Below are 57,246 nucleotides of genomic sequence, written 5' to 3'. Positions count from 1 at the left end.
GCCAGCACGTCGCCGGTCATCGGGTGACCGCCGCGGCCAGCCGGTCGGACATCGCACGGACCGCCGCGACGAGTTCGGGCGGTTCGAGCACCTCGAAGGCGCAGTCGGGCAGCGCCAGCCAGGCCACCATGCGTCTGGGGTCGTCGGCGCCGGTCGTCAGGATGGCGGCGTCCGGTCCGTCCGGTTCCACGTTCACCGAGGCCCCCGGAAAACACTGTGCCACAACGTCACTCGGTGCGAAGTACCGGACTTTCGCGATGTACGGGTACGGCGAGGAGCTGATGGCGCGGCGGACGTAGGACGCCGGGTCCGGGGTCGGGCGCGGCCTGAACGTGGTGCCGTCGGCCACCACGTCGGTCATGCGGTCCAGGCGAAGGCTTCGCCAGTCGTCGCGGTCGCGGTCGTGGCACACCAGGTACCAGCGGCGTCCGGTCGTCACCAGGCGGTAGGGCTCGAGGCGGCGCGCGGTGACGGTTCCGCGCGCATCGGTGTAGGTGGTGGTGACGTGCTCGTGGTCGCGGCTGGCGCGCGCGAGCGTCATCAGCACCTCCGGCGCGACCGGGGTGTCGTTGCCGGCGTCGAGCGTGACGGTGGTCTGGTGGACCGCGGCCACCTGGGAACGCAGCCGGGCCGGCATCACCTGGTCGAGTTTGGTCAGGGCACGCAGCGCCGACTCACCCACCCCGGCGACGCTGCCACCGGCTGCGAGCCGCAGGCACACGGCCACCGCGACCGCCTCGTCGGGATCGAGCAGCAGTGGCGGCAGTGCCGCCCCCGCGCCCAGTTGATAGCCGCCACCGACTCCGGCGCTGGCGTGCACGGGATAACCCAGCTCTCGCAGCCGGTCGACGTCACGGCGGACGCTGCGCGTGGTCACCCCGAGCCGCTCGGCGAGGTCCTGGCCGCTCCACACCCGCCGTGACTGCAGCAGGCCCAGCAGATGCAATACGCGGGCGGTTGTTCCGGACACGCCACCAGTCTCCTCCTGTCGAGGACGGAAACTGTCCGCAATGGGTGCGACAGTTTCGGCATGACCCTCGTCGACCACCTGGCCGAGCAGTTGGACTTCCACTGGCGCGGCCAGCTGCGGCCGCGCCTGGACGGACTCACCGACGACGAGTACTTCTGGGCTCCGGTGTCCGACTGCTGGACCGTGCACCGTGACGGGACCGTCGACTTCGCCCATCCGGCTCCGCAGCCCGAGCCGGTCACGACGATCGCGTGGCGTCTGGCGCATGTCATCGTCGGCGTGCTCGCGGTGCGGGTGCATGCGCACTTCGGCGGTCCGCCGGCCGACTACGCGTCGTGGGCGTACGCGACCGACGCGGCGACCGCGCTGACCCAGCTCGACGACGCGTACCGCCGCTGGAACGACGGGGTGCGTGGGCTCGACGAGGCCGCGTTGTGGCGTCCTGTCGGTCCCGCCGAGGGTGAGTGGGCCGAGCACCCGATGATCGAGTTGATCCTGCACATCAACCGCGAGGTCATCCACCACGGCGCCGAGATCTCCCTGCTCCGCGACCTGTACACCCGCACCGAGAGGATCACCTGACATGGCCGCCCTACCCCCGCCGATCGCCGACGAGCGCGACGGACTCAAGCAGTATCTGGCCGCGCAGCAGTACGCGTTCCACGCGATCGCGTTCGGCTTGACCGACGAGCAGGCGCGCTCGACCCCGTCGGTCAGCGCGCTGTCCATCGGCGGCCTGATCAAGCACGTCACCGGTTGCCAGCGCAGTTGGATGGAACGGGTCGCCGCGGCGCCCGAGCTCTGCGAGGCCGATCAGCGTCCGATGGACGCCCAGGCCGCCGACTATTCCGACGAGTTCGTGATGGACCCGGACGAGACCCTCGCCGATCTGCTCGCGGCGTTCGATCGGCAGAACGCCGCGACGATGGCGCTGCTGGAGTCGACCGATCTGGGCGCGGCCGTGCCGATCCCGCAGCACGTGCCGTGGTTTCCGAAGGATGTTCCGGCGTGGTCGGTGCGCTGGGTGTTCTTCCACATGATCGAGGAACTGGCTCGGCACGCCGGCCAGGGCGACATCATCCGGGAGAGCATCGACGGCGCCACGCTCTACGAGCTGCTCGCGGGGTTGGAGGGGTGGCCGGCGACGGAATGGCTGACGCCCTGGTCTGTTCAGCAGGAGTCGCCGAAGGCGACCGTCGAATAAGGGTCCGGACATGGGAAAGGGGCACCCCCGAGGGGAGGGGTGCCCCTTTCCGGATTCAAGCCGCGCGTTCAGGCCACGTCGACGAAGTAGGTGCGGCCGGCGGGGACCAGGATGCGGTCGTCACGCTGGGCGTCCCACACCCACGTCTGGAATTCCGGGCCGGGGCGGACCGCCACGACGTTGGCTTCTGCCAGCGGGGTGTTGCCCTTGCGGTTGACGACCACCCGGTTGCCCTCGGCCTCGAGCTGGCTGATGGTGGCCTTGGCGTTGCCCGATCCCGACGGTGCGGCCACGGCCGGGGTGGCCAGGCCCAGCAGGGCGGTCGACAGTCCAGCAGCGACGGCGGTGGCGATGGTGAACTTCTTCATTTCGTGTTCCTGCTTCCCTGATCTTGTTCGTCTGCACCGTTGAACCAGCAGGTCAAGCGTTTAATTCCGGTGGCAGGAATTGGTTGACGGCTGGCAGAAATCCGTCGGTTCCAAGGGTTTTCAGCGCAGGACGAGCTGCAGCGCGTAGTCGACCACGGCGTCGAGATCGTCGCCGAGCTCACCGGTCAGCCACTGCTGCGCCAGCTCGGCCATCGCGCCCGTGTACATCGCCGCGCCGACCATGGCGGCCACGGGCGCGGTGTCGGGATGCAACCGCCATCCCTCGGAGAGGACGGCTTCGCGCAGGATGTCCTGTGTCGCGGCCCGGCGCTGCGTCAGCACCGGGTTGGCGCGGGCGTCGGTGAACAGCACCCGTCCCCGTCGCGGGTCGGCGGAACTGAAGTGCAGCACCGCGGCCATGCCGGCCCGGGTGCGGGCACGCAGGGAGTCGGGCGCGTCCCCCATCGCGCGCTCGACCTCGGTGGCCAGTTCCGCGCTGACCCGGTCGTAGACGGCGCCGAGCAACTCGTCGGTCCCGGTGAAACTCTCGTAGAAGTAGCGGGTGTTCAGCCCGGACTCGCGGCACACCGAGCGCACGGACAGCGCTGGCTCGCCGCCGTCCCCGAAGAGCCGGAACGCGGCGTCGATGAGCAGTTCGCGGCGTTCGGCGCGGCGATCGGTCATCCGAACCCCGGCCCACCTGCTCGGACTCACGGGACCAGACACCGGACCAGCGTAAGCCGGTCGAGGGGGTTCTGGTCACGATCGTCCCCAAACGCTATTCTGGGCACACCCGTGACCAACTTGGAGGATCGCATGTTCCTGCCGCACCAACTCGTCGGACAGTTCTTCGACCGGCAATTCGACCGGGACATCCGCCGGCACTTCTTCAAAGGCATGGAGTTCGCGGGCCCGGCGGCGACCCCGGCTGGTTCGGTCCGGGCAGCGCGGTCTGGCACGTGCACTCCCACATGCAGGCTCTGGTGTTCGGGCTGCAGTGCGCGGCCTTCATCGAGCGGCTCGACCCGTCGATCTACTGGATGGGCGTGCACCACTCCCGGCTGGTCAAACCCGAGAGTCGCGACGACCCGATGCCGCAGATCGACCCGAAGGGTGCTCTGGTGCGGCTGGGCCATTCGGTGGCGTTCTTCATCGGTACCGCCTACGGATCCACCGAGACCGCCGAGCGGCTCTCGCTGGCGGTGCGGTCGATGCACCACACCATCAAGGGCACCCGGCCCGACGGCGCGCGCTACGACGCCGACGATCCGGACTGGCTGCGGTGGAACTATGCGACGGTGGTGTGGGGGATCGCCACCGCCCACGAGCTGTACCATCCGAATCCCTTGCGCGGCAGGCAGATCGACCGCTACTACGGTGAGTTCGTGCGGGTGGGGCGCGCCCTCGGCGGCACCGATCTGCCCACCACCAAGGCCGAGACACTCGAGTGCCTGGAGTCCTATCTGCCCCGACTCGCCGTCACCTACGGCACCGCGATGGCCACCGGCCCCGACCTGCCGTTGCCGCAGAGCGCGCTGAACTGGGCGGTGCGCGACACCATGCCGAAGTGGGCGAAAGGGCTGATCCAACACCGCGACCCGAACATCGTCGAACGCACCGCGCGGCGCGCGATGGTCTGGTCGACCATCAACGGCATCCACCTCGCCTCGGGCCCCGTGCGTGAGTTCGAGGAGGCCAAGGCCCGCGTGGCCGGCGGCCTGGATCCCGAGCTGGCACCCCACACGCTCCCGACGTACCGACCCGGCACCGACCAGGTCCGCTCGCGTGAGGAACTCGAGGAGTCGTTCGCGCGCGCCTGACCAGCGGTCGTCGCCGGGTTTTTTCCCCGATGGCGACTTTTTGGGACACTGGCGGACTATGAGCACCACCCGGAAGACCAACCAGACACCGCAGCGCGAGGGGGCCCGGCTGGACCGGGTGCCGCTGCCCGTCGAGGTCGCCCGTGTCGGCGCCACCGGCTGGCAGGTGACCCGCACCGGTGCCCGCGTCGCGGGCACCCTGCTGCGCCGCGGCTCCCTGCAGCAGAAGATCGTCAAGCAGATCCCGCAGACGTTCGCCGATCTGGGTCCGACCTACGTCAAGTTCGGGCAGATCATCGCGTCCAGCCCGGGGGCGTTCGGCGAACCCCTGAGCCGCGAGTTCCGCAGCCTGCTCGACCGCGTCCCCCCGGCCGACCCGAAGGCCGTCCACCAGCTCTTCCGCGAGGAACTCGGCGACGAGCCGGCCAACCTGTTCAAGTCGTTCGACGAGCAGCCGTTCGCGTCGGCCTCCATCGCGCAGGTGCACTACGCGACCCTGCACTCCGGCGAGGAGGTGGTCGTCAAGATCCAGCGCCCCGGCATCCGTCGCCGCGTCGCCGCCGATCTGCAGATCCTCAAACGCGGCGCGCGGCTGGTCGAGCTGGCCAAGACGGGGCAGCGGCTGTCCGCGCAGAACGTCGTCGCCGATTTCGCCGACAACCTGGCCGAGGAGCTCGACTTCCGGCTGGAGGCGCAGTCGATGGACGCGTGGGTGGCGCACATGCACGCGTCCCCGCTCGGCCGCAACATCCGGGTCCCGCAGGTGTACTGGGACCTGACCAGCGAGCGGGTGCTGACGATGGAACGCGTCAGCGGCGTGCGTATCGACGACGTCGCCGCGCTCCGCAAGAAGGGCTTCGACGGCACCGAACTGGTCAAGGCGCTGTTGTTCAGCCTGTTCGAAGGCGGGCTGCGGCACGGCCTGTTCCACGGCGACCTGCACGCCGGCAACCTCTACGTCGACGACGACGGCAAGATCGTGTTCTTCGATTTCGGCATCATGGGCCGCATCGACCCGCGGACCCGCTGGCTGCTGCGCGAGTTGGTGTATGCGCTGCTGGTCAAGAAGGACCACGCCGCGGCGGGCAAGATCGTGGTGTTGATGGGCGCGGTCGGCACGATGAAGCCCGAAGCCGAAGCCGCCAAGGACCTCGAGAAGTTCGCCACCCCGCTGACCATGTCGACGCTGGGCGACATGAGCTACGCCGAGATCGGGCGGCAGCTCTCCGCGCTGGCCGAGGCCTACGACGTGAAGCTGCCGCGCGAGCTGGTGCTGATCGGCAAGCAGTTCCTGTACGTGGAGCGCTACATGAAACTGCTGGCACCCAAGTGGCAGATGATGAGCGACCCCGCCCTGACCGGTTACTTCGCGAACTTCATGGTGGAGGTCTCTCGGGAGCACGATAAAGAGCTCGACGCATGATCGACATCCGCGAAGGCAAGGCGCCGTCCGGGGATCTGGAGATCCACTACGAGGACATGGGCAACCCCGACGATCCCGCGGTGCTGATGATCATGGGGCTCGGTGCGCAGCTGACGTTCTGGCGTGAGGGCTTCTGCCGCAAGCTGATCGACCGTGGCCTGCGGGTGATCCGGTTCGACAACCGCGACGTGGGGCTGTCCAGCAAGTTCGACGGGCACCGCACCCGCGGCTCGCAGGTCGGCAACATGGTGCGCTCACTCGTCGGCCGCAAGAGCCCCGCGGTGTACACGCTGGAGGACATGGCCGACGACGCCGCCGCGCTGCTCGACCACCTCGGCATCGAGCGCGCGCACGTGGTCGGCGGCTCGATGGGCGGCATGATCGCCCAGATCGTCGCCGCCCGGCACGCGCAGCGCACCCGCAGCCTCGGCGTGATCTTCTCGTCGAACAACCGGGCCCTGCTGCCTCCGCCGGGACCGCGGCAGCTCCTGTCGGTCATCACCGGCCCGCCGCCGAACTCGCCGCGCGACGTGATCATCGAGAACTCGATCCGGGTCAGCCGCATCATCGGCAGCCCGGGCTTCCCGGCGTCCGAGGAGAAGCTGCGCGCCGACGCGGTCGCGTTCTACGACCGCTCCTACTATCCGCAGGGCATCGCGCGGCAGTTCAACGCGATCACCGGCAGCGGCAGTCTGCTGCCCTACAACCGCCGGACGCGCGTCCCCACGGTCGTACTGCACGGTAAGGCCGACAAGCTGATGCGCCCGTCCGGTGGGCGGTCGGTCGCCCGCGCGATCGACGGTGCCCGGTTGGTGCTGTTCGACGGCATGGGCCATGAACTGCCCGAGCCGCTGTGGGACGACATCGTCGCCGAGCTGACGGCCACATTCGCAATGGCTACCTAGTCTCACTAGGTGAGTTGGCCCACTTCGAGGGCGGACGGCTAGTCTGATCCCCGCACGACGCGTGTTTGCAGCAGCGATGAGCAGGCGTATGGGTACGGTCATCCACAGCAGGATCACGTGGGCAGCAAGAGCAGGGGAAATATGTCTGACCAATCCACCGGCACGAAGGACATGACGCCTCATTTCGAGGACATCCAGGCGCATTACGATCTGTCGGACGACTTCTTCGGCGTCTTCCAGGACCCCACCCGCAAGTACAGCTGCGGCTTCTTCACCGGGCCGTACTGCACGCTGTCGGAGGCCCAGATCGCCAACGTCGACCAGCATCTCGACAGCCTCGACCTCAAGCCCGGCATGACACTGCTGGAGGTGGGCTGCGGCTGGGGCCTGACGCTGCAGCGCGCGATGGAGAAATACGACGTCAACGTCATCGGCCTGACGCTGAGCAAGAACCAGAAGGCCTACTGCGACCAGCTGCTCGGCAAGCTCGACACCACCCGCACCTTCGACGTCCGGCTCGAGGGCTGGGAGCAGTTCCACTCCCCCGTCGACCGGATCGTGTCGATCGAGGCCATCGAGCACTTCGGCTTCGAGCGCTACGACGACTTCTTCAAGATGTGCTTCGACGTGATGCCCGACGACGGCCGGATGACGATCCAGAGCAGCGTCGGCTACCACCCGTACGACCTGGCCGAACGCGGCAAGAAGCTGACCTTCGAGCTGGCCCGCTTCATCAAGTTCATGATCACCGAGATCTTCCCCGGCGGGCGGATCCCGTCCACCCAGATGCTCGTCGAGCACGGTGAGAAGGCCGGCTTCACGGTGCCCAAGCCGCTGTCACTGCGCAACCACTACATCAAGACCCTCGGCATCTGGGCCGACCGGCTGGAGCAGAACAAAGAGGCCGCGATCGCCGCGACCGACGAGGAGAACTACCACCGCTACATGCGCTACCTCAAGGGCTGCCAGTACTACTTCATGGACGAGGCCATCGACGTCAGCCTGGTGACCTACCTCAAGCCGGGTGCCGCGGCGGCCTGACCGTGCGGTAGCCGTCAGGCCGCGGCGCGGGTGCGCTTGGTCCTGAACCCGTCCCCGGACGTCTCGGGGTTGCGCTCACGCAGCGTCGGCGTGGCGTCCTCGGTCGGCTCGGGTTCCTCTGCCGCGGTGTCGTCGTTTTCGGCGACGTCCTCGACGATGTCCTCGACGAGGACCGCCTCCTTCTCGGTGACCGTGTCCTCCGTGGTGACGGTTTCCTCCGTCGCCGCGGTCACCGCCTCCTCGGTCGCGGTCACCTCCGCACGACGCGACGGCGCTACGCGGTCCTCGACCTCTTCGGTCGTGCGGGCCTGATCGGTTTCCGCCGGCGGATCGAGGGTCTCCACCTCGGACTCACGCGGCACGAAGTTCCCGAGGAACGCCTCGACACCCTTGATCGCCGCGACCGCGAAGTCGATGCCCACCTTGATCCAGTTCTGGAACAGCTTGAACGGCAGCACACTCAGACTGCGCGGCACGCCGGGGTCGCCGGTCCAGTCGTAGCCGAGGTCCACCGCCTCACGCAGCACCGGTTCCACCAGATCGATGAACGGTTCGAGCAGCCAGCCGATCCGGGCGTCGTCGGCCCAGGACCGCACCAGGTCGGTCAGCGGCAGGCTGGTCGCCGGGATGATGATGTAGGTGTTGCCGAATTTATCTGTGCGGCAATTGCTTTGGTTGAGTGAACAATCCAGCTGCGGAGCCAGCGTCTCGGCGGTGTAGCCGTAGGGCATGGTGACGTCGGGGGCGTCGTCGCCGTCAGGTGACAGGTAGTAGCCGTGCACGGTGTCGAACGCCGCGAACGCGTTGAGCATCGCGAACGGGTTGCCCCAGAATCGGGGCGCGTAGGTCACCGGGTCGTACTCGAAACCGATTGCGGTGGTACGGATTCCGAGATCGACAGGCATCGCCGGCTCGAAGGTGAGGTCCAGGACGGGAACCGGACTGCCCAGCAGGTAGCGCAGCCACGCCAGCCTCTGCCACAGGCCGCCGTCGGGATTCTCGATGCCGCCGATCGTGACGACCTGCAACCGCTCCTTGACCTTCTCCGACAGACCCAGTTCGCCGAGGTACTGCAGGGTGTTGGCCACCACCGCGCCGCCCTGGGAGTACCCGAAGATGAAGACGTCCTCGGTGGAGCTCGGGGCCAGCAGCGGCAGCAGTGCCTCCTTGAGATGCGCCACCCCCTCCCCCACCGAGACGTCCCACTTCTCGCAGCGTCCGGGGACACACCAGTCCGGGAAGATCGACATCGGCCAGAACGACGCCGGGTACGGGATGCCGGTGAGCACCGGATCCTCGCACTCCTGCGCGTCGGTGCACGCCACGCCCTTGATGTACCGATCCCACGCGTGCTGCTTGTAGTTCTCGACCTCCGGGTCCGGGGTTCCGGTACCCGGCACGATCAGTGCCGTCGCGCCGAGCGCCACGGCCGACATGAACGCCGACGCGACACCCAGCACCATCACGACGACGACGGAAAGGACGAGCAGCACGCCTGCGCGCGCCCGACTACGCATGTGACAACGATCACATATTCGGCTGCGTGCGCGGGTGGAAAACCAGCGATTTCCGACCGGTATTGACGCGGGCGGTGTTATCTTGCTGCGGGGGTGCTTCTCGGCCACCACACGAGGTCAGTGGGGGACACGCCGACGGCCGCTGGTCACAGCGCTCGATCATCGTTCGTGGGGGACGCCGATCGGGTCGCTACCGGCGGAATTGGTGGCCGAGGAGCACTCCGAAGCTTGGAGACGAAAAGCCCGCGCCTGCATCGCAGGCGCGGGTTTTCTGTCAGTGGCCGTCAGGCCTCTGCGAAGTTGCGGGTGACCGTCGGGTCGACCGGGATGCCGGGTCCGGTGGTCGTCGAGACGACGACCTTCTTCAGGTAGCGACCCTTCGACGACGACGGCTTGGCACGCAGGATCTCGTCGAGCGCGGCGCCGTAGTTCTCGGCCAGCGCCTTCTCGTCGAACGAGGCCTTACCGATCACGAAGTGCAGGTTGGCCTGCTTGTCCACGCGGAAGTTGATCTTGCCGCCCTTGATGTCGGTGACAGCCTTGGCGACATCGGGGGTGACGGTGCCGGTCTTCGGGTTGGGCATCAGGCCGCGGGGGCCCAGGATGCGCGCGATGCGACCGACCTTCGCCATCTGGTCGGGGGTGGCGATCGCGGCGTCGAAGTCCAGCATGCCGCCCTGGATCGCCTCGATCAGGTCGTCGCTGCCGACGATGTCGGCGCCGGCGGCCTGGGCCTGCTCGGCCTTCTCGCCGACTGCGAACACCGCGACGCGCGCGGTCTTACCGGTGCCGTGGGGCAGGTTCACGGTGCCGCGGACCATCTGATCGGCCTTGCGGGGGTCCACCCCGAGCCGGATGGCGACCTCGACGGTGGCGTCCTGCTTGGCCGACGACGTCTCCTTGGCCAGCTTCACGGCCTCCAGCGGCGTGTACAGCTGGGTCCTGTCGACCTTCTCAGCAGCGGCGCGGTAGGCCTTGCTGTTCTTGCTCATTGTTGTCTCCTAGTTCTCAGAAGTTGTGGTGCGGGCCGATGCCAGCCCTCCCACGAGATCCGTCTTATTCGACTGCGGTCTGGTCGATCCGCAAGCTACTCGACGGTGATCCCCATCGAACGGGCCGTGCCCGCGATGATCTTGGCGGCCTGATCGATGTCGTTGGCGTTCAGGTCGGCCTTCTTGGTCTCGGCGATCTCACGCACCTGGTCCCAGGTCACCTTGGCGACCTTGGTCTTGTGCGGCTCGCCGGAACCCTTGGCCACGCCGGCGGCCTTGAGGAGCAGCTTGGCGGCGGGCGGGGTCTTCAGCGTGAACGTGAAGCTGCGGTCCTCGTAGACGGTGATCTCCACGGGGATGACGTTGCCGCGCTGCGACTCGGTCGCGGCGTTGTACGCCTTGCAGAACTCCATGATGTTGACGCCGTGCTGGCCGAGCGCGGGTCCGACCGGCGGGGCGGGGTTGGCCTGCCCGGCCTGGATCTGCAGCTTGATCAGCCCGACGACCTTCTTCTTCGGGGGCATGGCTGTGCTTTCCTTCTTTTCCTTGAGGTGGGCTGCGAACGGCCCGCTTAAATCTTGGCGACCTGGTTGAAGGTCAGTTCGACCGGTGTTTCACGGCCGAAGATCGACACCAGCACCTTGAGCTTCTGCTGCTCGGCGTTGACCTCGCTGATCGAGGCGGGCAGCGTCGCGAACGGGCCGTCCATGACGGTGACCGACTCGCCGACCTCGAAGTCGACCTCGATGACCGGGCGCTCGATGCCGCCGGCCTCCGATGTCCCAGCCGCGGCGGCCGACGAACCCGCTTTGCCGGCCTTCTTCGCCGGGCCCTGCGGAAGCAGGAACTTCACGACGTCGTCGAGCGACAGCGGCGAAGGACGCGAGGTGGCACCCACGAAGCCCGTCACACCGGGGGTGTTGCGCACCGCGCCCCAGGATTCGTCGTTGAGTTCCATGCGGACCAGGATGTAGCCCGGCAGCACCTTCCGGTTGACCTGCTTGCGCTGGCCGTTCTTGATCTCGGTGACCTCTTCGGTGGGCACCTCGACCTGGAAGATGTAGTCGCCGACGTCGAGGTTCTGGACGCGGGTCTCGAGGTTGGCCTTCACCTTGTTCTCGTAACCGGCGTAGGAGTGGATGACATACCACTCGCCCGGCTTGAGTCGCAGCTCCTTCTTGAGCGCGACGGCCGGGTCCTCTTCTTCCTCGGGGGCTTCCTCGGCACCAGCTGCGTCGTCGACCACCTCGGCGGGTGCGGCGTCCTCTTCGGCGCTCACGGCCTCCGTGTTGGCTTCGTCGACGTCCGTGGTGTCGACGGGCTCGCCCGAGGGCGCTTCGCCGTCGAAGCTCGTCACGTGTCAGTCCTCTCTGAAATGTCGGTTGCGGTGGGCATCAACGGTCTGATCAACCGAAGATGATGCTCACCAGCTTCGCCAGGCCCAGGTCCGCGAGACCGATCAGGGCCACCATGAACGCCAGGAACAGCAGCACGACGGTCGTGTAGGTGACCATCTGCTTGCGGTTCGGCCAGATGACCTTGCGCAGCTCGCCGATGACCTCGAGCAGGTAGTTCCACACGAAGGTGAACGGGTTGCGGGACGGCCCGTCCTTGGGCTTGCGGGCCGTCTTCTTCTTCGTCTTCGGGCCCTTGGGGCCGTCGTCGTCGGAGTCCGCTACGTCGGTGCCGGCCTCGGTGTCGGCGTCCTCGTCGGCCTCGACGACGGCCGCGCCGCGCCGCGACCGCTTGCCCGTGGGGCGCAGCGGTCGGTTCGCGACCGCGGTCTGGCTCCGGGTGTCGCCGTCGCCGTCACCGGTCTGGGCGTCACCGTCGGTGCCTGCGTCGCGCTCGTCGCTCACCGCATGCTCCCTTTTCTGGTCGTGTCGATTGCGGGTCACTCACCAGTATCCCGAACTGTCGAGCTTCCACACTTGTCGAGTATTCAATTGAGCAGGGGCGACAGGACTTGAACCTGCAACCTGCGGTTTTGGAGACCGCTGCTCTGCCAGTTGAGCTACGCCCCTTCAGGATGACCTGCGGGGCTCACACAATTTGCGCGCTCCCCGTTCGGTCGATCCATGCCGACGGACAGCGCGCTTAAACTGGGAAAACCCCGAAGCAGCAGTGTAGCGCGCTGGTGGTCGGTCTTACTAATCCGCGTTCTCGTTTCCGGTGTCGTCACCGGTGTCGTGCACGACCGGTTTCCGCACCACCTGACCGGTCTCGGGGTCCCATCCGGCCGAGATCGAATTGTCCCCTTCGTGGCCCATCAGCGTGGTGAACGACTCCATCACGACCTCGCCGGCGTCGTCGGTGAGCTCGTTGCGGGTGGTCACGATGTCGGCGCCGAAGCGCTCGGCGACCGACTCGATGTACATGGTGGCGGTGAGGCGGTCACCTTCCATGATCGGCCGGTGGAAGAGGAACTTCTGGTCGACCTGCACGATCTGCATGGTCTCGAAACCGATGTCGACGTGCTGGAAGAAGTGCCGCTGGGTCATCACCGCGAGGATGGACATGAACGTCGGCGGGGCGACCAGGCCGCTGTGGCCGAGTTCGGCGGCTGCGGCGTCGTCGTGGCTGGCCGGGTCGAACGCCTTGACCGCGGCCGCGTACTGACGGATCTGTTCGCGGCCGACGACGAAGGGGTCCGGGTACTGCCAGACCATCCCGCGGATGTCTGTCTTGAGAGCCATGTTCGATCCCGCCTACGCCAGCTTCGCCGTGGCGACCGCGCGGCCGAAGATCTTCTTGCCGCCGGAGGTCGCGGTCAGCGCGATGGTGACCGATTTGGTCTCCTCGTCGACGGACTTCACGCGGCCGTTGAAGACGATCTCGGCGCCTTTGCCGTCGTTGGGGACCGGCACCACCGCGGTGAAGCGCACGTTGTACTCGGTGACCGCGGCCGGGTCGCCCACCCAGGCGGTGACGTAGCCGCCACCGAGGCCCATGGTGAGCATGCCGTGCGCGATCGCGGTGTCGAGCCCGACCTGCTTGGCGATGTCGTCGTCCCAGTGGATGGGGTTCAGGTCGCCGCTCACGCCGGCGTAGTTGACCAGGTCCGCCCGCGTCAGCGGGATCACCCGCTCGGGCAGCTGATCGCCGACCTTGACCGAACTGAACTCACGCAGTGCCATCAGAAAAGCCACTCTTTCCGTCTTCTTCGCTACGTCCTGCCAGGGTGGTGTAGCACTCCTGCACCACATCGCCGTTGGCGTTGCTGACGATGTTCTTGGTCACAATGATGTCGGTGCCGTGGGCCTTGCGGATCGACTCGACCCAGACGTCGCAGTAGAGCTCGTCGCCGGCCTTGACGGGACGGACGAACTTCAGCACCTGGTCCACCTGCACGATCTGCGCGTCGGAGATCGCGATGTTGTTCGCCTTGAACATGGCCAGCTGCGCGGTGTAGCCGAAGATCGAGATGAACGTCAGGGGCGCCAACAGCGCGTCGTGGCCGAGCTCGGCGGCCGCCTTCTCGTGGAAGAAAGCCGGGTCGTCGTTCTTCACCGCCGTGGCGTACTCACGGATCTTCTCGCGACCCACCACGTAGCTGTCGGGATAGCGGTAGTGCGCCCCGATCAGGCCGTCAAGAAATGACACGGTTGTTGAAGAATTGCCCGACGTGTCGCCTAGCGCGACTCTTTGTGGGCCTGGTGCTTGCCGCAGTTGGGGCAGAACTTCTTGATCTCGAGCCGGTCGGGATCGTTGCGGCGGTTCTTCTTCGTGATGTAGTTGCGGTGCTTGCACACCTCGCAGGCCAGTGTGATCTTCGGCCGTACGTCAGTACTGGACGCCACGTTCGGTGCCTCGTTTCAGAGCTCGGTTCTTCTCTACTTGTAGCGGTGGGGGGGCTCGATCCCCCGACCTCACGATTATGAGTCGTGCGCTCTAACCAGCTGAGCTACACCGCCCCGACGGAGCCAGGCTGGGAGCTGTCGGGCGCTCCACCCGTTCCACCGAGCCCCCTAACGGAATCGAACCGTTGACCTTTTCCTTACCATGGAAACGCTCTGCCGACTGAGCTAAGGGGGCCTTGCCACTGCACTCTCCGCGGCACACCAGCGTCGAGCCTTAAAGAGAGTACATTCTCCCGGTTTGGTACGCCAAACCGCAGGTCAATCCCCGCGTAGAGGCTCCGGAACCGACGATCGGCGCTCGATTACCCTAGCCGCATGGCTGATTCCGACCGGCTCTACTTCCGCCAGTTGCTCTCCGGGCGCGACTTCGCCGCCGGCGATCCGATCGCCGAGCAGATGCGCAACTTCGCCTACCTGATCGGCGACCGACAGACCGGGGACACCGTCGTCGTCGACCCCGCCTACGCGGCCTCGGATCTGGTGGACGCGCTGGAGTCCGACGGGATGCACCTGTCGGGGGTGCTGGTCACCCACCACCATCCCGACCACGTCGGCGGCTCGATGATGGGTTTCACCCTCAAAGGGCTGGCCGAACTGCTCGAGCGGGTCAGCGTGCCGGTGCACGTGAACACCCACGAGGCCGATTGGGTGTCGCGGGTCACCGGGATCGCCATGTCGGAGCTGACGTCGCATCAGCACGGGGACCACGTCAGCGTCGGCGGGATCGACATCGAGCTGCTGCACACCCCCGGCCACACGCCGGGCAGCCAGTGCTTCCTGGTCGACGGACGCCTGGTGGCCGGGGACACGCTGTTCCTCGACGGGTGCGGGCGTACCGACTTCCCCGGCGGCAACTCCGACGACATGTTCCGCAGCCTGCAGGCGCTCGCCCAGTTGCCCGGCGATCCCACCGTGTTCCCCGGGCACTGGTATTCGGCCGAGCCCAGCGCCCCGCTGGATCGGGTACGCCAGACCAATTACGTCTACCGCGCCGCTGATCTCGACCAGTGGCGCATGCTGATGGGCGGCTGAGGAGGAAACGATGAGCGGTCACGTCACCTACGAGCTCGCCGACGGCGTCGCCACCGTCACGCTCGACGACGGCAAGGTCAACGTTCTGGGACCGGCGATGCAGGCCGCGATCGGTGAGGCGCTCGACCGCGCCGAGGCCGACAAGGCCAAGGCGGTGGTGCTGGCCGGCAATTCGCGCGTCTTCAGCGGCGGGTTCGATCTGACGGTGTTCCAGTCCGGGGACGCGCAGGCCGCACTGGGGATGCTGTCGGGCGGTTTCGAGCTGGCGGTGCGCACGCTCGAGTTCCCGGTGCCGGTGGTGATCGCTGCGACCGGACCGGCGATCGCGATGGGTTCGTTCCTGCTGCTGGCCGCCGATCACCGCGTCGGCGGGCCGAAGACGCGGTGCCAGGCCATCGAGGTCGCGATCGGGATGGTCATCCCGAACGCGGCGCTGGAGCTGATGCGGATGCGGTTGACGCCGGCGGCGTTCGACCGGGCGGCCAACCTGGCGGTGACGTTCGTCGGCGACACGGCGCTCTCGTCGGGCTGGCTCGACGAGGTCGTCGAGGCCGATCAGGTCCTCCCCCGCGCCCGCCAGGTGGCCACCGAGGCGGCGACCACGTTGAACGCCGGCGCCCACCACGCCACCAAACTCAAGGCCCGCCGCCGCTCGCTGGAGACCATCCGCGCCGGAATCGGCTCGCTGGCAGAAGAATTCACCCTCGGCGTCTGATCCGGCGGTGACGCTCATCCGCGGCCGCGTCTGGGTGGACGGCCAACCCCGCGACGACTTCGTGTTCACCGCGCTGTCGGATCATCTGGCCGCGCCGAAGACGTTGGTGTGGTGTGACATCGACGACCCCGACCACGACACCCTCAGAGAACTCGCCCACGAGATCGGGCTCAACGAGTGGGCCGTCGAGGACACGCTGGCCGACGCCGAACGCACCAAAGCCGTGGTCTACAAGACCCATACGTTCTTCACCGTGTACGGCGTGACCGTGGCGGCGACGCCGCCCACCGACGAGGTGGGCGAGGCCCTGTTGACCATGCACCGCATCTCGGTGTTCGTGCTTCCGCAGGGCTTGATCACCGTGCGGCTGGGCTCGGGCTTCGACATCGACGAGGTCTCGCGGCGGTTCGACGAGCTCGGCGGTCAGGAATTCGGGGTGGGTGCGCTGGTGCACGCCCTGCTCGACGTGGTGGTCGACGGGCACTTCGACGCCGTGCAGGCGCTCGACGACGGCATCGAGAGCCTCGAGGACGACCTGTTCGCCGAAAGGGCGCCTCGGAAGGGTCTGCAGCGCAAGACTTTCCAGCTCCGCAAGGAGCTGGTGGCGTTGCGCCGGGCGGTGCTGCCGATGCGCGAGGTGGTCTCGGTGATCCAGCACCGCCGGATGGACGCGACCGCTGCGACCGAACTGGACCCGAAGTACGCCGATCTGTACGACCACGTGCTGCGGGTCTCGGAGTGGACCGAATCTCTGCGCGACATGGTCACCACGGTGTTCGAGACGAATCTGAGCTTGCAGGACGCCCGGCTGAACATGGTGATGAAGAAGTTGACCGGGTGGGCGGCGATCATCGCGGTGCCCACCGCGGTGACCGGGTTCTACGGCCAGAACGTGATCTACCCGGGAGTCGACACCGTCGCCGGTTTCGTCATCAGCAGCGCGCTGATCCTGGTGGCGGTGGTGGTGCTGTACGTGATGTTCAAGAAGCGGGACTGGCTGTGACGGTCAGCGTCCCGGTGAGGCTGCGCTGCAAGGAGTACTCGGCGGTGAAACCGTCGGCGCGGTCGGTCACCACGCAGGAGTCGTATCGGCCACCCCAGCCGCGGTAGGTGAACGTGTAGCCGCCGACCACCCCGGAGTAGGCCGACACCCGGTCCCACGCGGCTGTGTGGCCGGCCGCGGTCAACCCCGCGACGCGGCCCTGCAGTGCGGCGTCGCGCCAGTGCTCGGCGATGACCCGGCGGCCGGCGGCGACGTTGTGCGCCAACGTGATGTCTCCTGCGGCGTAGACATTGGCTGCCGACGTGCGCATGTGCGTGTCGACGACGACGCGGCCGTCGCGGATGGTCAGCCCGGCCTGTTCGGCCAGGCGGACGTCGGGGCGCGCCCCGGTGGCGGCGACCACCAGCTCGCCTTTCAGCGTTTCCCCGCCGGCGAGCCGGACCCCGGTGTCGGACACCTCCGTCACCCGCGCCGAGCCCACGAACCGCACACCCACCTCGGCGAGCATCGCGGCCATCCGCTCGCCGACCTCGATGCCGAACCGCCGGTGCAACGGCACCGGCTCCGGGGCCACCAGTGTGGTGTCGACGCCGAGCGCGGTCAGACACGACGCCGCTTCGCATCCGATCAACCCGGCCCCCACGACCGCGGCGGTGGCCGAGTGCCGCGCGGCCATCTTCAGCGCGACCGCGTCGGCGAACGAACGCAGGGTCAGCGCAGCCTCGGCGCCCGGCACCCCGAGCGGTACCGCGGTGGATCCGGATGCCAGCACCAGGTGCCAGTAGGGGTACCGCGCCCCGCCGGTCGTGACGACCTGCTGGGTGGTGACATCGATGCGTTCGACGCGCACCCCCAGGACCAGCTCGATGTCGTTGCGGGCGAACCACTGGGCACTGTGCAGGTTGAGCTCGGCCTCCTCGCCGCACAGGAACCCCTTGCTCAACGGCGGCTTGGCGTATGGCAGCGCCGGATCGTCGGACAGGATCCGCACGGGAATGTCGCGGTGTTTTCCGCGAAACGTCTCGGCCGCGCTGACACCGGCAGGGCCGCTGCCGATCGCGAGGAAACCCGGCGCCGTCATGGTTGGCGGGTACCCACGCCGGAGCCTCCGGCAACCCTGCCTGACGTGCGGCGATGACCCCCCAGCACACCACTGGCTTTTATTTTTTTCTGGGGTATGGTCGATCGTGGTTGGCGGAAAGTGAAAGGGATAGCGGTGGCTAGCAAATCTCAAGGTCGCTCTCTCAAGAAACCTGCGATGACCATCAAGGAAAAGCGTGCCGCAAAGCGCGCGAAATCGTCCGAGGCGGGTGAATTCATCACTCGGCGCAAGCGTTCGGATCGCGCCTCCTAGACGATTTTCCACGTAATTCAGGACCAGGCAGCGGATTTCGCTGCCTGGTGCCGTGTGCAGCAATCGCGTGAAGGCCTTGGAGGAATGGCTTTTTCGACGCACCAATTCTGCGGACCACAACCGTAATCGGAGAATAAAACACCGCCGGCCGTACGCGGAATATATCGACCGTCGAATTTGCTGTCACTTACGCGATCGACACGGCAGAAAATTCAGAGAAATAGAGGGTGTGATGGGTTATTCGGTAAATTCGCCCTGTCCGCCGACGGCGCGGACATGACGGAGCTGGCAAGGGTTCTGGGCGATGTCCGCGACGACATCGCCGGCGGTAGCGCACCCACGGACAGCACCGCGGCGTACCGGTCCGGTCACGCGGCGGCGCTGCGGTTCGCCGGGTTGTGCGTACTGGACCAGATCGCCGCTGCCGCAGGGGGCCTGGCGCCCTCGACGGCATCGGAGGATCCGCCGTCCGAACGCGATCGCGTTCGCATCGTCGCGGCCCTGGACCGGGTCGCGACCAGGCTGACCGCGCACCGCCGGCCGTGGGTCGACGGGGACGCGGCGGCCGGATACCGGGATGGCATCGCGTATGCCCTCGGTGTCGTGTCCGCCCGGAGGGAGGACATCGGTCAGCAGTCGTGGTGCCTGGTGCACCAACGATGAGCTGAGTCCATCGACGAGGAGGTTTGGCGTGTCAGTTCAGGCAACCGGCGGTGCGTCGGTGCTCGTGCTGGGGCGGTCAGCGGAGGTTCTGGAGAGTCTCGCCGAGGCGCTGCGGCGCGACGGCGTGGCGGTCGTGCACACGGATTCGCGTTCGCAGGCAACGACTCTGGCCGACGCCAACTCCGACTCGATGGAGACGATCGTCGTCGTGGTGGACCGCCCACTGCTGGGCGCACTGCTGCGCGACGGTCCGACGGGCGCGTCGCGGCGACAACTCAGAACGTGGGGTAACGAGACAGCCGACTGGGCGATCACCACGGCGATATCGGCCGGGGTCCGACGTCTCGTTCTGGTCTGCGACGCGCGGGGATTGACGTTCGGCCAACGGATGCGCGCCATCAGTTGGCTGCGTCGACTGGCACACCGGATCGGTTACGAATGTCGCATCAATGGCGCGGACGGTTTCGCCACCGCGGAAGCGGTGATCGACACCAACGCTGACGTGGATGCGACCGCCGAGGCCGTGGTGGCCTGGCACCGTGACGAGGGGACGTCCTCCAATCCCTTCTCCGCCAGGCCCCCGGCCCGGCCCCCCGCCGCGCCGGCACCCATCTGACCTGCACACAAGCGACGCGATGAGCGCGTCCGGTGTGCAACGATCTGCGCATGGAACCGGATGCGGACCCGGAGGCGCGGATCCGCGACTTGGAGCGGCCCCTGGCCGAACGCGCCTGCGCCAGCGAATTGGGCACCCAGCCCTACCAGCCGATGCCGCCGCCCGGTCCGTCGCCGTACTTCGCACCGCCGCAACACGTGGTGCGCAAGCGCTCGCCCGCGGCGGCGTGGATTCTCCCGTTGGCCATCGGGGTGGTCGCTGTGACCGCGGCGATCGGCGCGGTCGTGTACTTCACCTCGACGTCGATCTCGGTGCCGTCATCGGAGGTCGCCGGCGGCGGCGGACCCATCGACGGCCCCGCGGTCCCCGAACTGCCCGCCCTGCCCGGCTTCCCGTCCCAGGACGAGATCGTCTCGGTCGGGCCGGGTGAGTCCACCAGCATCGCCGGTGTCCAGACGCGCCGGACGGTGCGCTGCGACGGCGGCACGGTGAGCGTCAGCGGCGTGGAGAACGTGGTCGAGGTGACCGGGGCGTGCGGGTCGATCACGGTGTCGGGCATGACCAACGTCGTGAAGGTGGAGACGGCGCGCCTGGTCGCCGCGTCGGGCTTCGACAACCGCGTCACCTACCGTGACGGCACTCCCGAGGTCATCACCTCCGGCAGCGGAAACGTGGTGGAACAGGGCTGAGGACACGCCGGGCCCGGATGTCGGCACCGCGTCGTAGTCTGACGTGCGATGCCGCTTCACCTCCATCGGGCCGACCGGACTGACCTGCTCGCCGACGGCCTGGGCGCGCTGCTGCGCACGCCGCCCGCCGACCCGTTCGCCGAAGACCTCGTCCTGGTCTCCGCGCGCGGTATGGAGCGCTGGCTCAGCCAGCGGCTGTCCCACACCCTCGGTGTCGGATCGGCCGACGACGGCGTGTGCGCGGGCATCACGTTCCGACATCCGGCGTCGCTGGTCGCCGAGCTCACCGGCACCGTCGACGACGACCCGTGGGCGCCCGAGGCGCTGGTGTGGCCGCTGCTCGGCGTCGTCGACACCTGCTTGGATCAGCCGTGGTGCCGCACCCTGGCAACACATTTGGGCCACTTCGAACAGGGTGAGGAACAGGAGCTGCGCCGGGGCCGCCGCTACGCGGTCTCCCGGCGGTTGGCCGGGTTGTTCGCGTCCTACGCGCGGCAACGTCCGCAGCTGCTGGTGGACTGGCTGGAGGGCCGCACCGACGGACTCGATGCCGACCTGGCGTGGCAGCCCGAGCTCTACCGGGCCCTGGTGGCGGCGGTCGACGCCGATCCCCCGCACGTGCGTCATGCCGACGCCGTCGCCCGGCTGAGGGCCGCCCCCGCCGACCTGCCGCAGCGGGTGTCGTTGTTCGGCCACACCCGGCTCCCGGTCACCGACATCGAGCTGCTGGAGGCGTTGTCCACCCAGCACGATCTGCACCTGTGGCTCCCCCACCCCAGCGAGACGCTGTGGACCCGCCTGAGCGCGGCGCGCGGCCCGGTCCCCCGCCGCGACGACACCACCCACCGCGACGTCGGCCACCCGTTGGCCGCGACGCTGGGTCGCGACCTGCGCGAGCTGCAGCGCTGCCTGCCTGCCGATCCGGCCACCGACGAATCCCTGGGCGCCGCAACGCGACCCGACACGCTGCTGGGATGGCTGCAGTCCGACCTGGCGGCCGACGCGGTCCGTCCCGCCGGACGCGTCCACCGCGCCGACGACCGCTCGGTGCAGGTGCACAGTTGCCACGGCCCGGCCCGACAGGTCGACGTGCTGCGCGAGGTGCTGCTCGGTCTCCTGACCGACGACCCGACGCTGGAGCCGCGCGACATCCTGGTGATGTGCCCCGACATCGAGACCTATGCGCCGCTGCTGGTGGCCGACTTCGGTCTCGGTGACGCGGTGCCGGGTGCGCATCCGGCGCACCGGCTGCGGGTGCAGCTCGCCGATCGTGCGCTCACCCAGACCAATCCGCTGCTGGGCGTCGCCGGCCAGATCCTGGCGCTGGCCGGTGGGCGCGCCACCGCCGGCGAGGTGCTCAATCTAGCCGAGACGCCGCCGGTGCGGCACCGCTTCGGATTCTCCGACGACGATCTCGACACCATCGGTGACTGGGTCCGCCAGGCCAACATCCGGTGGGGTTTCGACCGGGAGTCCCGGCTGCCCTACGGCGTGGACTTCGTGCAGAACACCTGGCGCTTCGGCGTGGACCGGGTGCTGGCGGGGGTCGCGATGTCCGACGACTCGCAGGCCTGGTTGGACACGACGCTTCCGCTCGACGATGTCGGAAGCAACCATGTGGAGCTGGCCGGCCGGTTCGCCGACTACGTCGACATCCTGCACCGCAACGTCGAATCCCTCTGCGGCCCTGCGCCGCTCGCGCAGTGGCTGACCGCACTCGGCGCGGCGGTCGAGGCGCTGACCGCGGTGCCCGACGACGACGCCTGGCAGGTCCGGCAGGTCGAGCGTGAGTTCGCCGAGATCCTGTCCGCCGCGGGCCGGCACCGCGACACCGAGCTGCGGCTGCCCGACGTCCGCGCGCTGCTGGACCGGCACCTGGCCGGACGACCTACCCGCGCGAACTTCCGGACCGGCACGCTGACCGTCTGCACGATGGTGCCGATGCGGTCGGTGCCCCACCGCGTGGTGTGCCTGGTCGGACTCGACGACGGGGTGTTCCCGCGCCTCGGCGTCGTCGACGGCGACGACGTCCTGGCCCGTCAGCCGGTCACCGGTGAGCGCGACATCCGGTCCGAGGACCGTCAGCTGCTGCTCGACGCGGTCACCGCGGCCACCGAGAAACTGGTGGTGACCTACACCGGCGCCGACGCCCACACCGGTCACCGCAGGCCGCCCGCGGTGCCGTTGGTCGAGTTGCTCGACGCGCTGGATCTCACCGTGGGTACCTCGGTGCGCAAGCAGGTGGTGGTCGAACATCCGTTGCAGCCCTTCGATGTTCGCAATGTCACGCCCGGCGAACTCGGCATGCCGCCCGGTGAGCCGTTCACGTTCGACCCGACCGCGCGCGACGCCGCGGCGGTGGCGGGCGGTCAACGCGTCCCCGAACCGCCGCTGCTGTCGGCGCCGCTGCCGCAGCCGGCGCCCGACGACGTCGCGCTCGACGACCTCATCGGCTTCTTCAGGGATCCGGTCAAGGGGTTCTTCCGCGCGCTGGACTACACGCTGCCGTGGGACGTCGACACCGTCGAGGACGCGATGCCGGTGGAGATCGACGCGCTGGCCGAGTGGAAGGTCGGCGACCGGATGCTCGACGACGTACTGCGCGGCATGGATCCCGCGACGGCACAGCAGGCCGAGTGGCGGCGCGGGTCCCTGCCACCGGGACGGCTGGGCTGGCGCAAGGCGATCGAACTGCGCGACCAGGTGAGCGCGCTGGCGTCGGCCGCGCAGCACCACCGCGCCCGGGCGCCGCGCGCCTTCGACGTCGACATCCCGCTCGGCGGCGGACGCCGCGTCACCGGCACCGTCCCGAGGGTCTACGGCGACCGTCTGGTGTCGGTCACCTACTCCAAGCTCGACGGCCGCCACCTGCTGGCCTCGTGGATCTCGTTGGTGGCGTTGACCGCCGCTCGGTCGGGAGACTGGACCGCGGTGTGCATCGGTCGTCCCAAGCGGGGTACCACGCCGCGGCAACGGATGCTGGGCTGCCCCGACCGGTCGCCGGTCGACGTGCTGGCCGATCTGGTCGCGATGTACGACGCGGGCCGACGCGAGCCGATCCCGTTGCCGCTCAAGACTTCCTATGCGTGGGCCGAGGCCCGGTTCACCCGCACCGATCCGATGCGCGAGGCCGGGTTCCGGTGGAACAGCAACCGGTATCCCGGCGAGAACGAGGAACCCGCCCATCAGCAGGTGTGGGGCAAGTACACCAACCTGCAGGTGCTGCTGACCGAGGTGCGGCCCGGCGAGGAGTACGACGGTGAGAACACCCGGCTGGGCGCGTATGCGTGCCGGCTGTGGCTGCCGATGCTGCACGCGGAGAGGGATCCGTACTGATGCAGGCCTTCGATCTCCTGGGGCCGCTGCCCACGCCCAATTCGACGACGGTGTTGGAGGCCAGCGCCGGTACCGGCAAGACGTTCGCGCTGGCGGGGCTGGTGACGCGCTACCTCGCCGAGGGTGCGGCGACGCTCGACCAGATGCTGCTGATCACCTTCGGGCGCGCAGCCAGCCAGGAGTTGCGCGAGCGGGTGCGCGGCCAGATCGTGCACGCGCTGGCCGCTTTCGCCGACCCGGCCGCGGTCGGCGACAACGCCCTGGTGGCCCAGCTCGTCGCCGGCACCGAGGAAGACCGCGACGCGCGGCGACGCCGGTTGCGCGACGCGCTGGCCGGTTTCGACGCCGCCACCATCGCGACAACCCACCAGTTCTGTCAGCTGGTGCTCAAGTCGCTGGGCGTGGCCGGTGACAGCGATGCCGGGGTGCGGTTGGTCGACAGCCTCGACGACCTCACCACCGAGATCGTCGACGACCTGTACCTCGCGCACTTCGGCAACCAGGCCGACAACCCCGTGCTCACCCGCGATCAGGCCCTGTCGCTGGCGCGCGAGGTCGTCAACAACGCGGGCACCGAGTTGCGTCCGCGGGACCCGGAGCAGGGCACCGAACCCGAGGTGCGCGTCACCTTCGCCACCGAGGTCTGCGCCGAGCTCGAGCGGCGCAAGCGGCGTCTGGGCATCCTGCACTACGACGACCTGCTGTCGCGACTGGCCAATGCGTTGCGCGACAACGACTCTCCTGCGCGGGACCGGATGCACCGCCGGTGGCCGATCGTGATGGTCGACGAGTTCCAGGACACCGATCCGGTGCAGTGGCAGGTCATCGACCGCGCGTTCTCGGGCCGCTCGACGGTGATCCTGATCGGCGACCCGAAACAGGCCATCTATGCGTTTCGCGGCGGCGACATCGTCACCTACCTGCACGCCGCCGAACGCGCGGGTGACCGCCGCACCCTGGCGACCAACTGGCGCAGCGACAGCGCGCTCGTCGACGCGCTGCAGGTGGTGCTGCGCGACGCCGAACTGGGCGACCCCCGCATCGTGGTGCGTCCGATCGAGGCGCACCACCGCGGTCACCGGCTGCAGGGCGCGCCGCGCAACGACCCGTTCAGGCTGCGGGTGGTCACCCGCGAGGCCCTGAGGACGCGTCCCGAACAGGTGATCCCGATCGATCGGTTGCGCCGCCACATCGGTGCCGACCTGGCCGCCGACATCGCCGCGCTGCTGGCCGGCGGCGCCACGTTCGGCGCGGATCCGTTGCAGGCGCGTCACATCGCCGTCATCGTCGAAACCCACAAGGACGCGCGGGCCTGCTTCGACGCGCTGGCCGACGCCGGGATCCCCGCCGTCTACACCGGGGACTCCGACGTGTTCGACTCGAAGGCCGCCGACGACTGGCTGTGCCTGCTCGAGGCGTTCGACCAACCGCACCGGTCCGGGTTGGTGCGGGCGGCGGCCACCACGATGTTCTTCGGCGAGACCGCCGAAACCCTTGCTGCGCAGGGCGATGCATTGACCGACCGGATCACCCAGCGGTTGCGGGAGTGGGCCGATCATGCGCGGGAACGTGGCGTGGCCGCGGTGTTCGAGGCCGCGCAGCTGGCCGGGATGAGCCGCCGGGTGTTGTCGTGGCACGACGGCGACCGGCACATGACCGACCTGGCGCACATCACCCAGGTCCTGCACGACGTCGCGCACCGTGAGCATCTCGGGCTGTCCGCGCTGCGCGACTGGTTGCGCACGCAGCGTGACGAGGGCACCGCCGCCCCCGAACGCAGGCGCCGTCTGGACAGCGACGCCGCGGCCGTGCAGATCATGACGGTGTGGGCGGCCAAGGGGCTGCAGTTCCCGGTGGTCTATCTGCCGTTCGCGTTCAACCGCAACATCCAGACGCGCGACGTGGTGCTCTACCACGAGGACGACATCCGCTGTCTGCACATCGGTGGTCAGGACAGCCCGGACTTCAATGCCGTTGCCGCTCTGGGCCGCCGGGAGGCGGCCTCCGATGACGTCCGGTTGACCTACGTGGCGCTGACCCGCGCGCAGTCGCAGGTGGTCGCCTGGTGGGCGCCGTCGTTCGACGAACCCAACGGCGGGTTGTCGCGACTGCTGCGCGGCCGCCGTCCCGGCGAGACGCTGGTCCCCGACCGGTGTGTCCCCCCGAAGATCGACGACGCCGACGCCATGGCGGCGCTGCGGGCGTGGGCCGATCTCGGTGGTCCGGTGCTGGAGGAGTCGGTGATCGCGCCGCCGGCCGCGGTGGACCCGCCCGCCCTGCCGGACGGGTTGCGTACCAGACACTTTCACCGTCACATCGACACCACCTGGCGGCGCACGTCGTATTCGGGCCTGCTGCGCGCCTCCGAGGCCTCGGCCCAGCCCGGCGTGTCCAGTGAACCCGAGATCGTCGAGCTCGACGACGAGACCGTCGACGTGCCGCTGACCGAGCTCGCCGGCGCCGACGCGACGGTGCCCTCGCCGATGGCCGACCTGCCGATGGGCGCGAAGTTCGGCACACTGGTGCACGCGGTGCTCGAGACGACCGACCCGACCGCCGCCGACCTGGCCGCCGAACTCGAGACCCAGGTGCGTGAGCACTCGGTGTGGTGGCCGGTCGACGTGCCGGCCGAGCAGCTGGCGGCCGCGCTGGTGCCGCTGCACGACACCCCGTTGGGGCCGCTGGCGCCCGGGTCCACGTTGCGTCAGATCGGTCTGCCGGATCGGTTGCGGGAGTTGGACTTCGAGTTCCCGCTCGCCGGCGGGGACCGCCGGGACCGGGCGACGCGGGTGACCGTCGCCGACATCGGGCGGTTGTTCGCCGAACATGTGCCCGCCGACGACGTCCTGGCCGGCTACGCGGCGCGGTTGCGCAGCGGCGCGCTGGCCGAGCAGTCGCTGCGGGGTTATCTGACCGGGTCGGTGGATGCCGTGCTGCGGCTGCCCGACCGCCGGTTCGTGGTGGTGGACTTCAAGACCAACTGGCTCGGCGAACCCGGTGGCGCGCTCACCGCCGCCGACTACACCATGCCGCGGATGGTCGAGGCCATGATGCATTCGGACTATCCGCTGCAGGCGCTGCTGTATTCGGTGGTGCTGCACCGGTTCCTGCGCTGGCGGCTGCCCGGTTACCGGCCCGACGATCATCTGGGCGGCGTGCTGTACCTGTTCCTGCGCGGGATGTGTGGTCCTGACACCCCGGTGGTCGACGGGCATCCCTGCGGCGTGTTCAGTTGGCGCCCGCCGGTGTCGCTGGTGACCGCGGTGTCCGACACGCTGGCAGGAGGTTCGGCGTGACCTCCACGGAACTCCTGGACCCGTTCGTCGCCGCCGAGGTGTTCGAACCCGCCGACGTGCACGTCGCGACCCGGTTGTCGACCTTGGCCGGTGACCACGATCCAGCGGTACCGCTGGCGGTGGCGTTCGTGGTGCGGGCGCTGCGCTCCGGGTCGGTGTGTGTGGACCTGGGGTCGGTCGCCGAGCAGGTGGGGCTTCCCGAGCTGCCGTGGCCGGACCCGCAGGCCTGGCCGCGCGCCGTGCGCGACAGCGCGCTGGCCGCAGAGAAGGTGCTGCGGTTCGTCGACGAGCTGTTGTACTTCGACCGCTACTGGCGCGAGGAGCAACAGGTCTGCGACGACGTGCTGGCGTTGTCGGCCACGCCGCTGCCCGCGGAGGCGCCCGGACTGGACCGGCTGTTCCCGGCAGGCTGGGAGGAGCAGCGCCGCGCCGCCGAGGTGGCGTTGGCGCAGTCGCTGACGGTGCTCACCGGCGGCCCGGGCACCGGCAAGACCACCACGGTGGCGCGGCTGCTGGCACTGCTGGCCGAGCAGAGCACGCGGTCGGGGTCACCGCCGTTGCGGATCGCGTTGGCCGCGCCCACCGGTAAGGCCGCCGCCCGGCTGGCCGAGGCGGTACACCACCAGATCGGTGCGCTCGACGCCGAGGACCGCGACCGACTCGGCGAGCTCACGGCTTCGACGCTGCACCGGCTGCTGCAACCGCGGCCCGGCAGCTCGTCGCGGTTCCGCCACCACCGCGAGAACCGTCTGCCCCACGACGTCGTCGTCGTCGACGAGACGTCGATGGTGTCGTTGACGTTGATGGCGCGCCTGCTGGAAGCCGTCCGCCCGGACAGCCGGCTGGTGCTGGTCGGCGACGCCGATCAGCTCGCGTCGGTCGAGGCCGGGGCCGTGCTGGCCGATCTGGTGGAGGGACTGGGCGGGCGCACCGATGTGCGCGTGGCGGCCCTGCAGACGTCGCACCGGTTCGGCGCGGACATCGGCGCGCTGGCCGCCGCCATCCGGCTCGGTGACGCGGACGAGGTACTCGAGCTGCTCCGGGCCGGCGGCGAGCACCTGGAGTGGCTGGACACCGAGGAGCCCGCCGAACCGCTGCGCGGGCCGCTGCTGGCGCAGGCAACGCTGCTGCGTCAGGCGGCGCTGCTCGGTGACGCCGACGCGGCGGTGTGCGCGCTCGACGCGCACCGCCTGCTGTGCGCGCACCGCCGCGGCCCCCACGGCGTCGCGTACTGGAACCAGCAGGTGCAGCGCTGGCTGGCCGAGACCACCGGCGAGCCGTCGTGGTCGCAGTGGTACCCGGGCCGGCCCGTGCTGATCACCGCCAACGACTACGGGTTGCGCCTGTTCAACGGCGACACCGGCGTCACCGTGGTGCACGACGACGCCCTGGAGGTGGTCATCGGCGCCGCCCGGCTGAAGCCCAGCCGGCTCGCCGACATCGAGACCATGCACGCGATGACCATCCACAAGAGCCAGGGCAGCCAGGCCGACGAGGTCACCGTGCTGATGCCGCCGGAGGATTCCCGGCTGCTCACCCGCGAGCTGTTCTACACCGCGGTCACGCGGGCCAAGGCGCGGGTGCGGGTGGTCGGACCCGAGTCGGCGATCCGCGCCGCGTTGCAGCGGCGGGCGCTGCGGGCCTCGGGTCTGGCTCGCCGCCTGCGCCGATAACGCGCCGGTCTTCGCTAAGTTGTCGGTGAGCCGATGACGGTTCACCGGCCGATTTGAGAGATCGTGATGCATGCGAGTTGACGGGCGTGACATTGCTGTCACCGGCAGCTTGCTGCAACCCCTGACGCGACGCACCAACGACATCCTGCGCCTCGCGCTCGCCGGCGTCTTCCTGGCCGTGGTGGTGACCAGCTCGTTGATCACCCGCTACGAGTGGGAGGTGCTGGAGCGCTCCATCTCCGAGATCGTCGGGGTGCTCAGCCCGGCGCAGTCCAACGCGGTGTACCTGATCTACGGCGTGGCGATCCTGGCGTTGCCGTTCGCGATCCTGATCGGGCTGATCGTGCAGCAGCAGTGGAAGCTGCTCGGAGCCTACGCCGCAGCCGGGGTGATCGCGATCCTGTCGCTGTCGATCACCGGGAACGGGATCTCGGCGCCCAGCTGGCATTTCGACCTGAACGGCCGGTTGGACACCGTGCTGTCGCAGTTCCTCGACGACCCCCGCTGGATCGCGATGCTGGCCGCGGTGCTGACGGTGTCAGGTCCGTGGCTACCGGCACGTCCGCGGCACTGGTGGTGGGCGCTGCTGCTGGCGTTCGTGCCGATCCATCTGGTGGTCAGCGCGGTGGTGCCGGCCCGGTCCCTGCTCGGTCTGGCGGTGGGGTGGTTCGTCGGCGCGCTGGTGGTGCTGGTGGTCGGCACTCCGGCGCTGGAGGTGCCGCTCGACGACGCGGTGCGCGCGCTGGCCCGCCGCGGGTTCCGGGCCTCGGCGCTGACGGTGGTGCGGCCCGCCGGGCGCGGTCCGCTGATGTTGTCCGCGCGCCGGGACCCCACCGACGAGGTGTGCGACTCCGAGACCGACACCGCGGTCGTGGAGTTGTACGGCCCGCATCAGCGCGGCGGCGGTTTCGTGGCGCAGTTCTGGAAGAAGCTTCGGCTGCGCGACGACGAGACGGCACCGATGCAGACGTCGATGCGGCGCCGCGTCGAGCACCGCGCGCTGATGGCGATCGCCGTCGGCGAGCTGGGTCTGGCCAACACCACGCCGATCGCGGTGGCGCCGCTGGACCGCGGCTGGACGTTGTACTCGCACAAGCCGGCCCGCGGGGTCCCGATCGACCGCTGTCACGAGACCACCCCGGTCGCGCGGGTGTGGGATGCGCTGGGCATCCTGCACAGCCAGCAGATCTCCCACGGCGACCTGCGCGCCGACCAGATCACCATCTCCGACGGCAACGCGTTGTTCGGCGGGTTCAACGCCGCCGAGTACGGCGCGTCGCAGGCCCAGCTGGACGCCGACATCGCGCAGCTGCTGGTCACCACCAACGACATGTACGGCCCGGAACCCGCGGTCCGGGCGGCCATCACGGTGTTCGGCAACGAACAGGTGCTGGGGGCGTCGCGGCGGCTGACCAAGGCGGCGGTGCCCAAGCGGGTGCGGGAGTCGGTGCGTGACGCTGGTGCCGCGATGTCGGCGCTGCGCGACGAGGTCAAGCGGCAGACCGGCGCCGACCAGATCCAGACCGCGACGATCACCCGGTTCACCCGCAACCAGCTGATCCAGTTGGTGCTGCTGGTGGCGCTGGTCTATGTGGCGTATCCGTTCATCAGCTCGGTGCCGGTGTTCTTCTCGGAGCTGCGGTCGGCGAACTGGTGGTGGGCGCTGGCCGGGCTCGCGGTGTCGGTGCTGAAATACCTGGGTGCCGGCGCGGCGCTGTGGGCGTGCGCCGACGGCCTGGTCAGCTTCCGCAACCTGAGCATCATGCAGGTCGCCAACACCTTCGCCGCGACCACCACGCCCGCGGGGGTCGGGGGGCTGGCGTTGAGCACCCGGTTCCTGCAGAAGGGTGGCCTCGGTGCGCTGCGTGCCACCACCGCGGTGGCGCTGCAGCAGTCGGTGCAGGTCATCACCCACCTGACACTGCTGGTGATCTTCAGCTTCGCGGCCGGCGCGTCGGCCGACCTGTCGCGGTTCGTGCCCAACTCCACGGTGATCTATCTGGTCGCCGGTGTGGTGTTGGGCGCGGTGGGCATCTCGCTGTTCGTGCCCAAGCTGCGGCATTGGCTGGGCACCGCGGTTCGGCCGCGGCTGGAGGAGGTGCTCGACGACCTCAAGTTGCTCGCCCGCGAGCCCAAACGACTGGCTCTGATCATCTTCGGTTGCGCCACAACGACTCTCGGTGCCGCGCTGGCATTGTGGGCCAGCATCGAGGCGTTCGGCGGGGACGCCAGCTTCGTGACGGTCACCATCGTGACGATGGTCGGCGGCACGCTGGCCTCGGCGGCCCCGACGCCCGGCGGGGTCGGCGCGGTGGAGGCCGCGCTGATCGGTGGTCTGGCCGCGTTCGGCGTGGCGGCCGCGGTCGCGGTGCCCGCGGTGCTGCTCTACCGGATCCTGACCTGCTGGCTGCCGGTGTTCATCGGCTGGCCGATCATGCGCTGGCTCACCCGCAACGACATGATCTAACTCCCCTCGTTTCGGCGAGCTCCCTTGTCGTGGCGAGCTCCCCTTGTTGTGGCGAGCTCCCCTTGTTGTGGCGAGCGCGCGTGTTTGCCACTCGCCACGCCGCGATCCATGCGCATTTTGCGCACCCTCGCAGCCCGCGACCGTTTCAATCGCGCTGACACAAACCCATGACGGGCCGGCTGCGTCCAGGCACGATTTCGCGGTGACTCGTTTGCACTGGTTCCTGCCCACCTACGGCGACAGCCGGCTGATCGTCGGCGGCGGGCACGGCCAGCCCGCCGGTGCGGCCAGCGGCGACCGCGACGCCTCGATCGACTACCTGGCCTCGATCGTGCGCGCCGCCGAAAGCTTCGGTTTCACCGGCGCGCTCATCCCGACCGGGGCGTGGTGCGAGGACGCGTTCATCACCGCGGCGATGCTGGCCCGCGAGACGACGTCGTTGGCGTTCCTGGTGGCGTTCCGCCCCGGTCTGGTGAGTCCGACGTTGTCGGCGCAGATGGCGGCGACGTTCGCCCGGCACGCACCGGGACGCATCCTCCTCAACGTCGTGGTCGGCGGCGAGTCCCACGAGCAGCGCGCGTTCGGCGATCATCTGGACAAGGACGCCCGCTACGCGCGGTGCGACGAGTTCCTCGACGTGGTGCGCCGGCTGTGGGACGGGCGGAGCGTGACGGTGGACGGCGAGCACATCCAGGTGGAGAACGCCACCTTGCCGACGCTGCCGGATCCGGTGCCGCCGTTGTATTTCGGTGGCAGTTCGGCCGCGGCGGGACCGGTGGCGGCACGGCACGCCGACGTGTATCTGACGTGGGGTGAGCCGCCCGAGGCGGTGCGCGACAAGGTCGACTGGATCCGCAAGCTGGCCGCCGAGCAGGGTCGCGAGGTGCGGTTCGGAATCCGGCTGCACACAATTTCCCGGGACACCGCCGACGAGGCGTGGACGCAGGCCGACCGACTCGTCGCCGCCCCCTGGACGAGGACACGGTGCGCAACGCGCAGAACAGCCTGCACCGCAGCGAGTCCGAGGGCCAGAAGCGCATGCTGGCCCTGCATGAGGCGCACCGCCGCGACGGTCGTTGGCACGACGCCCGGTCCCTGGAGGTGGCGCCCAACCTGTGGGCCGGCATCGGATTGGTGCGTGGTGGTGCCGGCACCGCCCTGGTGGGCAGCCACCGCGAGGTGGCCGACCGCATCACCGAGTACGCCGACATCGGGATCGACGAGTTCATCTTCTCCGGCTATCCGCACCTGGAGGAGTTGTTCTGGTTCGGCGAGGGTGTGGTGCCGATCCTGCGTGAGCGGGGCCTGTTCCACAACAAAATCGCCACGGCCGCAACGGCGTCGATCCCGTTCGTCGGCGCCCACCGATGACTTTCCTCGCGTCCGCGACCGAGGCGCTCGAGACGGCAGCCAAGCTGGCCGCCGAGTTCGAGGCCGGGGCCTCCGACCGCGACGCACAGCGCCTGCTGCCCCACCAACAGGTGGAATCACTGAAACAATCAGGGCTGCTGGGCATCTCGGTGCCGCGGGCACACGGCGGGATCGACGCGCCGGCAGAGGTCCTGGCCGAGGTGTTCCGACTGATCGCCCACGCCGATCCGTCGCTGGCGCAGATCCCGCACTCGCACTTCGTGTTCCTCGAAGCCGTGCGCCTGCAGGGCACCGGTGATCAGCAGGCGTACTTCTCCCGACTGGTGCTCGACGGTGCGCTGCTGGCCAATGCGCAGTCCGAACGCGGTCCGCACCCCATCGACGTCGACACCACCACGCTGACCCGCGATGCGCATGGCGATTTCGTGCTGTCGGGGCGCAAGTTCTATTCGACCGGTGCGTTGTTCGCCGATTGGGTGGTGGTGCGGGCCTCAGTCGACGACGGGCAGGTGCCCACGGCGACGACGCCGAAAGCGTTGGCGTTCGTGCCGCGAGACGCAGCCGGTGTCGAGGTCGTCGACGACTGGGACGGCATGGGCCAGCGCACCACGGCCTCGGGGACGGTGACGCTGACCGAGGTGGCGGTGCCGGCCGAGCACATGGTGCCGTTCTCGCCGATCTTCGCCGCCCCGACCACCTATGGTGCGCGGGCGCAGTTGTGGCACGCCGCGATCGACGTCGGCATCGCGACGGGCGCGCTGGCGGCGGGAGTGCGGCAGGCGCAGCGGGCCCGGCCCCACTTCGAGGCGTCGGTGCCGACCGCGGCGGAGGACCCGACACTGATCGCGGCGGCCGGTGAACTGACCGTCAGCGTGCGGGCCGCGCAGGCTCTGCTGGGCGACGCGGCACGGGCGGTGGACGCGGCGACCGCGCACCTCACCGAGGAGTCCGCGGCGACTGCGTCGGTGGCTGTCGCGGTTGCCAAGGTGGCGGCGGTGCGCGCCTCGCTGGAGGCGTCGAGCGCGCTGTTCGAGCTGGGCGGAACCCGGAGTGCGTCGGCGTCGGGCAACTTGTCGCGCTACTGGCGGGACGCCCGCACCCACACGCTGCACGACCCCACACGCTGGAAGCTGCAGCACATCGGCCGCCACACGCTGACGGGCACCCACCCGCCGCGTCACGGCCAGCTCTGACTCAAGACGTCAGCAGAGCACCCCGGCGAACACCGCGCCCGACACCAACGCGATGACGATCGCGACGGTCGGCAGACCGCTGGACAACGCCACTACCACGCCGGCTATCGCCGCGACGAGCAACGTCATCATCAAGATGACGACCATCCAGTTCACCGAACTGGACTGGTGCACGCCGCGCCGCGACTGCCCCTCGGGGGGGACTACCGCGCCTTCGCCGATTCCCATATGCGCCGCCTTTCTGTGATCGCGCACACACTATAGCCCGGGAATGGGCTGTGTCACATCGAACGCCACATCGTCGTTACCTGCGCGTCAATTCCAAAGGTCAACTAACAGAACTGATTAGAGCAACTAAGCGGGGTAGGTTGGGTGTCGGTGACTGTTCTGCGGGCTGTTCTGTGCACCGCCGCTGCGGCGGTTCTTGTGGGCTGTGCAGGTGCACAGCCACCGCAGCCCGCGCCGCCGGAGCCGACCGTCGGACAGCAACCGCGGTCGCTGCCTCCGGAGACCGTGCGTACCGTGACACCGCCCCCACGCCCGCGTCCCGCGACGGTGCAGCCGGTGACCGCGGCCGACCTGGCCTCGACCTGGCGGCCCGGGTGCCCCGTCCCGCCGGAGCAACTGCGGCGCGTCGAACTCGAGCATGTCGGTTTCGACGGCCGGACTCACCGCGGGGTCCTGGTGGTGCACCAGGACGTCGTCGACGAGGTCGTCGACGTGTTCGGCGACCTTCTCGCGCAGGGTTTCCCGATCGAGCGGATGCGCACGCCCGACCACTACCCGAACGCCGACGACGAACTGTCGATGCGCGACAACAACACCTCCGCGTTCAACTGCCGCGACATCCCCGGCACCGGGAGCTGGTCGCTGCACGCCTACGGTCGCGCCGTCGACATCAACCCGAAGCTCAACCCATACATCGACCGGCGCGGGGACATCCAGCCGGCCAACAGCGGTCCGTGGGTGGACCGCACCCGCACCGATCCCGGCATGGTGCACGACGGCGACGGCGTGGTCCGCGCGTTCGCCGACCGCGGGTGGCGCTGGGGTGGGCACTGGCGCACCCCGAAGGATTATCAGCATTATGAGAGGAAATAACCCTCTCGTCTTCGGTGCACGGCGGCGTAAATTCAGGATCGCCCTCATACGGAGGTCCCGCTGCTACATCAACTCGCGCTCTGGACCGTCACTGCACCGCGTCGCATCTTGGCCGCCGCGGCGTTGCTGACCATCGGGCTCGCGGTCTTCGGAGTTCCTGTCGCCAAACACCTGTCCCCCAGTGGGTTCGCCGATCCCGACGCGCAGTCGTCGCGCGCGGCAGCGCTCCTGGCCGAGACGTTCGGGCAGGGTGATGTGCAGATGGTGATCCTGGTGTCCAGCGACGACGGGATCGACAGTCCCGAGGCGCGCGAGACAGCCGCCGACATCGTCACGCTGCTGCGCAACCACCCGCACGTCGCCGCGGTCAGCTCGGCGTGGACCACACCGGCGGCGGGTCTGGTCAGCTCCGACCGCCGCGCGGGTCTGATCGTGGTCGGCATCACCGGCGCCGAAGCCGACCAGCAGACCTACGCCCGGGAGATCTCCGAGGTCGTCACCCGCGACGACGACGGCGTGACGGTACGCACCGGTGGGACAGCGATGGTCAACGTCCAGATCACCGAGCAGTCGGAACGCGATCTGCTCCTGATGGAGTCCATCGCGATCCCGCTGAGCTTCCTGGTGCTGGTGTGGGTGTTCGGCGGACTGGTCGCCGCGGCGCTGCCGGTGGCCATCGGCGGCATCGCGATCGTCGGCGCGCTGGCCGTGCTGCGGGTGTTCACCTTCGCCACCGACGTGTCGATCTTCGCGCTGAACCTCGCTACCGCGATGGGTTTGGCCCTGGCCATCGACTACACGCTGCTGATCCTGTCGCGCTACCGCGACGAGGTCGCGGCAGGCGTCGGCCGTCACGACGCGATCATGACCACAATGGTGACCGCCGGGCGCACCGTCGTTTTCTCGGCGACGACGGTCGCGCTGTCGATGTCGGCGATGGTGCTGTTCCCGATGCACTTCCTCAAGTCGTTCGCTTATGCCGGCGTGGCCACTGTCGCCTTCGCAGCGACCGCGGCGATCGTGGTGACCCCGGCAGCGTTGGTCGTGCTCGGGGACCGGATCGAGGCATTGGATCTGCGCCGGGCGGCGCGGCGGCTGTTCGGCCGTCCCGAGCCGACGCCGAGGCCGCTCACACAACGGTTCTGGTATCGCTGCGCCCACGCCGTGATGCGCCACGCGGTGCCTTGCGGGCTTGCCGTGGTGGTGCTGTTGCTGGTGTTGGGGACGCCGTTTCTCGGTGTGCAATGGGGGTTTCCCGACGACCGGGTACTGCCTTCGTCGGCGTCGGCACATCAGGTCGGCGACGCGCTTCGGGCGAACTTCACCGACAGCACCGACACGGCGGTCACAGTGGTGCTGCCCGACGCCGCAGGACTGAGTCCCGCCGATTTGTCGGCCTATGCCGCCGCCCTGTCTGAAATACCGGACGTGGCAGCGGTGTCGGCACCTGCGGGAACCTTCGTCGGCGGAACGCCGACCGGCCCGCCGACGGCACCGACCGGTCAGCGTGACGGCAGCGCTTTCCTGACCGTTGTCTCCACCGCCCCGCTGTTCTCCGACGCCTCCGAGGCGCAGCTGGATCGCCTGCATGCGGTCCCGACCCCAGACGGTCGAGACGTACAGATGACCGGCACCGCCCAGGCCAATCGGGACAGCGTCGACGCGATCACCTCCACGTTGCCGACCGTTTTGATCTTGATCGCGGTCATCATGGTCGTGTTGTTGTTCGCCATGACCGGCAGCGTCGTCGTGCCTGTGAAAGCCGTACTCTGCAATGTTCTTTCGCTCACCGCAGCGTTCGGTGCGCTGGTGTGGATCTTCCAGGACGGCCACCTCTCGGGTCTGGGCACCACACCGACCGGCACGCTGGTGGCCAATATGCCGGTGCTGTTGTTCTGCATCGCGTTCGGCCTGTCGATGGACTACGAAGTGTTCCTCGTCGCTCGCATTCGCGAGTTCTGGCTGGCTTCAGCACAATCCGAGGACAGTCACTCAGCCAACAACGAGGCCGTCGCGTTGGGCATCGCCCACACCGGCCGGGTCATCACCGCGGCCGCATTGATCATGTCGATCTCGTTCGCGGCACTGATCATGGCCAATGTGTCGTTCATGCGGATGTTCGGACTGGGACTGACACTGGCGGTGCTCGTCGACGCCACCCTGGTGCGCATGGTGCTGGTTCCGTCGGCGATGCATCTGATGGGTCGATTCAACTGGTGGGCGCCTGCCTGGCTGAGGCGCATCCACCAGCGCATCGATATCCTCGAAACCCCTTCTCCAGAACGAGTTTCATCGCGAGCACGATGACCCGCGTCGTCGTGCCGGGTGCCCGGCGCTACCGACCGCTGCGGTCACTCATCGTGCCGGCCGGCGGCCGCTTCCCAGGCGGGTTCGCCCGGGCCGTGGATCTGCTTGCTCAGTGACAGCACCGCCCGCGGTGCCACCGCGATGCGGTCGCGGCCCTCGGACTTGGCCCGGTACAGGGCGCGGTCGGCGCGATCGAGCAGGACGGCGACCGCGTCGTCGGGGTCGACGCTGTCGAACCGGACCTCGTCGCGCGGGTGCACGGTGGCTACGCCGATGCTGACCGTGACCACGCCGCGCGGTGTGGACGGGTGCGCGATCGCCAGGCCGCGGATCGCCGAGGCCAGCCCGGCGGCGAAGGTGTAGGGACTGTCGCAGCCGGCCAGCACGACCGCGAACTCCTCGCCCCCGTAGCGGGCCGACACACAGGACTCGGGCGCGGCGAGATTCTGCAGCACGTCGGCGACCTCGCGCAGGCAGATGTCGCCGGCAGCGTGACCGAACCGGTCGTTGTAGGACTTGAAGTGGTCGACGTCGATGAACAGCGCGGTCAGCGGTTCGTCTGCCTCCACGGCCCGCAGCCAGATCTCGCGCGCGCGTTGATTCAGACCTCGCCGGTTCGCCAGCCCGGTCAGCGGGTCGGTGTGCGCCATGTCGGTCAGCGACTCCTGCACCTCTCGTTCCAGGGTCACGTCGCGCAGCACCGCGGCAGCCAGGCCCTTGGTCGAGCGACGGCTGTGCATGACGAACCAGCACCAGGAGCCGTCGCTGGATCGGATGCGGAACGGCGCGGATGGTCCGGTGCGCGGCGAGTTCCAGTGTTCGGCGATGATGGGCAGGTCGTCGGGATGGACCTCACCCTGCCACTGGTCGCGGGTGATCAGCCCGCTGGGCAGGTTCAGGTTGCTGTGGCCGGTGAACGCGTGGTGGAGCACGTCGCCGCGGGCATCGACGACGATCACGAGATCGCCGGTCAGGTCGGCGACCAGGTCGTACACGTCGTGGCTGGCGTCGTCGAGCGCGGTGAGGCGGTTCCGTTCCTCCATGGCCGCGGCGACCAGCACCACCATCACGTAGCCCGCCAACAGGAACACCTGGGCCCGCACCATCGCCACGGTCAGGCTGTCGCCCACGACGAACGGACCCATGCCCATCGTCGTCGCCCCGAGGATGACGATCGCGCCGACCGCCATCTGCCAGAACGCTGCGACGATCCCGAACTCGATCAACACCAGCAGGGCGGGCACCCCGGTCAGGAACATCAACACGAAGCTGGATTCGACGGCGGCCAGCACTCCCAGCGCGACCATCAGCATCGAGAAGCCGAACCCGGTGGCCAACTGGCGGCCGGTGTAGCGGCGCCAATACCGTCGCCACCGCAGCAGTACCGGCGCGAGGAACGCGACGCCCACAGCCTCGGTGAGGTACCACATCAGCACCGGCATGACGATCGACGGATGCTCGGGCCAGCCCTGACCGTGGATCAGCAGGCTGGCCGTCCCGACCACGGCGCCCAGCAGGGGCCCGATGACCACGCCGTAGACGACGAAACGTCGCCAGCTGCGTACCGCGTCGCTGCGTCCCACCACCCAGTCGCGGTCTTTGTGCAGGACAGCGGCGGCGAAGACGACCGAGGTGAACGTCGACAGTGCGGCGAGGTCGGGTGGCTGGCCGAGCAGCAGCCAGGCGGGAACGTACTGGCACAGCGCGAACGCCACCAGGTACGCCGGCCAGTGCCGGCGCCGCGACGTCAACAGCGCGACGAGTTGGGGTGCCGCGGCCACCCAGGCCACCGTGAGGGTGCGACCGTCGTAGAGGGCCAGCCACCGCAGCGCGAAAGAGGTGGCGCCGACGCCGGCGGTCCAGCCGAGCAGATGCCACATCGGCGGCAGGATGTCGAGCGCGTGCAGGCGTGCGCGCACCCGCTCCCGACGGCCGGCGAAACCGGCCGCCGGCCACCCCACGCCCGACGACATGTACCTAGTCAACCCCGTCAATTAACGTTCCGGCAATCCCTGGCGCCATGCGTTGCCGCGTGTCGTGCCGGCAGAGACGCCCGCCGCCGCCCCACTCTGACCCCGCGGGGTCCCGTCTCGGGGCGGTCATGAGTCGGTAACGACCCGGTCACCACGCCGCGCGGCGATCGCCCGCGGGCACGGCAGCCCACCTACCGTCACGCGCGTGGCGTTCCTTCGACCTCGGATCCGCCGCGCGGGCGCACGGCTGGCCGCCGCGGTGCTACTGGCGGCTGCCCTGCTGACCGTGGCACCGTCGACTCCGGCGCACGCGTTCTCCCCCGAGGGCCTGCCGATCGAGCAGCTCGACGTGCCATCGCCGTCGATGGGGCGCACTATCCGTGTCGAGTACCAGCACGGCGGGCCGCATTCGGTGCTGCTGCTCGACGGGCTGCGCGCCCAGGACGATCACAACGGCTGGAACATCAACACCGCGGCGTTCGAATGGTTTCACCAGTCCGGGGTGTCGGTCGTCATGCCCGTCGGGGGCCAGGCCAGCTTCTATGCCGACTGGTACCGCCCCGCGAAAGGCAATGCGGGCACCGTCACCTACAAGTGGGAGACGTTTCTGACCCGCGAGCTGCCGACCTGGCTCGCGCAGCACCGCGGGCAGGATCCGTTCGGCAACGCGGTGGTCGGGCTGTCGATGTCGGGCAGCGCCGCGCTGACGCTCGCGGCGTGGCATCCCCGGATGTTCAAGTTCGCGTCCTCGCTGTCGGGCTACCTGGCGCCGTCGCGCGGTCTGTGGCCGACACTGATCGACATCGCGATGGAAGATGCCGGCGGTTACGACGTCTACGACATGTGGGGCAAGCCCGGTTCGCCGGCGTGGCAGCGTGCCGACCCGACCGTCAACATCAGCCGATTGGTCGCCAACCGCACCGCGCTGTGGATCTACTGCGGGAACGGCGCGACGTCGGACCTGGACACCGGCTCGGACCTGGCGGCGAGCTTCAGCGCCGGTTATCTGGAGAACATCACGCTGAGCACCAATACGGAGTTCCGCGACAAGTACCGCGCGGCGGGTGGCCGCAACGCGGTGTTCAACTTCCCGCCCAACGGAACCCACAGCTGGGGCTACTGGGGTGCGCAGCTGCAGGCGATGAAAGCCGACATCGTCCGGTTGCTGACACCACCGCCGCCGCCTCCCCCGCCTGCGCCGCTGCCGACACCCCCGGCGCCCGCGGGCTAGCGCTACTTGAAGTGCGGCTCGAGCAGCGTCGACCACGCGTTGTCGAGTTGCAGCCACTCGTCCTCACACCCCTCGGCGCGGGCTTGCGGCAACCCGTCGTCGCCGACGAGGTCACCGTTGGCTTCGGGGTCGGCACCGTAGATCCAGCACTGCAGGTTGTAGGTCCGCGCCTCGTCGAGTGAGTGCGTGTCGGCGAGCTCGGTGATGTCCAGTTCGCTGCGCTGCTCGCCCAACGCCTGGAACGTCCGCGCGAAATCCTTGACCGCTTGCACGGATTCGGGGTCGGGCTTGCCGTCGTCACCGGGCTGGAGCAGCAGGTACGCGGCGAGCTGGTCGGCCACGTCCTCTTCGCGTCCGGTGATCGGCAGCTCGTAGAGGCTGATCACCATGTGCCCGAGCTCGTGGTAGAACGTGGCGACTTCGGAGTTCAGCGTCGCCACCACGGGATCCGGCGCACCGTCGGCGGTGAACGTCGCCAATGCGGTGTCCGCGTCCTCGTAGCAGATGGTGATGCTGTTCTCCGAGGGATCCCAGTACGCGTTGGCCTCACCGCATTCCGAGCCGACCAACGCGACGTCGTGGGGCAGCAACAACCCTTCGTTGACGTCGGCCGCGAGGTATTCGAGCAGTGTGTTGTCCTGCAGGAGTGTCCGGCCGTTGACCGCCTCGGGGCTCTGCGCGTCCTCGTAGGTCACGGTCATGGTGCCGCCATCGTCGGTGACGTCCGCGGCCGGCTGGGCGGCCGACGTCGCCGGACTCGTCGCCGGATCCTCTTGCTGCGCACCACTGCATCCGGCCAACGCCAGTGCCAGCACCACACCCGACACCATGCACCGACGCATGTTTCCCCCTCCGACGTCCCGACGAATTGACACGCTCGCAGATTCTGCCGCAGGACGAGTCGACTTCAGGGGATTTCGTCGCCGACGGCCACCGGTCGCGCCTCGGCGCTCCACTGCGACCACGATCCCGGGAACAGCGCCGCCTCCACACCGGTGGCCCTCAGTGCGGCCACCACGAGTGACGCCGTGACGCCCGATCCGCAGTACGCGGCGACCTCGCCGTCGACCGGTCCGAGCAGCTGCCGTAGTTCGTCGGTGGGCCGCAGCGTCCCGTCGGCCAACAGCGCGGTGGCGGGCACGTTCCGGGCGCCCGGGATGTGGCCGGCGACCGGGTCGACGGGCTCGGTCTCGCCGCGGTAGCGTTCCGGCGCCCGCGCGTCGAGCAGCGTCGCGGCGGTGCTCGCCTCGTCGGCGGTGACGGTCGGCAGCGCGCCGGCATACAGATCGTCGTGGACGACGGTGACGTCGCCGGGTTCGGAATGCACTGCCCCCGTGTGCAATTCGCCGCGCCAGGCGGCCAGACCGCCGTCGAGGATGCGGACGCCGGGGATGCCGGCGGCGGTCAGCACCCACCACGCGCGTGCCGAGCCGGCCCGGTTCCAGTCGTCGTAGACGACGACGGGCACGCCGGTGCGCACACCCCATCGCCGTGCCGCGGCTTGCAGTGCGGCTCCGGACGGCAGCGGATGGCGTCCTCGGCCGGTCACCGAGTGGTCGCTGAGTTCGTCGTCGAGCGAGACGTACACCGCGCCCGGCAGGTGCCCCTGCCGGTACGCCTCGGAGCCGTCGGGGCGGCCGAGTTCCCAGCGCACATCCAACAGCGTCATCGGTGCACCGGCGTCCAGATGGCGGGCCAACTCGTCGGCGGTGATGAAGACGTCGTCACGGTTACGCATGGATCAGCATGCCTTCCAGCTCGGCGGCGCTGAACTTCCCTGGCGCCCAGCTGTTTCGGGCGGCTTCGCGCGCCAGCCGCGCCAAGCCCGCGTTGACCGGGGCGGTCTGACCGCAGCGATGCGCGATGCGTACGATCTCGCCGTTGAGGTAGTCGGTCTCCACGCCGCCGGTGTTGCGGGCCAACGACTGCCAGGTCGAGTTCGGGACCACGCCGTCGGTGCCGGGCACGGGCCGCATGCTCAGGTGCTCGCCGCGGGCGGCGTCGGCGTCGGCCTGCGCGACGTAGTCGATGCCGGCGCGGTCGAGCACGGCGCGGCCCTCGGCGAGCACCGCGTCTGCGACGGTACCGACCCCCTCGTACGAACCGGTCAGCGCCACAACGGAGTTGGTGAGGTTGCTCAGCAGCTTGTTGTACTTCCACGGTGCCACGTCGTCGGGCCGGAAGATCTGGATTCCCGCGGCCGTCCACTGCTCGGCGATGACGTCGAGCAGCTTGGTATCCGTCGCGCTCCGCAGCGGTGCCGGCCACCGCGCGATGTGGAACTGTCCGGCCACCGGCCACGACCGCACGATCACCTCCCCGGGGGTGACGTGGGCGGCGGGCATCCAGACGCACACCCCGAAGACGCGGGCGAACAACCGCAGCGCCATCTCTTCGGCCGCCACCCCGTTCAGCGCGGTCAGCACCGGCAACTGCTCACCGGCGGTGCCGACCACCTGGTCGCCGTCGTGGACAGGCCGGTCGGCCCACTCGTGCAGCGCGGCCTCGAGTTGGTGGGTCTTGGTCGCGAACACCAGCACGTCGCGCGGGCTCAGCCGCACCTCGTCGGCCCCGGTGGCGGCGGCGACGTCGATGTCGAACGCGCCGTCGGGGGTGCGCAGCAGCAGTCCCCGCTCGACCAGCGCGGCGCCGTGCGCACCGCGTCCGACGAGTAGCGCGTCGTGTCCCGAGCGGGCCAGCAGACCGCCGACGGCCCCGCCGACCGCACCCGCGCCGATGATGACGTAGCGGTGGTCGTTCACCCGTTCCACCGTAGTCGGGCAGGATTGCCTCTGACATGAACGAGGCAGACGACATCGACCCGTCCCCCAGACGACGGCACATCATCCGGTTGGTCGTATTCGTCGCCTTCCTCGGTGTGCTGTTCTACCTGGTCACCGTGCGGCGGGTGATCGACGTCGAGGAGGTCCGGTCCCTGGTGCAGGCCGCGGGCCCGTTGGCTCCGGTGGCCTATGTGGTGGTGTCGGCGACGCTGGGCGCGGTCCTGGTGCCCGGCCCGGTGCTGGCCGCGGCCAGCGGTTTCCTGTTCGGTCCGCTGCTCGGCACGTTCGTGACGCTCGGCGCGACGGTGGGTACCGCGATGATCGCGAGCCTGGGCGGACGACGGGCCGGCCGCGACAGCGCCCGCGCCCTGCTGGGTCCCGCCCGGTCGGCGCGCATCGACGCGCTGATCGACAAGGGCGGTCTGTGGGCGGTGGTCGGGCAGCGTTTCGTCCCCGGGGTGTCAGATGCGTTGGCGTCCTATGCCTTCGGAGCGTTCGGGGTGCCGTTGTGGCAGATGGCGGTCGGTGCGTTCATCGGATCAGCGCCGCGGGCGTTCGTCTATACCGCGCTCGGGGCGTCGATCGGCGAGTTCTCGGCGCCGCTTGCCTACACCGCGATCGCGGTGTGGTGCGCGATGGCGGTGATCGGTGCGTTCGCCGCCCACCGTGGCTGGCGCCGCTGGCGTGGCAGCCCCGCCCCCTCCGCGGAATAGCATCCCCGGCGGCGACTCCTGGAATCATGGAGCGGGTGTCTGTGTCCTACGCCTTCGCTTCCGACAACGCTGCGCCCGCGCACCCGGTGGCGATGCAGGCACTCGACCGGGCCAACGACGGTGCCGCCGCCGCCTACGGCGCCGATCCGATCTCTGCGCACGCCGCCGACGTGCTCCGCGCGACGTTCGGATGCCCCGACGCCGAGGTGCTGTTCCCGTTCACCGGCACTGGCGCCAACATCATCGCGCTGGCGTCGGCGGTACAGCCGTGGCACGAGATCCTGTGCAGCGACATCGCGCATGTCCTGGTCGACGAGGCCGGCGGGCCGGTCCGGCTGTCCGGGGCGCAGTTGACCCGCCTGCCCAGCACCGACGGGCTGATCGACCCGGACCATCTCGACCGTCGTGCCGTCCGGCGCGGCCCGGTGCATCACTCTCAGCCCCGGATCGTCAGCATCACCCAGTCCACCGAGAACGGCCGCGTGTGGAGTCCGGCGGCGATCGCCGCGTTCGTCGACCGGGCCCACGAGCTCGACCTGCTCGTCCACGTCGACGGCTCCCGGATCGCCAACGCCGTTGCGGCGCTCGATGTTCCGGCGGCCGAGGTCATCGGCGACGCCGATGTGGTGACCATCGGCGGCACCAAGAACGGCATGCTGTTCGGCGATGCCATCCTGGTGCGTCACCCCGAACACTTCGCGGGAATCCGGTTCACGCAGAAGCAGATCGGTCATCTGGCCAGCAAACAGCGCTACATCGCCGCGCAGTTCGCGGCGTTCTTCGCCGACCACACCTGGGTACGCAACGCCGCGCACGCCAACGCGATGGCGGCGCGGCTGGCGCTGGGCTTGGAACGACTGTACCTGCGGGTGACCGCGCCGGTGGAGGCCAACGAGGTGTTCGTGGAGTTGCCCGACGACCTGCACCGTCGCTTCGGGGCGCACTATGCCGTGCACCGACCGGATCCACACACCCCGGTGGTCCGGTTCGTGTGCGCGTGGTCGACCACCGAACGGGAGGTCGACGACGTCCTGGACCTTTTGGGTGAGATCGTTCGTCACTAGCGAAATCGGTTGCCGTACAGTCTGATAGCGTACCGGTCCGGCTCTGACACCGTCGGCGGCTTGCGCAGCTGGGGTACGATGGACGGGGACGCACACACGACAGAAGGAGTGAGTGTTGACCCGTTATCAACTTCCCGATATCACCGATTTGCGCCGGTTGGGCGAGCCCCACAAGATCGCGATCACCGTCTACGCCGAGACCCAGCCCGGGCCGGACCACCGCGACACCAACTTGCTGACCGCCAAGAGCGCCGTCGACGCCGCATTGCGCACGGCCCGCGACCGCGGGCTGGGCAACGACGTCGAGAAGCGGCTGCGCGACCGCTGGGAGCAGATCGCCGGCTCCGACCTCTGGCGCCGTCCGTCGCGCTCGCTGGCCATCTTCATCGCCGACGACTTCCACGAGGTCTACGTTCTGCCCAACGCACTGCTGACCCAGTTGCAGGTGGGCGCGTACTTCGACATCGGCCAACTGGTCCGCGCGGTGACCACGCCGCAGGAGGCGTTCGCGCTCACGCTCTCAGCCAACGGCTGGAACCTGTGGAACGCCACGGCCGACACCCGCGCCGAGGAGCTTCCCCTGTCCGGTGAGTACGCCGCCGACGCCGCCGAAGCGACCAACCGCGCCACGGTCCGCGACCGCGACCACGTCCGGCTCGGCGACGAGGACAAGAAGGCGCTGTTGGAGACCTACGCCAAGAGGGTTTCCGATGCCGTGGAATCCGAACTCGCGCAGCTGGATCCGGCCATGACCAAGCCGCTGTTCCTGTTCGCCACCGACCCGCTGCTCAACCTGTACCGAGCGCTCGACCACAAGCGCGATGTCGTGCCGGTGCCCGGCGCACCGGACGCGTTGCGTCCCGACCAGATCGACGAGGTGATCCGCACGCAGCTGTCGGCGCGCAACGCCGAACGCACCACGGCGCTGGCCGATGAGATCGCCGACGGGGTCAGTCGCGGCCTGGTGGTCACCGACCTCGCCGACCTCGGCCGCGCAGCGGTGGCCGGCGCCGTGTCGACGCTGATCTACAACTTCACCGTCGACATCCTCGGCCGTCTGGACGACAGCACCGGCCAGGTCACCTACGGCGACGACGGCTACGACCTGCTGTCCCGCCTCGCGGTGACCGTGCTGGACAAGGGCGGCCAGGTGATCGCGGTGCGGCCCGAGGAGATCGGCGCCGACATCTGGAACGGGACCGCGGTGGCGGGCCTACGCTTCGCCTTGAGCTGAGCCCCAGCGCTTCGCGCACAAGTGAAGGGGTACCCGGGGTACATGACTGCACCCACTGAACCCCCGGAACGGCTGACTCCGACCGAGGTGCCGGAGCGACTGACGCCTGACGACATTCCCGACACCCCCGCCGCGCCCGAAACGGCTCCGGACCCCGGACCACCGCAGAGGCGGTAGCTCCGGGGTCGCGCGCTAGCCTCGTTGTGGCGACAGCGCGTGTCTGTTGGTCTGTACGCGGCGTGTCGCCATCCATTTGCGCGCTCTCACCAGCCGCGACCGTGACGAAACAGCCGTCAGGAGGGGCCATGACCACCTGGTCGACGGCGATGGGTCTCGAGGTGCCGATCGTCAACGCCCCGATGGGCGGTGTCGCGGGCGGTCGGTTGGCTGCCGCGGTGTCCAACGCGGGTGGTCTCGGCATGATCGGAATGGGCAGCAGCGCAACCGCATCCAAGCTCACCGAGCAGCTCGATCACCTCGGCACCCTCAGCCGGCCGTTCGGGATCGGCCTCGTCGGCTGGGTGGTCGACAACGAACCTGCTCTGCTGGAGACCGCGCTGGCCGCACAACCGGCCCTGCTGTCGGTCAGTTTCGGTGAGGACTGGTCCTGGGTGGACCAAGCTCATCAAGCCGGCGTCACCCCGGCCGCGCAGGTCGCCGATCTGCAGGAAGCCAGACGCGCGGTGGATGCGGGTGTCGACGTGCTGGTCGCGCGCGGCGCCGAAGGCGGCGGTCACGGCCGACCCACGGTCGCCACGTTGCCGTTGCTGGCCGAAATCCTCGACGTAGTGAACGTGCCGGTGCTCGCTGCCGGCGGAATCGGTTCGGCGCGTGCGGTTTCGGCTGTCCTGCGCGCGGGTGCGTCAGGCGTCTGGATAGGGACGGCGCTGGCGGCGTGCACCGAGTCGCTGCTGACGGACGCGGCGCGCGCGGCGATGTTCCGGGCGCAGAACACCGACACCGTCACGTCCCGAGTCTTCGACGCCGTACTGGGTTATCCGTGGCCGTCCGATCTGCCGGAACGGGTGCTGCGCAACAGTTTCACGGACCGGTGGCATGACCACGAGGACGCCATCGACGAGGCCGCCAAAGCCGAACTACAAAAGGCCATCACCAACGACGACTATTCCATCGCCCCGATCAACGCTGGCCAGGCCGTCGGGCATGTCACCGCGAAAGAGCCTGCCGCAGCGGTCATCACCCGCCTGACGGCGGGCATCTAATCCAACGAGTCCCAGAACGCGGTCAGTACCGCTGCGCCGCGCGCCGGGTCCTCCACCATCCACCAGTGCCCCAGGCCCTCGAGAACCTCGGTACGCGCACCCGCGCGCTCGGCGGCACGGTGGCGGTTGTCGTTCTCTCCGATGTACGGGTCCTCGGTGGCCAGCAGTGACAAACCCGGCCTCGCCGCCGCGTTCTCCAGCGATTTACCTGCCTCGGCCATCGCGGGTTGAGCCGCCGACCGGTACAGCGCCAGGATCGCCCGGCCCATGTCGTCGTTCTGCTCGGCCGCCAAAGCCGCCGCGATGTCTGCTGTGATGCCCAGCGACTGCATCAGCTCGGTGCGCGCCTCGACCCCGCCGCCCATCATCGACGCGATCGACTCTTCTCCCGCTCCAGACGTCTGCCACACCTGGGCCATGTCGTGCCAGACGTAGTCGGGATCGAACAGCCCGACGACGTCACTAACCCAGCTGCGGACCAGCTCGGGACGGTGCATGACGACGTTGAGAACATGCCCGCCGCCCCAATCGTGCCCGACCAGGTCGATCGGCCCGTCGATCGCCGTCAGCTCGTCCTCCAGCCAGTCGCGGTACTCCAAGAAGGTCGCGCCGAAGCCGTCCGGCAGCGGCGCCCCGAACCCGGGCGGCGACAGGAGCACGACGTCGTCTCTACCCAGCGCCTCGACGAGCGGTCCCCAGATCGCCGAGGTTTCCGGATTGCCGTGCACGAACACCACCGTCATGAGGTGATCCTGGCACGCCGCAATTAGTCGGCGGCGCCGACCGGTCGGCTGTAGATGAACCCCGGCGCGGAGAACTCGAGCGATCCACAGGCCCGGACGACGACGCGCATCTCGGTCACCTCGTCGTCGTCCCGCACGCGTTCCATGTAGCGCGTGAGGTGCGCGAGATCGTCGCCTTCGACCCACGTTTCCATCACGACGCGGCTGCGTACGGCATTGCCGCACACCGGCGGGAAGTCCGGCGCAGCTTCGCCGCACACACTGCACACCGGCCGATCAGTCAACACAACCCCCCACCCCGACGTCATTTTCATCGATTCTAGTCGCCAGCACCGACATATTCGCTGCTCAGCAGCAGTTTCAGCGGTGGTAACGACGCCCCGTGGCTATCCCATGAGCCACATCAGCCTCACGAGCGACAGCGGCGCGGCGACACAACCCACCGCGTCCCGTGCCCAGTCCGTGTCGTGTCCTATCTTGGACCGTCCGTACCCGACGCGAAGCAGAAGGAGGTTCGGTGGACGACCACGCCGTGACGTCGGCCGCCGAGCTGTTCGAGCTCAATCGCGACCTGCAGGGTTCGCACACCCTTCGGCTGCTGGCCACCACGAACCTGAGCCTGTACGCGACGCTGATGGAACGCCACCTTCTCGACGGGTTGGTCGGCGAGACCGAGCTCGTCGTCGCCATCGAGCGCGACCTGACCGACCTGGATGCCGCCGACGGGCAGTCGGCGCTGGGGTTGATCAAGTCGTGGGCCAGCCAGGGCTGGCTGCACCGCGTGGTCGACGAGCGCAGCGACCGCAACGTCTGCTACCTCACCCAGGACGCGCGCCGCGCGCTGGACTTCCTGCGCGGCATGCGTCGGCAGGACACCATCGCCACCGGCGGCTCGATCAACGGCATCGCGGCGCGGCTCAAGCAGGTCGCCGTGAAGGTCGACGGTGACCCGGTCCGGGTCCGCAAACACATCGAAGCCGAAATCGCTTCGCTGCAAGCCGAACTCGACAATCTCGAAGCGGGCCGCCGCCCGGAGCCCGATGTCACCGACTGCTACGACGAGGCGCGCGCGATCGCCTTACAGATGGAACGGTTGATCACCGACATCGGCCAGTACGGCACCATGATCGAGCAGGCCACCGCCGCGCTGGACGAGCCGATCGACAGCAATGTCGCCTACCGCGACCGTCAGCGTCAGATGTACGCCGACTACCAGGCGGCCTGGGATTCTCAGGGCCGTGACAGCCACCGCGCGTTCCTGCGGATGATCAATGACCCCGACCAACGCGCCGAGTTCGAGGCTGACGTCGCCGCGGTCGCCGAGGGGCTGCCGGCGCTGGACCCGGCGCTGCGCAAGGTGATGGCCGGCTTCTTCGAACTGGTCGGCCACCAGATCGACGAGGTCGAACGGATCCAGCAGCGCTGTGCGCAGCGCGTCAAACGGTTCACGGCGTTCGGCACCCTCGAGCAGAGCCGCGGCGTGGCCCGTCAGCTCAACGACGCCATCGGCGCGGCCCGCAACCTGCTCAAGACCAGCCTCATCGACTCCCGCCTCGACATCGAGCTGCCCCTGGCCCGCCACACGATCAGCTCCGTCGGCGCGCTCAGCTTCAAGATCGGCGACCTGTCCGCCCCGAAACCCGCCAAGCCCGCCGAGGGCGAACTGGACCTGGCCAGCTTCGCCGCGCTGACCACCCAGGTCGACGCGCCCGCGATGACCGACATGCTCAACGCCGCGATCAGCCGCGGGCCGGTGACCCTGCCCCAGGCCGTCGAGCTGGTCGACAACGCCTACCTCGGTCACGTCATCGTGCTGTGGTCCTGGGCGCTCAAGCAGCCCAATCCCGAACCCGCAGAGTCGACCACCGTCCGATTCCGCTCTCTCGACGGTCGGGACCGCGAAATCGCCGTCCCCGCACTGCAATTCACCGAACCGATCAGCACTCTCGCCGGAGCCACCGCATGACCACCGACCAGGCGGCCGACTTCGCCGCGTTCTCCGCCCTGCCGCAGGTCGACCAGAACGCCCGTCCCCCGCACCAGCGCCGCCCCCGTTTCGACGGCGACGTCTCCGAGCTGCCCGACCGGGCGTGTTGGGCGCTGCAGCACCTGCTGACGCGGCGCTACATCAGCGCCGAAGCCGACAGCGACCTCTACGCCTGGGTGCTCGAGTACCGCGACCAGCTGGCCGTTCGGCTCTCCGAACTCGACCTGCTGCTGCGGGTGGTCGACGGCACCGACGTCGCCTTCGTCGAGCAGGCGCGCTACGAATCCGCCAGGGGCGTCAAGCTTCTCCGCCGCGAGCCGCTGGGCACCTATGACTCGATCCTCGCGCTGCATCTGGCGCAGATGATGCGCGCCTCCGGCGGCCAGAGCGTGCTGATCAGCCGCGAAGAGATGCACGGTCTGTTCGCCGGGGTGCTCAACGACACCGACCGCGACGCCGTGACGTTCACCGCGCGCATCGACGGCGCGATCGCCCGCCTGGCCGGCCTAGAGATCCTGCGCAAGACCCGCGACGACGAGGACAGCTACACCGTCAGCCCGGTGATCACCGCGGTGATGACGGCCAGCGTCATCTCCGAGTTGCAGCAGCAGTTCGAGCAGTTGACGGGCGCCGGCGCGCCCACCGAGGAGGCCGACGGTGACTGAGCAGTTCCACCTGTCGCGTCTGCAGGTCATCAACTGGGGTGTGTTCGACGGCTACCATTCGATTCCGTTCAGTCCCGGCGGCGCCCTGATCGCCGGCGCCTCCGGCAGCGGCAAATCGTCACTGCTGGATGCGATCTCGCTGGGTTTCCTGCCGTTCAACCGGCGTAACTTCAACGCCTCGGGCGACAACACCGCCGCCGGATCGAGCGCCGGCCGACGCACCGTCGACAAGTACGTGCGCGGCGCGTGGGGACAGCGCAGCGACGGCGGCACCAGCCGGGTGATGTATCTGCGTGGCGAGGGCACCGCCTGGTCGGCGGTCGCGGTCACCTACGCCGGTGACTCGGGACGCACCGTGACGGGCCTGGTGCTCAAGTGGCTGACCGGGGAGTCGCGCAACGATTCCTCGAGCCGCTTCGTCATCGGCGACGGCGACCTCGACATCGAGGACGTCTGTAACCGTTGGGCCGCAGGGCGTTTCGACACGGGCGTGTTCAAAGAGCAGTGGCGCTTCACCACGAAGGTGGAGTCGCAGTATCTGGCGCAGCTGTACGCCACCATCGGCATCCGCGCCTCCGACGCCGCCCAGCAGCTGCTCGGCAAGGCCAAGTCGCTCAAGAGCGTCGGTGGGCTCGAGCAGTTCGTGCGCGAGTTCATGCTCGACGAGCCCGACAGCCTGGCCCGACTGCCCGAGGCGCTCAAGCAGATCGACCCACTGGTCGAGGCCCGCGAGCTGCTCGCGGTGGCGCAACGCAAACGCAAGATCCTCGGCGACATCGAGAAGATCCAGCAGCGCTACGCCTCCGAGTCCTCGGATCTGGGCATCATCGACCTGGTCGACGCGCCGATGGTGCGCGCGTACACCGACCACGTGCGGGTGGCGCAGTGCCCCACCCAGATCGCGCAGCTCGACGCCACCATCGACCAGCTCGACAACGAGCATGAGGACATCACGCGAAGCCTCAATCTTGCCAAGGCCGAAGCGGATTCGCTCAACGCGCAGATCAGCGGCAACAGTGCCAGCCTCGGTCCGCTGCAGTCCCAGGTCACCGCCGCGGAGACCGAGGCCGAGCAGGTGTCGCGGCGGCGCGCCGCCTACGAGGACATGCTCACCGCCCAGGGTCTGGACATCCCCGACACCGCCGAAGAGTTCTGGAACCTGCGCGAGGAACTGCTCACCGAAGCCACCGAACTCCTCGCCAAGGTCGAACGCAACCGCGAAGCCTCCACCGACGCGGAGTATGCGCAGAAGGCCGCCCGCATCGCCCGCGATGACGCCGCCAAGGAGCTCAAACGCGTCGAGCACGTGGGTTCGGCGTTGCCGGAGTTCGCGCTGATGATGCGCGAACAGATCTGCGCCGCAGTCGATGTCGACACTTCCGAGCTGCCGTATGTGGCCGAGCTGATGGACCTGCGCGCCGACCAGACGCGGTGGCGCACGGCGGTGGAGAAGGTGCTGCGCGGCCCGGGTCTGCGGCTGTTGGTGCCCGACCAGCACTGGACGAAGGTGCTGCGCTTCGTCAACGAGACCAACATGCGGGGCCGCCTGGCCCTGCACCATGTGCGCACCAAGAACTACGGCACCGAGCCGGTTGACCCCGAGCCGAACACATTGGCCGGCAAGCTGTTCCCAGTCGATCCCCAACATCCGTGCGCGGCCGAGGCGGTCGACATCGTCGCCACCTCCGGCGACCACGTCTGCGTCGACACCCCCGACGTGTTCGCGCGGTTCCGGCGCGCTGTCACCGACACCGGGCTCTACAAGGACTCCGACCGGGTCGCCATCAAGGACGACCGTCGGCCGCTCAAACAGTCCGAATACCTGTACCAGGGCGACGTGTCGGCGAAGATCAACGCGCTGACCATCGATCTGGCCGCGGCCGAGGAGGCCTACCAGAAAGCGCGGCGCACCGCCGACGAGATCGCCGCGCAACGCCAGCAGTGGCGCGACCGCGCCGCGGCGTGCAAGGCGATCTGCGAGCAGTTCGGCCAGTGGAACCAGATCGACGTCGAGACCGCCGACGGGCACGCCGACCGCCTCCGTGAACAGTACGAGCTGTTGTTGGCCGACAATCCCGACATCGAAGCGCTCAACGCCCGCGCTGACGAATGCTGGTCGCAGATCCAGAAACTCATGACGCGCCGCGGCGCCATCCAGACCCGCCGTGACGATCTCGACGAGCGCCGTACCCGGCTGCTGGAGCTTCAGGACCGTCTGCAGCCGGCATTCGTGTCCGACCCGCTGACGGAGTTGCTGCAGCGCTACGCCAACCAGGTTCCGGTGACACTCGAGCTGCTCGAGCCCGAACCGCACCGCGACGCGCTGTTCACCGCGATCAAGAAGGAACGCGAACAGCTGCGGGAGAGCCGCCGACGCTCCTACGACGAGTTGGCGCGCATCCTCAACACATTCGACACCACATTCCCCGACGCGATCCCGAACGATTCCGAGAACTTCGACGAGCGTGTGCACGACTATGTCGCGCTGTGCCGCCACATCGACGAGCGCGAGCTGCCCGAGGCCTACGAGCGGATGATGCGGCTGGTCACCGAGCAGGCGCCGGATGCGATCTTGACGCTGCACCGGGTCGCCGAGCAGGAGGCCCGACGCATCGCCGAGCAGATCGACCGTGTCAACACCGGTCTGGGGGCGGTCGAGTTCAACCGCGGCACCCGATTGACGTTGCGCGCGACGCCGCGGGTGCTGACCGCGGTGTCCGAGCTGACCGAGATCGTGCGCGCGATCAGCCGCCGGATCGCCGAGGTCGGGCTCGGGGACAAGCAGGCGATCCTCGACCAGTACGCCGACATCCTGCGGCTGCGTAACCGGTTGGCGTCCACGGCGCCGGAAGACAAGGCGTGGACGCGCGACGCGCTGGACGTGCGCAACCGGTTCACGTTCGACTGCGCGGAGTGGGACGTCAGCACCGGCGAGCTGATCCGCACGCACAGCAATGCCGGCGACAACTCCGGCGGTGAGCAGGAGAAGCTGATGGCGTTCTGTCTGGCCGGAGCGTTGAGCTTCAACCTCGCCGCGCCCGGGGACAGCGATAACCGCCCGGTGTTCGCACAGCTCATGCTCGACGAGGCGTTCTCCAAGTCCGACCCGCAGTTCGCGCAGCAGGCGCTGCAGGCGTTTCGCAAGTTCGGCTTCCAGTTGGTGATCGTGGCGACAGTGCAGAACGCCACCACCATCCAGCCCTACATCGACAGCGTGGTGATGGTGTCCAAGACCGAGGCCACCGGCCGCAACGCGCGCCCGGTGGCCACGGTGGCGACGCGGACGATCTCGGAGTTCACCGACCTGCGCCGAAAGATGCGTACCGACGCCAAGGTGCCAACTCCCGTCTAGCGCCGAAATCGCATTCCACGCGCGTCAAGTGCCGAAAACACCGCGCCAGAAGCAATCTCGGCGAGACCTAGCTCAGCGCTTCTCCGGCCGGTCCGAGGTCGAGGAACACCGTCTCGCCGTTGGCGTCGTCGAGGCCGTCGTTGTCGGTGACGACGTAGAGCCGGCCGTTGCCGGCGACCGCGAAGCCCTCGACCTTCTCCTGCGTGTACCCGCGCCCGGCCTGCAGATCGGGAAGAAGGTCACGCGCCAACGTCTTCGGCAGCACCTGCATGGTGCCGGGCTCGGCCGGTAGCGCCACGCGATAGATCGCTTTCACCCGGGCGTCGGGCCCGTTGAGCTTGTCCCGCTCCAGGATCAGCAGTGACCCGTCGTGCACCTGGATCTCGGACAGCCCGATCCAGTCGCCGCCGACGTCGGTCGATTCGAGCGGGTAGCCGAACCACTCCCACGTGTCGTCGGCGTATCGGCCCAGCCGGGCCGCACCTGAAGGATCGCCCTTGACCTCCCGTTGCAGGGCCACCCACACCGCATCGCCGTCGACCGCGACGCCTTCGAGACCCTGGCCACCCAGTCCGGCCGCAACGTCAGAAGGCAGCGACACCCACTTCTCGATCGTCCCGTCGGCGGCGACGAACACCAGTTGATTGCCGGGTCCTTCCTCGCCTTCGACGGCCAGGACAAAACCGCCGGGCCGGGCCGCGAGGCCTTCGACGTCGAGCGTGACCGGCTCGCCGTCGGCGGTGATCGGCAGTTCGGTGTCGATCAGGGCCGGTGTCTGGGTCAGGTCGATGCCGAGGATGCGCGCCGGCCCGTACGCGATGTCGGTGGCGGTGTAGAGCCGGTTCTCGTCGGCCGGGTCGGCAGACAGCGCTCCGAGCGCGCCCCACGGGATCGGCGCACCGTCGATGTCCCCCGACACCAGCGACGGGAACGCCGGCCCGGTGTGGGCAGAACCGTGTCCGTAGATGTTCACCGAGGCGCGCACACGGGCTTCGGCGTCGTCGGATTCCGACGAGACGACCAGCAGGTTCCGCGCGGGGATCGGCAGGATGCCCTCGGGTCCCGGTGTGGTGGGCAGGATCTGGCGGAACTGCGGGGAGGTGACGTCGCTGACGTCGTAGACCGCGACGAAGTTGCTGCGCTCGGACGCGACGAGCGCAACCGGGCGGCCGTCGATCTCGGTGATCGCGAGTCCCTCGGGTTCGGGCCCCTTGGCGTCGGCGCGGCTCTCGATGTGCAGCCCGGTGCGCACGGCCAACTGCTCGAAGCTGTTGCCGGCGTCCCAGATGACGTCGCCGGTGGCGGCGTCGAAGATGGTCCAGCCGCGGGTGCCGCCCTTCCAGTCGCCCTCGTTGGCGGTGGCCACGTGGCCGTCTCCGATCCAGCCGACGGCGTCGGGTTCGCGGGGGATGTCGCTGATGGAGCCGGTCTGGTCCACGCTGCCGTCGTCGGCGGTGTCGATTCCGCTGACCGACTGGGTGCCTGCGCTGAACAGCTTCTGGACCTCGCCGGTGCGGCCGTCGATGATCGCGACGCCGTTGTTCTCCTGCAGTGTCACGGCGACCTGGCCACGGGAGTTGATGCTGACGTATTCCGGCTCGAGATCCTCGGGCGTGTCCAGGCCCGCCGCGCGCGCGGCCTCGACGTCGAAGTCCACGCGGCGCGTCGTCCACGCTTCCGGTGTGCCCTCGAGGTCGATCAAGGCGACGAAGCCGGTCGGGGGTTGGGGCAGGTCACCTTCGGCGAAGCCCGGCGGGGTGTACTCCTCGTCGCGTTGGTTCTCCATGGCGACGGCAGCGAAGGACCCGTCGGCGGCGATCGCGATCGAGTCGGGTTGACCGCCGAGGTCGATGCTGTGTACGCGGGAACGGTCCGCGATGCGGACGACGTCGACGCGTCCGGAGGGATTGGAGAAGTCGCCGCCGGTGGTGTCGACGACGACGAGCACGAAGTCACCGACCGCGACCACCGAGGTGGGCTGGTCATCGGCGTGACCCAGCTCCGACAACGAAAGGGTGCCCATACCAACGGGATCGGCGGGATCGCGGATGTCGAGGAAACCGATGCGTTTACCGGCCGCGTCGGTGTAGATGACGGTGTTGCCGTCCGGGGTGACCGTCGAGATCTCGGCGACGGTCTCGGCGTCGCGTTGGTCAGCCGGCGCGTTGAGGTACACCGGATAGGTCGCCGTGCGGTGGTACCGCTCGGCGTCGGAAAGGTTGAAATCCACAGCCGATGTGGCCCGCGGAAGCTCCGGGGCTGAAGCCTTATCGTCGGACGCGCCCGAGCACGCTCCCAGCAAGAGGACAAAGGTGGTCGCAGCCGCCGTCGCGCGGGCCAGTGGCGTGGCCGTCATCAGTCACCCTTTTCAGTTGTGCTCGTGGGACGGCTGGAGCCTGGCGCGCGTATATGAGCTCACCGGGAGCACGACGTGAACGGACGGTGACAAGTCGGCGACGTCCGGGGTGTCGCCACTCCCCCGCTGTGGCGACGCCGGCGACCGCTCGACCTACCGATCGGCCCGCTCCACCCCTCGATGAGCGTGCCCGGCTTCCCGAACGAGCGGAGCCGGGATGATCGTACATAAACACCGGTGTTTCTCAGAAACGCCGCAGTTTTTGAATTGACAACTATTTACCGGTGTGGCTATTTCTTTCGACAACCCGATGTACCAGCCGTTGTCGCATTCGAGCCGCACCGGATGACACGAGGAGGCGGGCACATGGCCGATCGGCTCACCTCGGGCCGTCATGGCCTGACGCGCGAGCAGGTCGCCGCCCACCAGAAGCAGCGGTTGTACAAGGCTCTGGCCACGGTGATGCCCGACAAGGGCTACAGCAACACAACGGTCGAAGACCTGATCTCGGCTGCCGGGGTATCTCGGGCGACGTTCTACCAGCACTTCACGTCGAAACTGGACTGCTTCATGTCCGCGTACGCGCGGATGCAGCAGCATCTCGGCGCCGCCATCCAGACGGCACCTGTCGCCGGCCCCCCGATGCAGCGCTTCGCCGTGATGCTGGAGCGGTACCTGCATTTCATGGCGATGGACCCGTCGACCGCGCGATTGTTCCTTGTCGAGGTCTACGCGGCCGGGCCCGAGGCCATGCGGCGGCGGACGGAGTTGCAGCAGGACTTCGTCGACGGGATCGCCGCGATTCTCGGCGTCGACACCCCGCAGGACCGCTTCGCGTGCCAGATGCTCGTGGCGGCTATTTCCAGCCAGGTCACCAATGCCCTCGTCGACGACGATCCCGATGCCGTCACCGCGCTGGCCCAGCCGATCCTCGGCTTCGCAGAAAAGGTCATGAAAGGGTAATGGCAGGTCGTATTGGCGACATGACCGGATCGGGGGAGGCTGA

Annotated in this window: 50 protein-coding genes, 3 tRNA genes and 2 pseudogenes (2 of these 55 running past the window's edge); 30 read left to right on the top strand and 25 right to left on the bottom strand. The window is 68.8% G+C overall.

Features of this window, described 5'->3' with window-relative positions:
• A protein-coding gene (locus tag ACAG25_RS08240) for an ROK family protein (RefSeq protein ID WP_370487866.1) crosses the window boundary here: on the bottom strand, positions 1 to 20 show its start. It extends 883 nt beyond the left edge of the window; only the first 20 of its 903 coding nucleotides appear in the window; the start codon lies at positions 18 to 20; the stop codon falls past the left edge of the window.
• Entirely contained in the window at positions 17 to 970 is a 954-nt protein-coding gene (locus ACAG25_RS08235; protein WP_370487865.1) for a helix-turn-helix transcriptional regulator, read from the bottom strand. Before ACAG25_RS08235 ends, ACAG25_RS08240 begins: the two co-directional genes overlap by 4 nt.
• A 60-nt stretch (positions 971 to 1,030) precedes the next feature.
• Here ACAG25_RS08235 and ACAG25_RS08230 point away from each other — a divergent pair, with 60 nt between their 5' ends.
• Positions 1,031 to 1,552 carry a DinB family protein gene (locus ACAG25_RS08230; RefSeq protein ID WP_370487864.1) on the top strand — a complete coding sequence of 174 codons (522 nt, stop codon included), beginning with the start codon at positions 1,031 to 1,033 and terminating at the stop codon, positions 1,550 to 1,552.
• Position 1,553: 1 nt separating this feature from the next.
• On the top strand, positions 1,554 to 2,174 hold the full coding sequence (locus tag ACAG25_RS08225) for a DinB family protein (RefSeq protein ID WP_370487863.1): 621 nt from the start codon (positions 1,554 to 1,556) through the stop codon (positions 2,172 to 2,174).
• Between the two features lie 68 nt (positions 2,175 to 2,242).
• On the opposite strand, the gene ACAG25_RS08220 is transcribed toward ACAG25_RS08225, so the two are convergent.
• Positions 2,243 to 2,542, bottom strand: a complete 300-nt coding sequence (locus tag ACAG25_RS08220) for a hypothetical protein (RefSeq protein ID WP_370487862.1) — start codon at positions 2,540 to 2,542, stop codon at positions 2,243 to 2,245.
• 120 nt (positions 2,543 to 2,662) lie between these two features.
• The gene (locus tag ACAG25_RS08215; protein ID WP_370487861.1) at positions 2,663 to 3,226 is read right to left on the bottom strand and encodes a TetR/AcrR family transcriptional regulator; all 564 of its coding nucleotides are present in this window, start codon (positions 3,224 to 3,226) and stop codon (positions 2,663 to 2,665) included.
• A 132-nt stretch (positions 3,227 to 3,358) separates the two neighbouring features.
• On the opposite strand from ACAG25_RS08215, the pseudogene ACAG25_RS08210 reads away from it, so the two are divergent.
• From ACAG25_RS08210 to ACAG25_RS08195, 4 genes and pseudogenes are all read left to right on the top strand, one after another.
• A pseudogene (locus ACAG25_RS08210) lies at positions 3,359 to 4,362 on the top strand (oxygenase MpaB family protein).
• A gap of 58 nt (positions 4,363 to 4,420) precedes the next feature.
• Positions 4,421 to 5,785: an ABC1 kinase family protein gene (locus tag ACAG25_RS08205; RefSeq protein ID WP_370487860.1), complete on the top strand. Its 1,365-nt coding sequence runs from the start codon at positions 4,421 to 4,423 to the stop codon at positions 5,783 to 5,785.
• Positions 5,785 to 6,690 carry an alpha/beta fold hydrolase gene (locus ACAG25_RS08200; protein WP_370488086.1) on the top strand — a complete coding sequence of 302 codons (906 nt, stop codon included), beginning with the start codon at positions 5,785 to 5,787 and terminating at the stop codon, positions 6,688 to 6,690. The genes ACAG25_RS08205 and ACAG25_RS08200 overlap by 1 nt, the downstream gene beginning before the upstream one ends.
• Positions 6,691 to 6,831: 141 nt before the next feature.
• Complete coding sequence (locus ACAG25_RS08195; protein ID WP_370487859.1) at positions 6,832 to 7,731, top strand: cyclopropane mycolic acid synthase family methyltransferase; 900 nt, start codon at positions 6,832 to 6,834, stop codon at positions 7,729 to 7,731.
• Positions 7,732 to 7,745: 14 nt separating this feature from the next.
• On the opposite strand, the gene ACAG25_RS08190 is transcribed toward ACAG25_RS08195, so the two are convergent.
• The 12 genes from ACAG25_RS08190 to ACAG25_RS08135 form a co-directional block, all read right to left on the bottom strand.
• Entirely contained in the window at positions 7,746 to 9,248 is a 1,503-nt protein-coding gene (locus tag ACAG25_RS08190) for a PE-PPE domain-containing protein (RefSeq protein WP_370487858.1), read from the bottom strand.
• A gap of 284 nt (positions 9,249 to 9,532) precedes the next feature.
• Positions 9,533 to 10,240, bottom strand: a complete 708-nt coding sequence (rplA, locus tag ACAG25_RS08185) for a 50S ribosomal protein L1 (RefSeq protein WP_370487857.1) — start codon at positions 10,238 to 10,240, stop codon at positions 9,533 to 9,535.
• A gap of 95 nt (positions 10,241 to 10,335) precedes the next feature.
• Complete coding sequence (gene rplK / locus ACAG25_RS08180; protein WP_370487856.1) at positions 10,336 to 10,764, bottom strand: 50S ribosomal protein L11; 429 nt, start codon at positions 10,762 to 10,764, stop codon at positions 10,336 to 10,338.
• A gap of 47 nt (positions 10,765 to 10,811) precedes the next feature.
• A complete protein-coding gene (nusG, locus tag ACAG25_RS08175) occupies positions 10,812 to 11,597 on the bottom strand; it encodes a transcription termination/antitermination protein NusG (protein WP_370487855.1) in 786 nt (261 codons plus the stop codon).
• 49 nt (positions 11,598 to 11,646) lie between these two features.
• Complete coding sequence (secE, locus tag ACAG25_RS08170) at positions 11,647 to 12,099, bottom strand: preprotein translocase subunit SecE (protein ID WP_370487854.1); 453 nt, start codon at positions 12,097 to 12,099, stop codon at positions 11,647 to 11,649.
• 92 nt (positions 12,100 to 12,191) lie between these two features.
• Positions 12,192 to 12,264: transfer RNA gene (locus ACAG25_RS08165), tRNA-Trp, on the bottom strand.
• A gap of 126 nt (positions 12,265 to 12,390) precedes the next feature.
• The gene (gene hadC, locus ACAG25_RS08160; protein ID WP_370487853.1) at positions 12,391 to 12,936 is read right to left on the bottom strand and encodes a (3R)-hydroxyacyl-ACP dehydratase subunit HadC; all 546 of its coding nucleotides are present in this window, start codon (positions 12,934 to 12,936) and stop codon (positions 12,391 to 12,393) included.
• Positions 12,937 to 12,948: 12 nt separating this feature from the next.
• Positions 12,949 to 13,377: a (3R)-hydroxyacyl-ACP dehydratase subunit HadB gene (gene hadB, locus ACAG25_RS08155; protein ID WP_370487852.1), complete on the bottom strand. Its 429-nt coding sequence runs from the start codon at positions 13,375 to 13,377 to the stop codon at positions 12,949 to 12,951.
• Positions 13,364 to 13,843 (bottom strand): (3R)-hydroxyacyl-ACP dehydratase subunit HadA, encoded by a 480-nt coding sequence (hadA, locus tag ACAG25_RS08150; RefSeq protein WP_370487851.1) that lies wholly within the window; start codon positions 13,841 to 13,843, stop codon positions 13,364 to 13,366. The genes hadB and hadA overlap by 14 nt, the downstream gene beginning before the upstream one ends.
• A 29-nt stretch (positions 13,844 to 13,872) precedes the next feature.
• The gene (rpmG, locus tag ACAG25_RS08145; RefSeq protein ID WP_003929651.1) at positions 13,873 to 14,040 is read right to left on the bottom strand and encodes a 50S ribosomal protein L33; all 168 of its coding nucleotides are present in this window, start codon (positions 14,038 to 14,040) and stop codon (positions 13,873 to 13,875) included.
• Between the two features lie 40 nt (positions 14,041 to 14,080).
• A tRNA-Met gene (locus ACAG25_RS08140) sits at positions 14,081 to 14,154 on the bottom strand.
• A 48-nt stretch (positions 14,155 to 14,202) separates the two neighbouring features.
• Positions 14,203 to 14,275, bottom strand: a tRNA-Thr gene (locus tag ACAG25_RS08135).
• Between the two features lie 140 nt (positions 14,276 to 14,415).
• Between ACAG25_RS08135 and ACAG25_RS08130 the strand changes: the two genes are divergently transcribed.
• From ACAG25_RS08130 to ACAG25_RS08120, 3 genes are read left to right on the top strand one after another with little or no spacing between them, the layout of a single operon-like run.
• The gene (locus ACAG25_RS08130; RefSeq protein ID WP_370487849.1) at positions 14,416 to 15,132 is read left to right on the top strand and encodes an MBL fold metallo-hydrolase; all 717 of its coding nucleotides are present in this window, start codon (positions 14,416 to 14,418) and stop codon (positions 15,130 to 15,132) included.
• Between the two features lie 10 nt (positions 15,133 to 15,142).
• Positions 15,143 to 15,847 (top strand): crotonase/enoyl-CoA hydratase family protein, encoded by a 705-nt coding sequence (locus ACAG25_RS08125; protein ID WP_370487848.1) that lies wholly within the window; start codon positions 15,143 to 15,145, stop codon positions 15,845 to 15,847.
• Positions 15,848 to 15,854: 7 nt separating this feature from the next.
• The gene (locus ACAG25_RS08120) at positions 15,855 to 16,850 is read left to right on the top strand and encodes a magnesium transporter CorA family protein (protein WP_370487847.1); all 996 of its coding nucleotides are present in this window, start codon (positions 15,855 to 15,857) and stop codon (positions 16,848 to 16,850) included.
• Here ACAG25_RS08120 and ACAG25_RS08115 read toward each other — a convergent pair.
• A complete protein-coding gene (locus ACAG25_RS08115) occupies positions 16,828 to 17,931 on the bottom strand; it encodes an NAD(P)/FAD-dependent oxidoreductase (protein WP_370487846.1) in 1,104 nt (367 codons plus the stop codon). The two genes, ACAG25_RS08120 and ACAG25_RS08115, sit on opposite strands and share 23 nt — an antisense overlap.
• A 549-nt stretch (positions 17,932 to 18,480) precedes the next feature.
• Here ACAG25_RS08115 and ACAG25_RS08110 point away from each other — a divergent pair.
• The 9 genes and pseudogenes from ACAG25_RS08110 (at position 18,481) to ACAG25_RS08070 (ending at position 33,508) form a co-directional block, all read left to right on the top strand.
• Positions 18,481 to 18,867 (top strand): hypothetical protein, encoded by a 387-nt coding sequence (locus tag ACAG25_RS08110; RefSeq protein ID WP_370487845.1) that lies wholly within the window; start codon positions 18,481 to 18,483, stop codon positions 18,865 to 18,867.
• 28 nt (positions 18,868 to 18,895) lie between these two features.
• Entirely contained in the window at positions 18,896 to 19,483 is a 588-nt protein-coding gene (locus tag ACAG25_RS08105; protein ID WP_370487844.1) for a hypothetical protein, read from the top strand.
• A 50-nt stretch (positions 19,484 to 19,533) separates the two neighbouring features.
• Positions 19,534 to 20,172: a DUF3060 domain-containing protein gene (locus ACAG25_RS08100; protein ID WP_370487843.1), complete on the top strand. Its 639-nt coding sequence runs from the start codon at positions 19,534 to 19,536 to the stop codon at positions 20,170 to 20,172.
• Positions 20,173 to 20,220: 48 nt separating this feature from the next.
• On the top strand, positions 20,221 to 23,508 hold the full coding sequence (gene recC / locus ACAG25_RS08095) for an exodeoxyribonuclease V subunit gamma (RefSeq protein ID WP_370487842.1): 3,288 nt from the start codon (positions 20,221 to 20,223) through the stop codon (positions 23,506 to 23,508).
• Complete coding sequence (recB, locus tag ACAG25_RS08090) at positions 23,508 to 26,804, top strand: exodeoxyribonuclease V subunit beta (RefSeq protein ID WP_370487841.1); 3,297 nt, start codon at positions 23,508 to 23,510, stop codon at positions 26,802 to 26,804. Before recC ends, recB begins: the two co-directional genes overlap by 1 nt.
• Positions 26,801 to 28,477 carry an exodeoxyribonuclease V subunit alpha gene (gene recD, locus ACAG25_RS08085; protein ID WP_370487840.1) on the top strand — a complete coding sequence of 559 codons (1,677 nt, stop codon included), beginning with the start codon at positions 26,801 to 26,803 and terminating at the stop codon, positions 28,475 to 28,477. The genes recB and recD overlap by 4 nt, the downstream gene beginning before the upstream one ends.
• 70 nt (positions 28,478 to 28,547) lie before the next feature.
• Positions 28,548 to 30,944, top strand: coding sequence for a YbhN family protein (locus ACAG25_RS08080; protein ID WP_370487839.1), 2,397 nt, complete (start codon positions 28,548 to 28,550; stop codon positions 30,942 to 30,944).
• A gap of 202 nt (positions 30,945 to 31,146) precedes the next feature.
• Positions 31,147 to 32,315: pseudogene (locus tag ACAG25_RS08075) on the top strand (LLM class flavin-dependent oxidoreductase).
• The gene (locus ACAG25_RS08070) at positions 32,312 to 33,508 is read left to right on the top strand and encodes an SfnB family sulfur acquisition oxidoreductase (protein WP_370487838.1); all 1,197 of its coding nucleotides are present in this window, start codon (positions 32,312 to 32,314) and stop codon (positions 33,506 to 33,508) included. The pseudogene ACAG25_RS08075 and the gene ACAG25_RS08070 overlap by 4 nt, the downstream one beginning before the upstream one ends.
• 9 nt (positions 33,509 to 33,517) lie before the next feature.
• Here ACAG25_RS08070 and ACAG25_RS08065 read toward each other — a convergent pair whose 3' ends face one another.
• Positions 33,518 to 33,736 carry a hypothetical protein gene (locus ACAG25_RS08065; protein ID WP_370487837.1) on the bottom strand — a complete coding sequence of 73 codons (219 nt, stop codon included), beginning with the start codon at positions 33,734 to 33,736 and terminating at the stop codon, positions 33,518 to 33,520.
• A gap of 171 nt (positions 33,737 to 33,907) precedes the next feature.
• On the opposite strand from ACAG25_RS08065, the gene ACAG25_RS08060 reads away from it, so the two are divergent.
• Together ACAG25_RS08060 and ACAG25_RS08055 are read left to right on the top strand one after the other, a co-directional pair.
• Positions 33,908 to 34,609: a M15 family metallopeptidase gene (locus ACAG25_RS08060; RefSeq protein WP_370488085.1), complete on the top strand. Its 702-nt coding sequence runs from the start codon at positions 33,908 to 33,910 to the stop codon at positions 34,607 to 34,609.
• Between the two features lie 60 nt (positions 34,610 to 34,669).
• Positions 34,670 to 36,916 (top strand): MMPL family transporter, encoded by a 2,247-nt coding sequence (locus tag ACAG25_RS08055; RefSeq protein ID WP_370488084.1) that lies wholly within the window; start codon positions 34,670 to 34,672, stop codon positions 36,914 to 36,916.
• Positions 36,917 to 36,960: 44 nt separating this feature from the next.
• On the opposite strand, the gene ACAG25_RS08050 is transcribed toward ACAG25_RS08055, so the two are convergent.
• The gene (locus ACAG25_RS08050) at positions 36,961 to 38,889 is read right to left on the bottom strand and encodes a diguanylate cyclase (protein WP_370487836.1); all 1,929 of its coding nucleotides are present in this window, start codon (positions 38,887 to 38,889) and stop codon (positions 36,961 to 36,963) included.
• Between the two features lie 205 nt (positions 38,890 to 39,094).
• On the opposite strand from ACAG25_RS08050, the gene ACAG25_RS08045 reads away from it, so the two are divergent.
• Complete coding sequence (locus ACAG25_RS08045) at positions 39,095 to 40,120, top strand: esterase family protein (protein WP_370487835.1); 1,026 nt, start codon at positions 39,095 to 39,097, stop codon at positions 40,118 to 40,120.
• A 2-nt stretch (positions 40,121 to 40,122) separates the two neighbouring features.
• Here ACAG25_RS08045 and ACAG25_RS08040 read toward each other — a convergent pair whose 3' ends face one another.
• From ACAG25_RS08040 to ACAG25_RS08030, 3 genes are all read right to left on the bottom strand, one after another.
• On the bottom strand, positions 40,123 to 40,962 hold the full coding sequence (locus tag ACAG25_RS08040) for a DUF4344 domain-containing metallopeptidase (protein ID WP_370487834.1): 840 nt from the start codon (positions 40,960 to 40,962) through the stop codon (positions 40,123 to 40,125).
• Between the two features lie 65 nt (positions 40,963 to 41,027).
• Entirely contained in the window at positions 41,028 to 41,858 is an 831-nt protein-coding gene (locus ACAG25_RS08035) for a sulfurtransferase (protein ID WP_370487833.1), read from the bottom strand.
• Positions 41,851 to 42,882 (bottom strand): ketopantoate reductase family protein, encoded by a 1,032-nt coding sequence (locus tag ACAG25_RS08030; RefSeq protein ID WP_370487832.1) that lies wholly within the window; start codon positions 42,880 to 42,882, stop codon positions 41,851 to 41,853. The genes ACAG25_RS08035 and ACAG25_RS08030 overlap by 8 nt, the downstream gene beginning before the upstream one ends.
• Before the next feature lie 35 nt (positions 42,883 to 42,917).
• Here ACAG25_RS08030 and ACAG25_RS08025 point away from each other — a divergent pair, with 35 nt between their 5' ends.
• From ACAG25_RS08025 to ACAG25_RS08010, 4 genes are all read left to right on the top strand, one after another.
• Positions 42,918 to 43,616, top strand: coding sequence for a TVP38/TMEM64 family protein (locus tag ACAG25_RS08025; protein WP_370487831.1), 699 nt, complete (start codon positions 42,918 to 42,920; stop codon positions 43,614 to 43,616).
• Between the two features lie 26 nt (positions 43,617 to 43,642).
• On the top strand, positions 43,643 to 44,680 hold the full coding sequence (locus ACAG25_RS08020; protein WP_370487830.1) for a low specificity L-threonine aldolase: 1,038 nt from the start codon (positions 43,643 to 43,645) through the stop codon (positions 44,678 to 44,680).
• A gap of 112 nt (positions 44,681 to 44,792) precedes the next feature.
• Positions 44,793 to 45,914 carry a hypothetical protein gene (locus ACAG25_RS08015; protein WP_370487829.1) on the top strand — a complete coding sequence of 374 codons (1,122 nt, stop codon included), beginning with the start codon at positions 44,793 to 44,795 and terminating at the stop codon, positions 45,912 to 45,914.
• Positions 45,915 to 46,219: 305 nt separating this feature from the next.
• Positions 46,220 to 47,137: an NAD(P)H-dependent flavin oxidoreductase gene (locus tag ACAG25_RS08010; protein WP_370487828.1), complete on the top strand. Its 918-nt coding sequence runs from the start codon at positions 46,220 to 46,222 to the stop codon at positions 47,135 to 47,137.
• On the opposite strand, the gene ACAG25_RS08005 is transcribed toward ACAG25_RS08010, so the two are convergent.
• Both ACAG25_RS08005 and ACAG25_RS08000 read right to left on the bottom strand, forming a co-directional pair.
• A complete protein-coding gene (locus tag ACAG25_RS08005) occupies positions 47,134 to 47,880 on the bottom strand; it encodes an alpha/beta fold hydrolase (protein WP_370487827.1) in 747 nt (248 codons plus the stop codon). The genes ACAG25_RS08010 and ACAG25_RS08005 overlap by 4 nt on opposite strands.
• A 23-nt stretch (positions 47,881 to 47,903) precedes the next feature.
• A complete protein-coding gene (locus ACAG25_RS08000) occupies positions 47,904 to 48,167 on the bottom strand; it encodes a hypothetical protein (RefSeq protein ID WP_370487826.1) in 264 nt (87 codons plus the stop codon).
• Between the two features lie 230 nt (positions 48,168 to 48,397).
• Between ACAG25_RS08000 and ACAG25_RS07995 the strand changes: the two genes are divergently transcribed.
• From ACAG25_RS07995 to ACAG25_RS07985, 3 genes are read left to right on the top strand one after another with little or no spacing between them, the layout of a single operon-like run.
• A complete protein-coding gene (locus ACAG25_RS07995) occupies positions 48,398 to 49,846 on the top strand; it encodes a DUF3375 domain-containing protein (RefSeq protein WP_370487825.1) in 1,449 nt (482 codons plus the stop codon).
• Positions 49,843 to 50,532, top strand: coding sequence for a DUF4194 domain-containing protein (locus ACAG25_RS07990; RefSeq protein WP_370487824.1), 690 nt, complete (start codon positions 49,843 to 49,845; stop codon positions 50,530 to 50,532). The genes ACAG25_RS07995 and ACAG25_RS07990 overlap by 4 nt, the downstream gene beginning before the upstream one ends.
• On the top strand, positions 50,525 to 53,884 hold the full coding sequence (locus ACAG25_RS07985) for an ATP-binding protein (RefSeq protein ID WP_370487823.1): 3,360 nt from the start codon (positions 50,525 to 50,527) through the stop codon (positions 53,882 to 53,884). The genes ACAG25_RS07990 and ACAG25_RS07985 overlap by 8 nt, the downstream gene beginning before the upstream one ends.
• Positions 53,885 to 53,951: 67 nt before the next feature.
• On the opposite strand, the gene ACAG25_RS07980 is transcribed toward ACAG25_RS07985, so the two are convergent.
• Positions 53,952 to 56,240 (bottom strand): esterase-like activity of phytase family protein, encoded by a 2,289-nt coding sequence (locus tag ACAG25_RS07980; RefSeq protein WP_370487822.1) that lies wholly within the window; start codon positions 56,238 to 56,240, stop codon positions 53,952 to 53,954.
• A 366-nt stretch (positions 56,241 to 56,606) separates the two neighbouring features.
• On the opposite strand from ACAG25_RS07980, the gene ACAG25_RS07975 reads away from it, so the two are divergent.
• Together ACAG25_RS07975 and ACAG25_RS07970 are read left to right on the top strand one after the other, a co-directional pair.
• Positions 56,607 to 57,203, top strand: coding sequence for a TetR/AcrR family transcriptional regulator (locus ACAG25_RS07975; RefSeq protein WP_370487821.1), 597 nt, complete (start codon positions 56,607 to 56,609; stop codon positions 57,201 to 57,203).
• Positions 57,204 to 57,223: 20 nt separating this feature from the next.
• On the top strand, positions 57,224 to 57,246 hold the 5' portion of the coding sequence (locus tag ACAG25_RS07970) for a TetR/AcrR family transcriptional regulator (protein WP_370488083.1). Its footprint extends 589 nt past the window's final position; 23 of the gene's 612 nt are visible here — the first part of the coding sequence; it begins with the start codon at positions 57,224 to 57,226; its stop codon lies off the right edge, out of view.

The organism is Mycobacterium sp. pV006 (assembly GCF_041287115.1).
GTDB lineage: Bacteria > Actinomycetota > Actinomycetes > Mycobacteriales > Mycobacteriaceae > Mycobacterium.
This window is presented reverse-complemented; position numbering and strand designations above follow the sequence as displayed.

What these genes read in the sequence shown, in the direction of transcription:
- ACAG25_RS07975 (WP_370487821.1), top strand. Translation starts at nt 56,607, where the DNA reads ATGGCCGATCGGCTCACCTCGGGCCGTCATGGCCTGACGCGCGAGCAG.
- ACAG25_RS08025 (WP_370487831.1), top strand. Translation starts at nt 42,918, where the DNA reads ATGAACGAGGCAGACGACATCGACCCGTCCCCCAGACGACGGCACATC.
- ACAG25_RS08215 (WP_370487861.1), bottom strand. Translation starts at nt 3,226, where the DNA reads ATGACCGATCGCCGCGCCGAACGCCGCGAACTGCTCATCGACGCCGCG.
- ACAG25_RS08010 (WP_370487828.1), top strand. Translation starts at nt 46,220, where the DNA reads ATGACCACCTGGTCGACGGCGATGGGTCTCGAGGTGCCGATCGTCAAC.
- hadC (WP_370487853.1), bottom strand. Translation starts at nt 12,936, where the DNA reads ATGGCTCTCAAGACAGACATCCGCGGGATGGTCTGGCAGTACCCGGAC.
- ACAG25_RS08125 (WP_370487848.1), top strand. Translation starts at nt 15,143, where the DNA reads ATGAGCGGTCACGTCACCTACGAGCTCGCCGACGGCGTCGCCACCGTC.
- ACAG25_RS08050 (WP_370487836.1), bottom strand. Translation starts at nt 38,889, where the DNA reads ATGTCGTCGGGCGTGGGGTGGCCGGCGGCCGGTTTCGCCGGCCGTCGG.
- ACAG25_RS08110 (WP_370487845.1), top strand. Translation starts at nt 18,481, where the DNA reads ATGACGGAGCTGGCAAGGGTTCTGGGCGATGTCCGCGACGACATCGCC.
- ACAG25_RS08190 (WP_370487858.1), bottom strand. Translation starts at nt 9,248, where the DNA reads ATGCGTAGTCGGGCGCGCGCAGGCGTGCTGCTCGTCCTTTCCGTCGTC.
- ACAG25_RS08220 (WP_370487862.1), bottom strand. Translation starts at nt 2,542, where the DNA reads ATGAAGAAGTTCACCATCGCCACCGCCGTCGCTGCTGGACTGTCGACC.
- ACAG25_RS08005 (WP_370487827.1), bottom strand. Translation starts at nt 47,880, where the DNA reads ATGACGGTGGTGTTCGTGCACGGCAATCCGGAAACCTCGGCGATCTGG.
- hadB (WP_370487852.1), bottom strand. Translation starts at nt 13,377, where the DNA reads ATGGCACTGCGTGAGTTCAGTTCGGTCAAGGTCGGCGATCAGCTGCCC.
- ACAG25_RS08070 (WP_370487838.1), top strand. Translation starts at nt 32,312, where the DNA reads ATGACTTTCCTCGCGTCCGCGACCGAGGCGCTCGAGACGGCAGCCAAG.
- ACAG25_RS08195 (WP_370487859.1), top strand. Translation starts at nt 6,832, where the DNA reads ATGTCTGACCAATCCACCGGCACGAAGGACATGACGCCTCATTTCGAG.
- recC (WP_370487842.1), top strand. Translation starts at nt 20,221, where the DNA reads ATGCCGCTTCACCTCCATCGGGCCGACCGGACTGACCTGCTCGCCGAC.
- ACAG25_RS08130 (WP_370487849.1), top strand. Translation starts at nt 14,416, where the DNA reads ATGGCTGATTCCGACCGGCTCTACTTCCGCCAGTTGCTCTCCGGGCGC.
- ACAG25_RS08040 (WP_370487834.1), bottom strand. Translation starts at nt 40,962, where the DNA reads ATGCGTCGGTGCATGGTGTCGGGTGTGGTGCTGGCACTGGCGTTGGCC.
- ACAG25_RS08020 (WP_370487830.1), top strand. Translation starts at nt 43,643, where the DNA reads ATGGAGCGGGTGTCTGTGTCCTACGCCTTCGCTTCCGACAACGCTGCG.
- ACAG25_RS08080 (WP_370487839.1), top strand. Translation starts at nt 28,548, where the DNA reads ATGCGAGTTGACGGGCGTGACATTGCTGTCACCGGCAGCTTGCTGCAA.
- rplK (WP_370487856.1), bottom strand. Translation starts at nt 10,764, where the DNA reads ATGCCCCCGAAGAAGAAGGTCGTCGGGCTGATCAAGCTGCAGATCCAG.
- ACAG25_RS08035 (WP_370487833.1), bottom strand. Translation starts at nt 41,858, where the DNA reads ATGCGTAACCGTGACGACGTCTTCATCACCGCCGACGAGTTGGCCCGC.
- recB (WP_370487841.1), top strand. Translation starts at nt 23,508, where the DNA reads ATGCAGGCCTTCGATCTCCTGGGGCCGCTGCCCACGCCCAATTCGACG.
- ACAG25_RS08100 (WP_370487843.1), top strand. Translation starts at nt 19,534, where the DNA reads ATGGAACCGGATGCGGACCCGGAGGCGCGGATCCGCGACTTGGAGCGG.
- ACAG25_RS08065 (WP_370487837.1), bottom strand. Translation starts at nt 33,736, where the DNA reads ATGGGAATCGGCGAAGGCGCGGTAGTCCCCCCCGAGGGGCAGTCGCGG.
- ACAG25_RS07990 (WP_370487824.1), top strand. Translation starts at nt 49,843, where the DNA reads ATGACCACCGACCAGGCGGCCGACTTCGCCGCGTTCTCCGCCCTGCCG.
- ACAG25_RS08205 (WP_370487860.1), top strand. Translation starts at nt 4,421, where the DNA reads ATGAGCACCACCCGGAAGACCAACCAGACACCGCAGCGCGAGGGGGCC.
- rplA (WP_370487857.1), bottom strand. Translation starts at nt 10,240, where the DNA reads ATGAGCAAGAACAGCAAGGCCTACCGCGCCGCTGCTGAGAAGGTCGAC.
- ACAG25_RS07980 (WP_370487822.1), bottom strand. Translation starts at nt 56,240, where the DNA reads ATGACGGCCACGCCACTGGCCCGCGCGACGGCGGCTGCGACCACCTTT.
- ACAG25_RS08225 (WP_370487863.1), top strand. Translation starts at nt 1,554, where the DNA reads ATGGCCGCCCTACCCCCGCCGATCGCCGACGAGCGCGACGGACTCAAG.
- ACAG25_RS08230 (WP_370487864.1), top strand. Translation starts at nt 1,031, where the DNA reads ATGACCCTCGTCGACCACCTGGCCGAGCAGTTGGACTTCCACTGGCGC.
- ACAG25_RS08115 (WP_370487846.1), bottom strand. Translation starts at nt 17,931, where the DNA reads ATGACGGCGCCGGGTTTCCTCGCGATCGGCAGCGGCCCTGCCGGTGTC.